The organism is Proteus sp. TSJ240517, from assembly GCF_047921575.1.
In the GTDB taxonomy this organism is placed as follows: domain Bacteria; phylum Pseudomonadota; class Gammaproteobacteria; order Enterobacterales; family Enterobacteriaceae; genus Proteus.
Genome location: NZ_JBLRMH010000004.1, coordinates 230,686 through 288,356 on the forward strand (window position 1 = coordinate 230,686; position 57,671 = coordinate 288,356).

Below are 57,671 nucleotides of genomic sequence, written 5' to 3' on the forward strand. Positions count from 1 at the left end.
TCCGGTGCTCATTTACATGGCATTATTCCTCAAGCTTCTAAATACAAACCTGAATTTAGTGTAGAAAAGCAAAGTGGCATTGATGATTTACGCCTTGCGATGCTGCAAGCGCAATTAGCTCGACTGCCTGCCACGGGGCATGTTTTGCATTTTATCGATTGGGCAAAAATTGAATTAACCAAAGACTCATTAGGGCGTTACATTCTTGCCAACCCATCTGCATTAATTGGCCCAACATTATGGGGACTACCTGTTGTTGCTACTGAATCAACGGCCTTTAAAGGTAAATTCTTAACAGGGGCATTTAACGCGGGTGCGCAGTTATTCGATCGTGAAGAAACCAATGTGGTGATTTCTACTGAAAATACCGACGATTTTGAGAAAAATATGATCTCAATTCGTTGCGAAGAGCGTTTAGCGTTAGCAGTAAAACGCCCAGAAGCCTTTGTTTACGGTGACTTCACCGTACCAGCTTCAGGGGAATAACCAATAGGGCGAATGAGGCGGTCTTTATGACCGCCTTTTCTTTGGGGGCAATATGAAGTTAATCGTATTACGTGCCATTTATTTTGGTGGTGTCGTTGTTACTGAGGGGGAAGAGATTGAAACCTTAGAACAACATGGGCGTGAGTTAATTCAAAAAGGCTATGCAAAAGAAATGGAAATTGTACATCCTGCTATTGAGCCTGAGCCTGAGCCTGAGCCTGAGCCTGAGCCTGAGCCTGAGCCTAAAAAAAACACCAAGGCTAAAAAGGAGAAATAATGCTTTCTCTGGAATTAGTAAAACAACATTGCAATATTGATCCTGATTTTACGGATGATGATAAATTGCTCGCTCTTTATACCAACTCTGCAGTGAAATTTGTCGAGAACTACACTCGCAGGACGCTTTATGAAAAAGAAGTATCGGAGGGATACCAAGAAGATGTCGATCATCTATTACTGACAGATGATGTTTCAGCAGCCATGTTACTACTGATTGGGCAGTGGTATGAAAATCGCGAAGGTGTGATCTCAGGACGCTCTTTTTCAACTCAACCCTTTGCGGTGGAAGCGTTATTACAGCCTTATCGAATTTACGGTGTGTAGGAGGTTGTATGCAAGCTGGAAAATTACGGCATGTCATTAAAATACAAAAACCGACATTAGCACCCGATGCCATTAGCGGTAATGAAGTGATTTGGGAGGATTTCTTACCTAAGGTACGAGCCTCTATTGCACCTTATCAGGGTCGTGAATACTTTCAGGCACAGCAAGTTCAAAGCGAAGCCAGCACACGAATTCTGATCCGTTACGTATCAGGAATAAATACGTCAATGCGCATCATTTATGGTGAAAGGGTATTCGATATCATCTCAATTATTGATCCGAAAGAGCAACACAGAGAGCTACAACTGATGTGCAAGGAAGGAGTTAATGATGGGTGAGATTAAAATCAGTGGATTGCCTGAAATACAACGAAAAATGCAAGAAGTTGCGCGCAAAGTTAGAAACCGTAGCGCACGCAAAGCAATGAATGCAGGGGCATCGACATTAAAAAAGGAAATTAAGAGCCGTGTCCCTATTTTAAAAGAAGATGTTCCACATCGACGCAAGGGAACAATTAAGCGTAACGTTCGCTCTAAAACAAAGGTACAGCGTAACGGGCAAACAAAAACACGTATCTGGGTAAAGTCTTTACCAGGTAAAAAAATCACTGCATTCAAACAAGCGACAGGAAAAAGTGCAGCATTGAACCCGAATGATCCCTTTTATTGGTGGTTTGTTGAGTTTGGTACTTCAAAGATGCCGGCTCAACCTTTTATGAGACCGGGTTTTGAAGCTAAAAAAGAAGCCACCGCAAAAGTGATTGTTCAAACGTTAAAAGAGGAAATTGAGAAAACAAGGTAATAATATGATTTATCAATTAAAGGAAGCCCTTTCACCGCTAGTCGATGAAAGGGTTTTTTTTCAGGTATTGCCTGAAGGTAAATTGGTTTACCCCGCTATAGTGATCCAATTTTCTAGCATTACACCAAATAACGCGCTTGCTGAGATGGATCTTGATAATTATCGCGTCCAGCTCGATGTGTACGACCCTAATCCCAAAAACCTCACCGTAATGCGTAAGAAAATAAACTCAGTTATGACTGAAAGCATTCCTTTTTCTCAGCGCATTAACACGTTTTTCGAATACGAACCCGATGTCAAATTACATCGGCTCATTCTGGAATTTATTATCTCATCAGATAAATAGGATATTGATATGGCAAAGCAAAAAAGTCATAAAGCAACTCCCTTCCTTGGCACGAAGTTGTTTGTTCAAACAGGGTTGGGTGAAGAGGTGAGCATTACTGCTGCGACACTCTCTCCTGCCACACTCACAATTGAAGGGAGTAAATTAAAAGCTGATGACATGATTGTGTTATCAGGTTTAGGTGAACTCGATGGACGTTTTCCAGTCGCCAGTGTTGAAGGTGATAAGGTGACGTTGTGTGATGAAGTGGATTGGAGCGAGAAAACATTACCCACCGATTTCACCGAAGCAAAAGCACAACGAATTCAATGGTCAAATAATTTCTGTGCCGTAAAAAGCTTCAGTAAAGATGGCTCAACAACTGAACAAATTGATGTCACTACTATTTGCAGTGACGGCAAAGAATATGAGTCGGGTGACACTGAATACGGCTCAATTAAATTAACGTTCTTCTTGCAGTATAGCTCTAGTGCTGTTCAGCGATTATTACGTAAGTATGAAAATAGCAAAGAAAAATTTGCTGTAAAAATGGTGCTCACTCGCGATGAAGGCGCCATGTTCTACTTCGGTTCAATAGAAACAGGGATGAACATTGAGGGGAGCGTTGGACAGATGATGGACTCAGGTGTGTCGATTAAATTGTCTGGTCGTGACTATTTAAATGTTCCTTTAGCTTCTGTACAAAAAACTAATCTTAGCAAAACGAAATAAGGGGCACTATGTCAAGCGCATTATTACGTGAGTTAGTGTTAAATCAAGCACTTAAAATCACTCCGTTTACTTATCTAGATAATACCTTTTATGTTAAAGAACTGGATGTTGGCACCATGAATTACATTCAGCGAAAATTACGTCAAATAAAAATTAAGCTTGCAGAAGAGCAAGATATTTATTTAGACGAAGAGGATGCTGATCAATTCAATGAAGCAGTGAACCGTGTTTATGACGAGTTTGATGTGGCACGTATGCTTGCCTTTAAACTCTGTGATGAAAAAGGGGAACTCCTTTTTGATGCTGAAAATGAAGAGGACCTAAAAGGTCTTAATCGCTTAGGGCAAGGGTTCTCTAATGCTGTTTTTAATGCGGAGGGAGGTAACGAAAAAAACTCACCGACCGACGACAATTCCAAATAATATTGTCGTTGGCATTAGGTAAAACCCTTTCTGAAATAGAACAAATGCCAGAAAGCCATTTGTGTGAATATGAAGCCTTTTATCGCAAACAACCCTTTGGTTTATGGCGAGAGGATTACCGAATAGCACAAGTGGCTCATCTTTTAGCAATAGCAAATTGCGATCCGAAATCAACCCCACCTCAATTAACTGACTTCATGCCCATGTGGAAGAAAAAGCCCACAGAAGCTGAAGAGTGGGATAGTGTTACTCAGAATGTTTTAGCTCATCGTTAGCCCCTTAGTGGGGCTTTTATTTTATTGTTTTTAAGGAGTTTCTATGGCTGGCGCATTGGGAACATTAAATATTGATTTAACACTGAACACGGCTAGTTTCACCAATGCGATCAACCGTAGTCAGCATCAAACAGAACGATTTAATCAAAGTGTTCGTGTGAGCCTGCAGTCTATTACTGTTCAACAAGAACGTATGGCATCACAAACAGCAAAATCAGCCTCGTCATTTGCTAGTTTTGCTAAAGCAGTGACAGGCGCACTTTCTGTTCATCAGGTGATCAGTTATGCAGATGGTTGGACGGACTTACAAAACAGATTGAAGTTAGTTACAAAGAGCACTCAAGAATTAAATAAAGCAACCAATGATGTCTATACCATCGCCCAAAAAACTTACCAATCACTCGATGCAACAGCGCAGGTTTATCAGCGTTTTTCTGATAATGCAGAACGATTAGGTATTAATCAGCAAAAAGTAGCAGAACTGACTGAAACGGTATCTAAAGCCGTCTCTCTTTCTGGAACCAGCGCAGCAGCTGCAGCAACGGGTTTAACACAATTTGGTCAAGCATTAGCTGCAGGCCAGTTACGTGGGCAAGATTTAAACTCCGTTATTGAACAAATCCCCGGTTTAGCACAAGCCATTGCTGAAGGTATGGGGATCTCTATGGGAGAGTTAAAACAAAAAGCTCAAGATGGTGAAACTTCAATAGAAAAAGTTATTGAATCATTAGAACGAGTAAAAGCCTCTGTTGACCAAAAATTTGCTACTAGCGTCACTACTGTTAGCCAATCATTTACTAATTTGCAGTCAGCAATGACGAGGTTTGTCGGTGAAGCTAATCAAAGCACTGGCGCAACTCAGTTATTAAATGTAGGTCTTTCTGCATTATCTAATAATTTTTCTGAAGTAATGAAAGTAGTCGAAGCATTAGCAGTTACGGCTATTGTGATAAAAATAACAAAATGGACTCAAGCTACTTATGCGCAAACCACAGCAACAAAATTAAAAGTTCAGCAAGACCTGATTGCAGCTAAAGTGACGCAAGCCAAAATGACAGCAGAGTTAGAATTAGCTCGTGTTGAGATGCGCTCTTTGCAAGCACAACTCCAATTAGCTCAGACAGAAGCACAGCGCAGTAGCATTAGAATGCGGATGAAAGCGCAGTCATCAATTATTGTATCGGCCACAAATGCCGAAACGTTAGCAATACAACGATTGAATGCAGCACAAAGAGCCAGTTCAACATTAGGACGTGGATTTGGAGGCGCACTAGCTTTTCTTGGTGGTCCATTAGGGATCGCAACAGGATTATTGGCGGCAGGCGCAATGGCCTATTATGAGTGGCAACAGCAAGCTGAGCAATCAAGGCAAAAGGCTCTTGAGTATGCCAAATCATTAGACGTTGCAACAGAGTCATTGAAGAAATTAAGTGACGCAGAGCGTCAGGCGTCAATAGGTAAATTGTTTGATAGTTTTGACGCACAAATTGAAAAAATAGAAGAGCTAAAGAGAAAACAAGAGGATTTAAAAAAATCAGCAGATTTTGGTGGAGCAAATAAAGGCATCTCTTTTTATTATACAGGAGATTACGAGTCATTTTCAGCGGAAGTAGTTAAGGCTAGGAAGGACGAAATCCAAGTAACAGCTGATCTTGAAACAAAGAATAGAGAATTAGAAGTTATACGTAAAAAAATGGCATTATTGCTTGATGCTGAAGTTCAAAAAAATGGAATGGTTTCTAATGCCTATGCGCTTTATGCAAGTCGTATTTATGATGCATCTGTTAGATCTGATGAATTAATCGGTAAACTTCATCTACAAGGTTCTGCTTTTGATAATTTAGCGCAATCTATTCGCTCAGCTACTCAAGAGCAACAACAGTTTTCAGCGAATTCTTTAATCATCGTATCTGCTGATGCTCAAAAATCAATAGATGCCTCTCTCCGAGCTATTGAAAAAGCTAAGGCTACTGGCGAAGCATTAGCTAAACTGAACGCTGAGGATGTTCTCGCTAGTAGAAAAGTAACGCCTGATATGCAAGGCTATGATAAAGCGTTACAGGCTGAAATTGACGCACAACTTGCCTCACAATCTAAAAAAATCAAACCACCTAAAACGCCAAAATCAAGCATTGATTATGCCAAACAGTACACAAAACTCCTTTCTGATTTACAAGAAAAACAAGCTTCATTAATTGCAGATGGACAGAGTATTCAACTGTATGGCACCACATCTTCATTTAATGAATATAATTCTGCACTTGCCGATATCAAAAAGAATAAAGAAAAATTCGACGAAATATTAAAGATTGATCCAAAAGCAATCGAAACTATTAAAGAGAAAGCTAAAGCCATTGATGATATGGCTCGTGCTAATGCTGTTGCGCAATTTGCTTATGATCGCAATAAAGAAGTTGAGCAAATGCAATTTGAAACCTCATTGATAGGAAAATCAAGGGCAGAACAGGAGCGCTTAAATGCTTTGAGGGAAGTTGATCTGCTGTATAAGCAAGCCAGTGTGGATTTAGGAGATAAAGAACTCGCAAACTTACAGCGCAATGTCGAACTCACAAAACAAAAGATTGATGCCGAATTACAAAAACGCGAATTAATGAAATTAGATCCTGTTGAAGGTTTAAGTCAGGGGCTTTCGGATTTTAGTGATTCCGCTACCAATGTGATGGAAAACGTTAAAAATGTAACCGCTAATGCTTTGAATAATATGTCTGACTCTTTAGCTGATTTTGTTTTAACGGGTAAAGGTAGCTTTAAAGACTTTGCGAATGCTGTGATATCTGACATTACTCGTATGGTGATGAAGATGTTAGTTTTCAAAGCGATTGAAGCAGGAACCAGCTTTTTTATGGGCGGAGCTTCTGGCGGTGGCGATGCTGGTGGAGGACCAGGAGGACTTTTTGCGTATGGCGGATATACGGGCAATGGCGGGAAGTTTGAACCTAAAGGCGTTGTTCATGGTGGTGAGTTTGTCTTCACAAAAGAAGCGACAGCAAAATTAGGGATCGGCAATCTTTATCGCTTGATGAATTCGACACAGGGCTATGCTTCTGGTGGTTTTGTTGGTTCATTGGCAGGAAAGGTGCCGTCAACACCAGTCACAACATCATCTTCATCAGGAGTTAATATCACAGTGGTAAACCAAATTACGGTGACAGGTAACGGTGATGCTATTCTTGCTCAAGCAATGAAAGAAGCTGCAGAACAAGGCACAGAAGCTGGTGCACAAAAAGCAAGGGCGATTATATTGCAAGATTTTCAGAGTAATGGAACTGCACGTAGAACGTTAGGAGTGTAGATGAATATTTTAGCATGGCCAGAAGATGTATGCCCTATTAATGAAGATTGGCAATTACTCAGTAATAGTAAAACGTTCACCTCTCCGTTTAATGGCAGTAGTCAAACAGTTCGTTTTCCGGGGAGCCGTTGGCGTTGTGAGTTAACGTTTAGTAATTTAAGTGAAGAAAAATCACGTAAACTTGAGGCTCTTGTTGCCGCACTTGATGGTATGTCAGGAAGAGTGAGAATATCGAGTTGGATTAGAAAAGGGAAAGAAGGGTACGGCACTCCTAAAATTTCCTCTGCTGGGCAGTCTGGTAGTGTTTTGCAAACATCAGGCTGGAAGCGAAATATGCGCGTTTTACAGCAGGGTGACCGCCTCACAATTGGGAATGAGTTGAAAATGGTAGTAGCGGATGTTGTTAGCGACAACGAAGGTCGAGCTGTCATTTCAATTTCTCCTATGCTCAGAACTCCACCTGCATTGAACGAAGAGGTGATCATCAAAGCCCCTTTTGGGGTTTTTCGATTATCAGACAATGAGCAGGGGAAATTTCAACACCGCAGACTAGGATATTCTAATGTTACCCTTTCATTTGAGGAGGTACTGTATTAATGCAATATCATCCATTTTCTGACGGTATGGTAAAAGCAATTAACGAAGGTGCTTATATCGTGCTTGCCGCTCGACTAAACCTAAAATCAGGAGTCACTTGTGCGCATACTGGCGTTGGTCAGCTTGTGATTGCAGGAGAAACTTATTTAGGTGTAGGAAGTCTTGGTGAAATCAGTCAACTTAATGAAAACAAGACAACAAGCCCACCTCAATTACAGCTTAAACTAGCTGGTTTTGACAAGTCCCTTGTCGGTATGGTGATGAATGAACAAAGCCGAGGGAGAGAAGTGCGATTAATGATGGTGGCGATTGGGGAAGATGGAAAACCATTGTTAGCAGAAATATTGTTTGTCGGGCAGATCTCATCAATTAGTGTCGTTTCTGGTGAAGAGAATGCAGTTTGTGTTAATGTTTCTAATCGATTTGAACGATGGTCAATCGGTTTGCCTGACAGGTTCACTGATGAATCATGGTCATCAAGAAGGGAGGGTGATCGCATCTTTCGGTATGTTGCTCAAATGGCTGAGCGGGCTATTTATTGGGGTAGTAAGAAAGACGCGCCTGCATTCATTTATAAGTAACATTTATTTTATTAATTAGGACAAGACATGGATCCATTCTTTATTGTGTACATCATTCTTTTAATAATCTCTATTGTGTTTTGGTTTTTCTTAAATAGAGCCAGTGTTAGAGCCGATAGAGTAGTGGAATTATTAGAGGCTATTGATAAAAAAAACCGCAGGCAAGTTGAATTACTAACGTCATTATTAGAGTCATCTTCAATTACACTTAGTAATGAAGAAAAAGAAAAATTGGTCATTGATTACTTTCGTGAAGCACAAGTTATCGGAGATAATATTATTTCAAGTGATGGTAAGTTAAATGAATCAATGATTATTAAATTTGCTAAATATGGTAATAAATATATTGAAAGACAAAAATCACAAGGTGATGAAATTAGTGAGGCTATTGATTTATTTACCATGTTGAAAAATGAAAAGTTTTCACTGTTACCACCTAAAAACAAGAAGATAGCTAACGAATTATTTAAGCAAAATATAAATTTTTAATAGTATTCTATTTTTCTTACAAACCCACTTCGGTGGGTTTTTTGTTTTCTAAGAGGCCTTAATGAAACAACCAAACTGGACACTCCAGTTACCAGAAACCATAAGGGGGGCCATGAGTCGCCCTTTTTCATGGGGTGAATTTGACTGTTGTATTTTTGCCTCTGAATGTATTTACGCACAATGTGGTTTCTCTCCAATAAAACTCTTTCTTGGGCAATACAAAACCAAAGCAGAAGCCTTCAACCTTATCAAATCTAAATTTGGATCACTTGATAAGGCGGTTTCCCACTACTTTAAATCTATTTCTGTTGATTCTGTACAGCGTGGGGATCTTGTCATGTTCAAGGGTGATGACGGGGACAGCATGGCCGTAGTATGGGCGGGTAATTATTGGGGAGTTACTTCTATTGGTGTTAGACCCGTGAAAATTAACCCTATCAAAGCGTGGAGAGTGGAATAATGGGTGGTAGTGGTGGATTACTTACAAAAGTGGTTGGTGCTGGGTTGATGATCGCAGGGTTGTTCAATGGTGGGATCACCGCGCCGTTAGGTATAGCATTAATGTCGGCAGGTATCGCAGTTCAAGTTGCCGGCTCTTTAATATTCAAACCGAAAATTCCCTCCATGGACTATCGTGACACTAGCGAACGCAAGCAAATGTTACGCTCTCCTTCTGCGTCAGAAACCGTCATTGTTGGGAAAACCGTTGCTTCTGGATTACTTTTCTTTGCTGAAGAAGAACCAGGAGAACAAGAGGAAAATGAAAAAATCACATTGGCGCTTGCTTTGGCTGGGCATCCTATCGATAGGGTGGGAAAAATTTGGCTTGGTGATGATCTCATTGAGACTTTTGGTGACAAGGCTTCGTGGGAATTACATAACGATAGGAAAGATGCTGATCCCTTTATGCTAAAAAACTGCCCATCATGGAAAGAGGATATGATTGGGCGAGGTATGGCTTGGTTACGTGTGACACTCACATTTGACCAAGAAAAATTCCCTTATGGTTTACCCAATGTGAAATGTGAAATTTGGGGTAAAGAACTTTTCGATCCGCGTACAGGGGAAACACAATGGTCGAATAATGGAGCTCTAGTTATTCTTGATTATTATAGAGATTATTTAAAGGTTCCTGATAGCGATATTGATTTTGAAAGTTTTAAACAATCTGCGGATTTATGCGATGAAAGCGTAAGTGATGCTGAAAATGGCTCAGAGCGCCGATACACATTAAATGGTGCTTATGATCTAAATGAAAGTCCATCTAGTGTATTGGAAGCAATGCACAAATGTATTAACGCGGAACCGACATTCACCGCAGGAAAACACGGTATTCAAGTTGGTGCATATTATGGACCAGCATTGAAAACTATTACAGAATCACAACTTATTGATACCGTAACTTGTACTCCTGAAACGGGGCTAAAAGATGCCACTAATGCGGTGTACGGTACTTTCATTGATGCTGAGCAACTCTATACTAAGACAGATTTTACGCCTGTTATTGTCAATGAATGGATAGAAGAGGATGGTTTAGAAATCAGGGAAAATGTTGATTACCGCTTTGTTACCAGTCCTTATCAAGCACAGCGACTAGCACGACAATACTTGCGCAAAAAGAAAGCTGGTAGACGTGTTCAACTGACAATGAATTTAGATGGTTATGCGTATCGCCCTGGTGAAGTTGTTTTATTAGATTTACCTTCTTTAAATATTAGTGGTCTTGAGTTTCGTATTGCTGAATGGACCTTCCATGCTTTAGATGGTGTCTCTCTGACATTAGAAGAAGATGGTGCTTATTTATATGAAGACGTCATTGGGAAACCCTTTGTTAGACCCCCATTCACTAAACTACCCACCGGTGGTGTAGCAGCACCTATTAACCTAGCCTTTGTTCCACTTTCTGTCACAGACATTGTTCAAGGATATATATCGTGGCAGAACGTGGCATCGGATATTCGCTATAACACCGTTAATATTCTCCAGAATGGAAAGGTTATACAGTCTATTCAAGTACCGGGTGAGCGTGTTGATATTAATGGTTTAACTCGAGGCACTTATCGTGTCGAAGTGAGAGCAATTAATGTCGCTGGTGCTATGTCTGCACCTGCTATCAGTGATTTTGCTATTCAGGCACCGCCAGCACCGATAGGTGTTGAAATAACGCCGGGTATGTTCAGTTTAACGGCATCACCTAAACAGGGCGATAGTGCTGTCTTTGGTTATACGTTTGAGTTTTGGTTTAGTGATAAAAAACTCGCTAACCTCTCTGAAAATGAAGTGATCAACAAAGCAAACAAAGTTGGCCAAGGAAACTTCTGGACGCAGGAGAATTTAAAAGCTGGTAACACGTACTATTTCTATATCCGAACCATCAATAGTTATGGCAAATCTGTATTCGTAGAAGCTTCTGGTATTCCAGTTTCATTGCCCTCAGATATTTTTGATGATTTAGATAACACAGTTAGAGAAACGGATGCGTTTAAAGAGCTTGATAAAAAACTTGATTGGAACTCTGAGACCGCAATTATTTTAAGTAACACGAGTTATCGTAACTTCAGACAGTTGTTAGTAAAACACGCCGAAGCTCAAGCGGGTATTAATGAGTTATGGTTGGCTAATGCAACTCAAGAAGAAGCCTGGGCCCAAACCGTTACTCAGCTTTACTCATCAATTGATAATGCAGAAAATACATTTAACTCTGAAATTAAAGAAGTTAAAACAACGATTTCTGATTTAGATAAAGCGATCGGGCAAACATCAACTGAAATTCGCACAGAGTTAAAAACAACTAATGATGCAACAAATAAACGCATTGATGGTACCAACCAAGATTTAGCTAACACTAATCAGAAGTTAGGCAATACAGATAAGGAGATGGGGCGTATTGCTGCGGACGTTATCTCCAACACGAAAGCCATTTCAGAAGCAAACCAAGCCTCTGCTGAAGATAGAAAACAGGTTCAAGTGCAATTTGGCGAACAACAAGGCATGATTGAAGAGAAAATGCAGGCTACGTTTGAGCAATCTGGTGATGGCGTTGTCACACACTCAATTAATATCACGATTGTTCATAACAACGTGAAATACAATGCAGCAGGGCAAGTGATTAGTGCTCAAGTTAAGAATGGAAAGCTCGAATCATTCTTTGGTTACAACGCGAATAACTTCGCTTGGTATAACCCATCAAATGGCCAGATGGAATTATTCATGTATGCCAAAAATGGGCAATTGTTTATTCGAGATTTATTTATCGAAGATGGCTCTATTACAAATGCAAAAATAGGGAATGTTATTCAATCAAATAATTATGTGGCGGGGAAATCAGGCTGGATAATTAATAAAAATGGATATGCTGAATTTGAGAATGCAAAATTTAGAGGAGAAATTAAAGCCACTAAAGGCACAATGAATAATGTGATTATTGACAAGGATTGTGAGATTAAGGGCACTTTAAAAGTGGAGAATATCGAAGGTGACATAGTTAAGTTTTATTCTCTTGGTAATGGAGAAACAATTACAATACCGGCACAATCTTTTGACCGTGTTATTCAAGTAGTCACCATAGCGACGACACATAATAGTAAGTGGTGTCGATTATGGTTAAACGATGATAAGTTCTTTGAAATTAAAAATGGTGGGAATTATAAAGAATTTACTTATTGGAATTCTCCATCAACAACGTTAAAAGCGAATACGCCCGGCGTATTTAGGTATGACAGCGAAGATAGATATTTCAAAATAACACTATTAGCCTGCAAGCAATAAGGAAATAAATCATGATATACACAACAGGCACTGTTAACACAGTGTCAGGGTCTGCTATTGTCAAAGGCACTGGCACTAAATTTAAAAATAATAATCCAGCTATTAATATCGGAATGACTATTTTAATTAAATCGGGAAATACTAATATTCCGTATATGATTAAATCCGTTAATTCCGATACTGAATTAGTATTAGCACAACCAGCATTAGCCACAGCAACTAACACCACATTCTCAATTCATATTACTGAACCCGATAATAATAGTGATGCAGCAAGAACGATGGTCGCTATTAATAGTTATGCACAGTATTTTCTCGATGCAATGAATACGTGGATGAGTGAAACAGGGCAGACAAAAATTGAGATGCCGAACGGTGAAGTTATCACGCTCGATAGTATTAAGAAGATGCAGGAGGATATTAGTAATAAAGCAGATTTAAAATTATCAAAAACACAATCATTTACATCTGCGATAGAGGCAACAACAAAATTAACATCAAAATCAGCAGATGGAAAAACATCAATATCATTATCAACAAACAATTCCGGTAGCACTAATATAGAATTAAATTCCTCATCGGGTTATAACGGTATTCAAATACCAAAAGCGTCTGGTGTAATAATGCTTGTTGGTGATTATGGTGTTGGCTTAAATGCGAAAACAGGAACAACTCAAGCAGAAAGCACCAATGCAAATAACTTAGATACAAATGGTTTTTGGGCATCAGGTGGAAGTAGTAGTGCTAATTTTTACAATCCTTTTGGATCTTTGATATCTTCTGCTAGAGGTGGCGGTAGCGATGGAACTGGACAGGTTTTTCAAATACAAGCATCCAGTAAAAACCTTGCTTACAGAATGAGGAATGTAGGTAATTGGACTTACTGGTCTGAATTAATGAACGTGAATAGTGATGGTGTTAAATCATCAAAAAATGACTTTAAAAATAATGGGTTCTATACATCAACAAACATTGACGGCGAAATAATGGGTACCGTTTACATGGGTATAGTTTCAGCTCATGCAACACAACCAGAATCATACCAGATAGGGTTATTTGGTCGTAATAAAAAATTATTATACACATACAAAGAGAGTGGTAATTGGGTTGGTACTTATGAGGTTCTTCATCTAGGTAACGCAAAGCCAGACTCTAACGGATTCTACAAGAAAGCATCCCCTATTATTGACATTAATCCAGACGGCACCTTCACAACTAACGACGAATCCGAAGGCGCTATTGTTACTCGAGTAGGGCAAGGTGAATATCTCATTGAAGGCGTTTTGGGCTTTAATTCAGACGCTGGCTGGGGTGGTATCGATGGCGGTATTGAAATTCCACTCGATGTAAATAAACAGCCTCTTATTTGGGTTGACTCTATTGTTAATGAGGACGGTTCGATTCTCGTTAAAACTTATCACCGTACTCATCCTAACGCACCTAAATTCGCCCGTAATGATATTGATGGTTTCAATGACGGCGACCCAATTGATATCCCTGATGGTCGTTTTATCTCCGTTCGTGTACAGATGCCAGAGCAATCAATCTATAACGTGAGAATGCGTGAGATGGAAGAAGCGCAGAAAGCGGAAGAGGAATGCATAGTTAAAGAAGAGGTAGAAGAATAATGCTATGTTATATTTTAACTGAAAAGAAATTTTAACCATTTATAATAATTATATTAGATGGAATATTTTATGGGTGTTTTATATGGCAAAAAAAAGATTGTTAAAAATGATAGCTAGATCAGTTCAGCTATCCAAGGCCGTTTCTGAAGTTCCTTCTGTAACCAAGGAAGAGCTTGAGATTATAAATTCAAAGCCAAGAAATAGAACTGAAGCTAAGCGACAGTTAGCCTTAAAATTAAGGTTACGGAAAAAAGGTTTTTTTGATGATAACTCACTAAAAAACATGGCAGAAAAAGCAAAATTATCCATTACAGTTTCTAATTCTCTTAGGTTTGATGAAGGTAAGGTTGATTCAATAGATACTAACAAAATCTCTGATTCTAATAAGCAATGGCGTGGCAAAACTGCAAATACAAAGTAATAAATAAGAATGAGTATTATGTATGTGGCTTCTGTGCGCTCCAATAATTAAGATGGGAGATAATCTACTTCATATAAAATGGTAATCCTTTATAAGGCACATTTACAAACATGCTGGTTGTTGTCGTTCAACTTCGGACACAACAACTGGCATATTGAGGCGTTCTTTATATGTGACACCCGAAGCAGCTAAATTGACATTGACCTTGTCTTTTTCTTCCTGCGTTAGTTCAGCTAGATTTTTCATTTGGTAATCTCTATTACTGAATTGAATCTAAATATAGTGCAAAAGATTGGTATGGATTTACACAATATTTTTATATTAAGTAATTTTTATATATGATAAATCTATAATCAGTCCCCTATAACAATAATCTAATTAGAATAGACCAAATAAACGGGTATATAAAGCAATTATAGTGCTCGCAATGCCTATGCCAGAATACACAGGGTGTGTCTTGATTAATTCAATTATAACTACTGGGTGAATACCATTGCGATCGAACCAATTAGCATCTGTCTTTAATGTATTGTCATGAACCCTATCAATGATATTTGCAAAAATATCTACTTTTCTTAAGGTGGATCTGTGGAGTTTTAAATATTCTCCATTTTCAAAAGCTTCTGCTTCTTCTGCACCAGATAGTGCATCTAAATCAGCTATTCCATTCATTTCAGTTAATACCATTAACCGACCATTTTTCCCACTTTTAGACTCATGAGAGCAATATGCACGGCTAAATAAAGCGACCAAAACTCTAGCTAAATCTAGCTTTTTATCATCCTGAAGTATAAATGGTTCTCCACCAAGAACCCTAAATCTATGTTCTAATGCTTGGAAACCATAAGCCTCATCACGCATATTCCAGTGAATATATGTAAAATCTGCATTTTTTCTCAAAAAATCAAAGTAACTAGACAACATGTCACATTCTAAATTATCGATATCTTCATTTATCGTATTAATTTTATTATGTAATTCTGCTGATTTATGTATTGACCATGAGTGAGTTTGAGCAGAGCTTAAATTTCTAACTGCAATTGAAGTTACACGACGAGATGTACCTGATTTGTTATCATAGAATGATTCGCAGGAGTAGTGAATTAAATAGGTTCTATTGGAATTTTCAAAGGCTTTTTCAACTGCTTTTCTATTTTCTTTGCGTTTTGATAAACGAACTAATTCAGAAGAAGCCATCTAATACTCTCCATTAATATTATTCTATAAAAAAGGCCCACCGAAGTGAGCCTTTCTAAACTTTAAATGATCCGCGTGTCATTTGCGTGTCATTTATAGTCCTTTTGTTGTCAGTGTGTAGTCTTGTCGATTTCGCTAACTTCTTGTTTTTGAAACCGTTGTCCTATCACTGACCCACCAAATTTGGTGGAGCTGGCGGGAGTTGAACCCGCGTCCGAAATTTCTACATCCTCGGTACTACATGCTTAGTCTATCTTTAATTTCACTTACCCACTGCGGACAGACGCGCCATGAATAAGCTAGCTTGATTAAGTTTAACGCTTCAACCCCAAGCTAGGCATCCACGCGATCTCTTTTGGGTTTGACCTCTCTTTATCCCCGTCTTAAGAGCGGAAGCTAGGGAGAGAGGGCTCAAAGCAGGTTATTAAGCTGCTAGTGCTTTATATTGATTGTCGTTTGCGACTATCTTTTTTGCGGCTTTTTACGAGGCCAACCGCCCCTCGGCATGCACCTTGGGTTTCGCAAATCCCGTCGAATCCAGAATCAGCCCCAAGTTGTTGACAGCGAGTATATCAGAAAAATACTTGTCATTGCTAGTACTTAACGCAATTTAGCGGTTAGCATTTTTCATAATACGTGCTTTGTCTAATTTCCACTCACGATCTTTAATGGTTTCACGTTTATCGTGATCTTTTTTACCTTTTGCAACGCCAATTTTGATTTTGCACCAAGCGTTTTTCCAATAAAGAGAAAGTGCAACAACGGTATAACCATCACGGTTGATTTGACCATAAAGGTTATCAAGTTCACGCTGTTTTAATAATAGTTTACGGGTACGTGTCGGATCACAAACGACATGGCTTGATGCAACATTTAAAGGCGTAATCGTTGCACCAAAAAGATAAGCTTCGCCATCACGCATGATAACATAGCTATCACTGATGTTTGCTTTACCGGCTCGCAGTGATTTAACTTCCCAGCCTTGGAGCGCCAAGCCCGCTTCAATCTCATCTTCGATGAAATATTCATGGCGAGCACGTTTGTTTAACGCAATGGTCGCAGAACCAGGTTTGTGTGATTTTTTCTTTGTCATAATGTCCACATTATACTGTATGAGCAATAGAAAGAAATCATTTAACCGACTGTTTTCTTTTCAATTGCATAAAACTTAAGCTATATTCCATTAGATTTTTAATTAGTCACTGTTCAATGATATGATCCGCACAGTGTTGTCGTACAGGAATAACTATGCCTCAGATTAGTCGATCTGCTCTTGTCCCTTTTAGTACAGAGCAAATGTTTAAACTGGTTAATGATGTTCTTACTTATCCTGATTTTCTACCAGGATGCGTTGGAAGTAAACTGATCAAAAGCACACCAGAAGAAATGATTGCATCAATAAATGTCTCTAAAGCAGGGATCAGTAAAACATTTACTACCCATAATTTTTTAAAGACAAATGAACGTGTGGATATGCGTCTTGTTGATGGTCCCTTTCGTAAATTAACTGGGGGATGGGTGTTTACCGCACTTGATGATAATGCGTGTAAGATAGAGTTTCAGCTAGACTTTGAGTTTACCAATAAATTAATTGAGTTAGCCTTTGGTCGTATTTTTAAGGATTTAACGAACAATATGGTGCAGGCGTTTACTCACAGAGCGAAAGAGATCTATCGTGACTAAAATATGGGTAGAGGTAACCTATGCGTTACCTGACAAACAGTACCTTATCCCTGTGGAAGTAACATTAGGGGATACTGTTGAACAAGCCATTATTGCTTCAAATATCTTAACGATTTGTAATGATATTGATTTGACTAAGAATAAAGTGGGTATTTATAGTCGACCAGCAAAGTTAAGCGATAATGTGCGAGACGGTGATAGAGTTGAAATTTATCGACCTTTAATTGCCGATCCTAAAGAAATGCGTCGTAAACGTGCTGAGAAAGCACGACAAAAAGCAGATTAATATTATGCTTTTTGCCCAATAGGGGTGAGCATCATATATTGCATTGATAGGCCGTTTGATTACAGACAGACACAATACAAGACAACACTGTTATAAAGCAATTTCTCTTTATAAAAACACACCCCAACGTCAAATCTAACGTATGGGGTGCAATCCGTTTTTGCCAATCTATACAAAACTAAGCTTTCTTAGCGCTGTTATCGCATTACGATTTTGTTTCAGGTGCTGAGAAGTTAGGCATATTGCCTTGTTTATCAATCTTAGTCAGTATGCCATTGCTATCAAAAGTCAGGGTAAGAGTCTCTTGACGTACTTTCTGATGACCAGGCTCTTCACGGAAAACATAATACCAAGTCTGGCTTCCGAAAGGATCTTTTAGCATTGGCGTACCAAGGGCAAATTGAACTTGCTGCTGTGTCATTCCTTGCTGAACTTTTGCGACTTCGGCTGGCGTTAAATAATTTCCCTGATTGATATCTGGGTGATAAACCAGTCTCTCGAACATAGAGCAACCTGAAGTCATTACGACTAAAGATAAGGCGGCAACTTTTAACAGTTTAAAACGCATGGTTATTACATTCCTTTTAGGGTCATAGTGACGATGATAATCGACAACGCAGCAATTGAAAACCTTTCACACTCTGCCTATGACCCTAAATATCAATAAAAGTTTGTTAATCGTTATGCAGCCAACAAATCTTTCGCATTTGCTAAGGTATTTTTGGTGACTTCACTACCTGCTAATAAACGAGCGAGCTCTTGTAGACGTTCTTTTTTCGATAATAGTTTCATGGTTGTTTCAGTTTCTTCACCATTTGTCTCTTTATTGACAAAATAGTGTTGATGACCACAACCCGCGACTTGAGGTAAGTGAGTGACACACATTACTTGAGTTGATTCACCCAATTCGCGTAATAATTTACCCACAATAGCAGCAGTAGGACCACTGATACCAACATCAACTTCATCGAAAATAAGAGCAGGCGTATCCATTTTCTTCGCCGTGATCACTTGGATTGCAAGTGCAATACGTGATAATTCACCACCAGAAGCAACTTTAGAAAGGGCTTGATGCGGTTGTCCTGGGTTTGTAGTGACATTAAATTCAACTTTTGTGGCACCATCGATTTGCAGTGAGCTATCATCAAAATGAGTATCAACAGTAAAATAGCCATGAGGCATTGATAATTGATGCATACTGTTGGTGATAAGCTGGCTTAATTCATTCGCATACTGCTGGCGAACCTGATGTAACTGTTTTGCGACATCTAATGCAATTAAATGGTCAGCTTTAACTTGTTCTATTAAAGCGTCACAATCATCATTTTGACGAAGTAGGGCATTTTTTTCTTCAATTAATTGCTGATGAAGATCGTATAATTCTTCAGGTGCGACACGATGTTTGCGTGACAAACTGATATACTTAGACATGCGTTTTTCAACTTCAAATAAGCGATTAGGATCCATCTCTAAGCGATCGCTATAATGACGAAGTTCATCACTCACTTCACTAATTTGAATAGTAGCTTCTTCCAGCATCTCTAATAGTGAATTGAACTGACTTTCCATAGAGGTCAGTTCAGCAATTTCATGTTTAGCCACATTGAGCATACTTAAAATATTTTGCTCTTCGTTATCGCTTAAAATTTGTAAGCTATTTTGGCTTAAAGTCAAAAATTGCCCGCAGTTAGAAAGACGTTTATATTCTTGATCTAATTCTGGGTATTCGCCTTGTACTGGCTGAAATTCATTGAGTTCTTTTAAATGGTAATCAACCAGTTGCTGTCTTGCTTCTCGTTCTAAAGAGAGTTGTTGAAAAGCGGCTAAAGTTTGGCAACTTTGATGCCATGTTTGATAAGCCGACTTCATGCTTTTTAATAAAGCCGGTTCATGGGCATAGATATCAAGCAGTTGTTTTTGATAGCGAGGCTCTAGAAGTTGTTGGTGAGCATGTTGTCCATGGATCTGGATAAGTAAAGAACCAAGCTCTCTTAATTGTGAAAGTGGTACGGAAGTGCCGTTGATAAAACCACGAGAACGCCCATCAGCAGAGATAGTTCTTCTTAATAGGCATTCATTATGATCATCAAGATGATGTTCTTCAAGCCAACGTTGTGCTGATGGCGTGTCAGAGAGTGAGAATCGTGCACATAAATCGGCTCTAGTTGCACCTGGGCGCACCATATTGGCATCACCACGGTTACCTAAACATAAACCTAGTGCATCAATTGCAATAGACTTACCTGCGCCAGTTTCGCCTGTAATGGTGGTCATGCCACCAGAAAAATCGATTTCAAGTTCACGGACTATGGCAAAATGACTAATGGTTAATTGAGTCAGCATAGTGCCTCTCCTGTGTATAAAAACATATCTGTAATTACATACAGTATAAACTGGTTTTTTATACAGTAAAGTAGTGAGGCACAAAAATTAAAACATTTTTTTCGACCAACCTAATTTTGAGCTGAGCGTATTAAAATAATTGTAATCAGTCGGATGAACTAAATTGAGTTTTTGACGACTTCTCTTAATAATAACTTCATCACCTTCTTTAATGGGTAACACTAATTGGCTATCGCAACTGACTTCATAATCGATATTTGTTTGTGAGAATTTTAAGCGAATTTGGCTATCACTGCTGATAACTAAAGGGCGTGCTGACAAGGTATGTGGAAACATAGGCACAAGCGCAATAGCATCAAGATTGGGTGTTAAAATAGGACCACCGGCAGAGAGTGAATAGGCCGTTGATCCTGTTGGTGTTGCGATAATTAAGCCATCAGAACGTTGAGAGAAAGCAAAACGATCATCAATGTAAACTTCAAACTCGATCATATGAGCAACTTTGCCAGGATGAAGCACGACTTCATTGATTGCTGTACCAATGCGATTTCTTTGACCTTCAGCATAGACGCGTGCTTCAAGTAAAAAACGCTTTTCTTCATGATAGTGCCCAGCTAACACATTGGTTAATTGCTGTAAGGCATTATCAGGGTCGAGATCGGTAAGAAAACCTAAATTACCTCGGTTAACGCCAATTACTTTAATGTTATAGCGAGATAAAACGCGCGCAGCGCCAAGCATATTGCCATCACCACCAACAACAATGACAAGATCAGCAACTTTGCCCACTTGTGTTAAATCACCTGTTTGTGCATTTTCTAGTTTTAGTTCTTGAGCAACTTGTGTATCAATAATAACGTCATAACCTTGAGCCAATAGCCAATGATAGAGCATTTCATGCGTTGAAATTGCTTCAGGATGACGGGGATGGCCGACAATGCCAATGCATTTAAAGTGTTTTTCTTCTGTTACGGTATTATCTGGCATTTTTTTACCCTCGTTTTGCGCCAATTCCTTGAAACCCGTTTATTGATCCCCATAATAAACTAAATATGAAGATGAATACCAAAACTACGCGGAGATGTTCATGAGTAGTAAAGAACAAAATGTACATGAAGAGCAAGCCTCAAAAGAAAAAGAAGGAATGGGATCTGCAATGAATGAGTCTCAAGAGCCAACAATGACCGAAGAAGCACAAGCGGACTTTAATGCTCAAGCTGAATTAGTGGAAGCATTAGCGCGTGTTGATTCTCTTGAAAAACAACTTGAGCAATCTCAAAAGACAGAGCGTGAAGCAATGATCCGCGCTCAAGCTGAAGTTGAGAACATTCGTCGCCGTACTCAACAAGATGTTGAGAAAGCACATAAATTTGCGCTTGAGAAATTTTCTAATGAGTTACTGCCTGTACTTGATAATTTAGAGCGTGCTTTATCTGCGGCTGATCATGAAAATGAATCGCTAAAACCTATGATTGAAGGGTTAGAGTTAACGCTGAAATCATTCTTAGATGCTGTTCATAAATTTGGCATTGAAGTGGTTGAAGAAAAAAATGTGGTATTTAACCCTGAAGTTCACCAAGCGATGACATTAATTGATAGCCCAGCACATGACTCTAATCATGTTGTTGATGTTATGCAAAAAGGATACACCTTAAACGGCCGTTTACTGCGCCCAGCTATGGTTATCGTTTCTAAATAACATTGATTAAAACATTCGTTATCACATGAGTTATTACATGTAGATAAAGTAAACCGCACAATACGAAGATTATTCAATATTCTTGTTATTGTGCGGTTTTATGTTTTATAGGGGAATTTTATTCAATGGGATCAAGATGCCAATTGATTGGTTTGCGGCCTTGCTGCTGTAAAATATCGTTGGCTTGTTTAAAATGACCACAACCTAAAAAGCCTCTATGAGCAGAAAGCGGGGATGGATGAGGTGCTTTTAAAATAACGTGTTTATTTGTATCAATAAAACGTCCTTTTTTCTGAGCATGAGCGCCCCAAAGTAAGAAAATAACCCCATCTCTACGCTGATTGATCTGTTCGATTACTGCGTCAGTAAAGATTTCCCAACCATAGTTAGCGTGAGAATGTGCTTGGCCTTTCTCTACCGTCAATACGGTATTAAGTAATAAAACACCTTGTTTTGCCCAGCTTTCTAAATAGCCGTGGTTAGGGCGTTTAAAATCAGGGTATTCTTTTTCTAGTTCTTTATACATATTGACTAATGAAGGTGGTGCTGGCACGCCTGGTCGTACTGAAAAAGAGAGTCCATGTGCTTGATTAGGGCCGTGATAAGGATCTTGCCCCAAAATAACTACATTCACATTATCAAAAGGCGTAAAACGAAAAGCATTAAAAATATCTTCTTGAGGAGGATAAACAATTTTACCAGCGGCTCTTTGTTGTGCGACTTGAAACATAATTTGATGAAAGTAAGGCTTTTCTTTTTCAGCGCCTATCACATCATGCCAAGTTAATGGTGTAGTCATAACCTAAAATCCTTGTTGATATCTTATAGTGTCTAAGCTTACCGATTTCATCAAGGGAATGAAAATATTACGGGCTAAAAATAAAAATTAATTGAGCCATCAACTTTTATTTGAAAATTTACAAAAAAAATTGCAAATCAGTGATGAATGATTATTGATTTAAAACAACACTTTGCACCCTCTTGGATAAAGTGCTTATGAATTTTATTGATATTTATCAAAGAATGGCGCCATTTATACTGGTATATAAGTAGACAGAAACATTGGTTAGACCAAATACCCAAGTTCTGATATGAGATTGGAATTTGATTTTGTGCCCAAATTGGAGGTCGAAATGATTACTGGTATCCAAATTACTAAAGCTGATAACGACGATTTATTACACTCTTTCTGGTTATTAGATGATGAAAACGGCGAAGCTCGTTGCATCTGTGCTAAAAAAGGTTTTGAAGAAGGCCAAGTGATTAACCGTAAAGAGTTAGGCAATATCGAATATCGTGAAGTGCCTGTAGAATCTAAACCGGTTGTTCGTGTAGAAGGTGGTCAACACCTTAACGTTAACGTATTAAGCCGTGAAACACTGGAAGATGCTGTTAACAATCCTGAGAAATATCCTCAATTAACTATTCGTGTTTCTGGTTATGCTGTGCGTTTTAACTCACTGACTCCAGAACAACAACGTGATGTTATTACTCGTACTTTCACAGAAAGTCTGTAATTTTCACTAAAGTAATAAGTTAATAATAAGCTCGATATGAAAATATCGGGCTTTTTTTCTATACAAATGAAAAAAATAAAAAACCGTAACTATATTATATAGCTACGGTTTTTTTATAGGTTCAGAAAGAGCACAGATTATTCGTTATTAGTATTCGTTTCTTTTACTGGTGCAGTAGGTGCAACATTTTTTTCTGTATGTTCAGCAACTGCTTTGCGACGTTTACCAATATTTTTACGATCGCGAGTTCGCACTTTTTCTTTAACTGCTTTTTTCTCTTCTTCTTTTTTCGCTTTGCGTTTAGCAAGTACTTTTTTAGAAGGTTTGAATGTTGCTTTCAGGCTTGGTGCTTTGGTTTCTGGACGTAGTTCAGCAACAACACGATATTTAATTGGCTCTTGAACGTAACGGCCAATTTTCCCTAATAATGGGTGATCATGAGCTTCAACTAATGAAATTGCGATACCTTTACGGCCCGCACGTCCTGTACGACCAATACGATGCAAGTAAACATCCGCAGTACGAGGTAAGTCAAAGTTGAAAACGTGTGTGATATCATCTAGATCAAGACCACGAGAAGCAACGTCTGTGGCAACAAGCACATTCATTTTGCCTGATTCTAAACGTTTGATTGCATCGTTACGCTGTGTTTGCGCCATTTCACCTTCAAGGTAGCTGCATTTAATACCTTGTTTTTCTAACGCAGTGACAAGCTCTCTTACACGCTCTCTTTTACGAACAAAGACAATCGATTTTTTAACATCGTCTTGCTTAAGTAATGCTGCAAGTAACGCTGTTTTATGTTCAAGATTATCAGCATGATAATAGAACTGCTGAATTTTTTTACGTTCACGGCGAGAAGGATCAGCATTAAGCTCAACAGGTTCGTTGAGGATGCGCTGTGCAAAATCAATAACCGCATTACCTTCCAGTGTTGCAGAGAACAGTAATGTCTGTTTGCGCCAGCGAGTTTCGCCTGCAATAGTTTCGATATCGTTAGCGAAACCCATATCTAACATACGGTCTGCTTCATCTAAAATCAGCATTTCCACTGCGCGGCAGTCAAAGTTTTCTTCTTTGATGTACTGTAATAAACGACCTGTTGTCGCAACAACGATATCTTGGTTCTCACTGAAGACTTCAGCGTGATTCATATAAGCAACACCGCCCGTGATTGTGGCGATATCTAAATGTGTGTGCGCACATAATTCTTTTGCCTGCTCGGCAACTTGCATAGCAAGTTCGCGTGTTGGTGTCAGGATAAGAATACGCGGCGGGCCTGATTTTTTACGTGGATAATCAAGCAAGTGTTGAATTGCCGGAAGCAAAAAGGCCGCAGTTTTCCCTGTGCCTGTTGGCGCAGAGCCTAAAATATCGCGTCCATCCATTGCAGCAGGAATTGCATCTGCTTGAATAGCTGTAGGACGTTGATATCCTTTTTCTTCTAATGCGGTCAATAAACTTTCATCAAGTTCAAGACTGGAAAATGTCGTGGCTGTCATTGTATACCTCTGTTTAGGGCGCGGATTTTGACATTATCCCCCGCTAAAAGCCAGAGGATTTACCGCTATCACATTATATATTACCGATAGACGAAGGTATTCGTTGTTTTTAGGCTTAATCTAAATAAGCGTGCATCGTATACAAATAGTTTAATGTTAAGATAGGGGTTGTAGAAACGTTATCTTATCATATATCTCTTTTTCCGTGACATGATTGATAAGCAATAAAAAAGAGATTGCTGTACAAATCAATAGAGCCAATAGATGAATCAAAAGAAAGTGAAAAAAGCAGGATTACGCAAAGGTGGTTTTACATTTAAACAATTTTTTGTTGCTCATGATAAGTGTGAAATGAAAGTGGGTACAGATGGTGTTTTATTAGGGGCTTGGGCGCCTATCGATAATGTAAAAAGAGCACTTGATATTGGTACAGGAAGTGGACTAATTGCATTAATGCTAGCTCAACGAGCGACTAAAATTGAGTGTATTGATGGCATTGAACTTGATGAGAAAGCCGCATTACAAGCGACGGAAAATGCTCAGGAGTCACAATGGCATTCATTTATTCATATCCATCATAGTGATATTCATCATTATGCAGAGCAAACGCAAAATAAGTATGATTTGATTGTTAGTAATCCTCCTTATTTTGAGCCAGCAATTGCTTGTCGTAATGATGTTCGTGAGCAAGCGCGTTATACCAAAACTTTAACGCATGAGGGATTACTGGATAGTGCGCAATCACTTATCACCGAAGATGGTTTGTTCTGTGTTGTATTACCTTATTCTATTGGTGAGCAATTTATTGAAATTGCAGAAAAAAAAGAGTGGAATGTTGCGAAACGCGTTAATATTAAAGACAGTGCAGATAAGCCTTATCATCGAGTTTTGTTAGCATTTCAAAGACAAAATCAAGGCAGTGTTGCATGTAGTATAGATGAACTTATTATTCGTAATAATGAAGGGCACTATACCGACAAGTTCCAATCTTGGGTGACTGACTTTTATTTATATTATTAAATCTATATTTAATAATATCTTGTTTAAGATAATATATATTGTTGTAAGTAATCGTATATATTCAAATAATATCATTGTGTTATCGTTTTTTTATTGGCAGATTGCATTTTGGTTGGGTGATCATCATGATGATTTTTTTGTGATTCATCTCTTAAAATAATGATTGAATTGAACTTCATACTATTTTTGCGCTCTAAGTCTTGTAGCTCATAAAAACGAGAAGGAATAACGAGAGTAAATATGACGGAGTCATTTAAAAATAGTGCGAAGCTTGACTTCGGGAGAGTCCATCTCTAATGAGCGAGCAGTTAACGGACCAAATGTTGGTTGAAAAGGTACAAAATGGTGACCAGAAAGCCTTTAATTTGCTGGTTATCCGCTATCAACACAAGGTAGCAAGCCTGATTTCCCGTTATGTACCACAGGGCGATGTACCAGATGTTTCGCAAGAAGCCTTTATTAAAGCTTATCGTGCCATCGGTTCTTTCCGTGGAGATAGTGCTTTTTATACATGGCTTTATCGCATTGCTGTGAATACAGCAAAAAATTATCTGGTCGCACAGGGGCGACGTCCGCCTTCGAATGATTTAGATGCGAGTGATGTTGAAAATTTCGAATCACCCAATGCACTAAAAGAAATTTCGAACCCTGAGAATTTAATGTTGTCTGAAGAGTTACGGAGAGTGGTTTTTCACACCATAGAGTCATTACCTGAAGATTTAAGGGTTGCTATTACACTTCGGGAACTTGACGGGCTAAGCTATGAAGAGATAGCGGTCATTATGGATTGCCCTGTCGGAACAGTACGTTCACGTATTTTTAGGGCGCGAGAAGCTATTGATAATAAGGTTCAACCATTAATACAAGAGTTTTAATTGTGGGTGAACCATCATTGACTGAAGGGTACTTTTACATGCAAAAAGAAAAACTTTCTGCATTTATGGATGGCGAAGTTCTTGATAAAGAATTAATGGGTACAATTGCTCGTGATGACTCCATGAAAGAGACATGGCAACGCTACCATTTAATTCGTGACACAATGCGTGGTGATGTAGGTGAAGTAGTCCACTTCGATATCGCAAGTCGCGTTGCGCTCGCTTTAGAGAATGAACCTGTTCGCATAAGTCCTGAACAACAACAAGAGCAGCAACCTGCGCCATCACAATGGCGTCAGCACTCTTTCTTACAAACGTTACGTCCTTGGGCAAGTCAGTTAACTCAAATCGGTGTCGCGGCTTGTGTTTCATTAGCTGTTATTGTTGGTGTTCAGCAATATAATGGAAAAAGTGGTTCTGAAGATTTCCAAGTAGATACACCTGTATTTAATACTCAACCTATTATGGGTTCAGGTTCACCAGTAAGCTTAAATCTTCAAAATGATACTTTAGGTAAAGACCAGCAAACACGTTTACAAGAGCGTAATCAGCGCCTTGGATTAATGTTGCAACAGTATGAGTTAGATCGTCGCATTTATAATGCACCACAAAATGAAGCGCCAGTTAGCGCTCAAGGTGAAACTCAACCCGTAGTAGTTGCACAGTAATAGATGTGAATGTATAAATAACGTGTGGGAATGAAACAGTCGTAATGAAAAAATCATGGTTATCCACCTTATTGCTGGTGGGCAGCCTGTCAATGCCGATACAAGCCTTGGCGCAACCTCAAACAGGTAGTGTCGAGGCTTTGTTGCAAAAGATGGGTCAGACAAGTCAAAGCTCTACCTATGAATTATCTTTTATCAATATCAATTCTCAAGGTATTGTTCCTATTCGCTACCGTCACACTCTTATCGATGGCAAACCGCTTGCACAATTAATGCAAATGGATAGTACTCGCCGTGAAATAGTTCAACGTGGTGATGAGATCAGCTATTTTGAGCCGGGCTTAGATGCTTTCAGCTTAAGAAATGATCATATCGTTGATTATATCCCTTCTATCATTTACCAAGATTTCAATGAATTATCAGGTTATTATAATTTTATTGATGCAGGTAGAACGCATATTGGTGATATTCCAAGTCGAGTTGTTCGCGTGCTATCAAAAAATAATGACCGTTATGATTATGTCTTGTTTATAGATGAAGAAAGATATCTACCTTTAAGAGTCGATCTACTAGATAAGAATAATGACATCATTGAACAATTTCGAGTGATCACAGTTAATGAAGGGAGTGAAGTCGGAGCAGAACTTAATTCGTTACGTACTGTCAATATGCCACCTTTATTACTTGTACCAAAAGCTAAGCCCTTGGTTTATAACTGGTCGGTTAGTCAATTGCCTGAAGGTTTTAAAGAGGTAAAACGCAGTAATCATCAAATTTCTGAGACTGAGTTTAGTCAGTCTATTTTATTTAGTGATGGATTATTTGACTTCTCTATTTATGTTAATAAAAGTGGTCAACACGTTAATTCGCCCGAACGCGATAAAATGTTGAGGTATGGTCGTAATACAATTTATACCTATGACAAAGAAGGTAATGAAATTACCTTTATTGGTCAGCTACCATTTCCTACGGCACAAGCAATAGTTAATAGTGTTGTATTTACGAAAAAGTAAAAGGGTATAAGTTATGGTTAAAGAGTGGGCAACAGTTATACATTGGCATGAAGGACGGGCGTTATTACGCTACGGATCTTCTTCTGGCTGTGGTAGTTGCCAAGCTCGCGCTGCGTGTGGCTCTTATTTATTAAATAAAATAGGGCCAGAGACAGTTCATCAACTCGAACTTCCCGTTGCACAACCTTTAGTTGAAGGGCAAAAAGTGGAAGTCGGTATTCCTGAAAATAATCTACTTCTTTCCGCAATGCTAGTGTATTTAACGCCACTTATTGGCTTATTTATTGTCGCAGGCATTGCGAGCCTTTGGCTTTCGAGTGAATTTGCTATTTTTTGCAGTGGACTTGTGGGTGGTGCTCTTGGTTTTTTATTTGCCAAAAAAGTGGCGACTTGGTGGAGCAAAGATGAAGGTTTTGAACCTATTGTATTGCAAATAGGGCTTCCTCCTCATGAACTTAAAGTTCAGTTTCAAGAATAATGAGTTGATTAAAATAATGGGGCATCTGCCCCATTATTCTTGTCATGCTGCTTTTGTAATAATATCTATCTTAAATTAACACGTTTCTATATCTGGAAATTACCCGCAAAAAATTACAAATAAATGCAAGTCTTAGCATAAATGTTTGTGTTTGATGAACGTTTCTTTGAGTATAATGTCTCTAGTGTGTAGAATGCGTCATCAATAATAACTCCTGCAATATAGAGTTTTCGCTTTGTGTCCATGAATGACGCCAAAGCCAGATTTATAGAGCAAAGCAATAGAGAAAAATAATTTAAGAATGAAAAACATACGTAACTTTTCCATTATCGCACATATTGACCACGGTAAATCGACGTTATCAGATCGAATTATTCAAATTTGTGGTGGCTTATCAGATCGTGAAATGGCTGCGCAGGTTCTTGATTCTATGGATCTTGAGCGTGAACGTGGTATTACAATCAAAGCGCAAAGCGTAACCTTGAATTACACCGCTGATGACGGTGAAGTTTATCAGCTTAACTTTATCGATACCCCAGGACACGTTGACTTCTCTTATGAAGTATCTCGTTCACTCGCTGCGTGTGAAGGCGCGTTATTGGTCGTAGATGCTGGGCAAGGGGTTGAAGCGCAAACATTAGCAAACTGCTATACCGCGATGGATATGGATCTCACCGTCGTTCCTGTTTTAAATAAAATAGACTTACCAGCAGCAGAGCCTGAGCGTGTTGCTGAAGAGATTGAAGACATTGTGGGCATCGATGCCACAGATGCAGTGCGTTGCTCTGCAAAAACAGGTATTGGTGTTAAAGAGGTTATCGAACGTCTTGTTAAAGAAATTCCAGCACCTGAAGGTGATGCAGACGCTCCATTACAAGCACTGATTATTGACTCTTGGTTTGATAATTACCTTGGTGTTGTTTCACTGATCCGTGTTAAAAACGGTAAAGTCAGCAAAAACGATAAAATCAAGGTAATGAGTACGGGACAGGTTTATAACATTGACCGTATTGGTATTTTTACGCCAAAACAAATTGATACAACCACGCTTAATTGTGGTGAAGTAGGCTGGGTTGTTTGTGGTATTAAAGATATTTTAGGTGCACCTGTTGGGGATACTTTAACAGCAGCGCAAAAACCAGCAGATAAGCCATTGCCTGGCTTTAAAAAAGTTAAGCCACAAGTTTATGCAGGTTTATTCCCAATTAGCTCTGACGACTATGAATCATTCCGTGATGCATTAGGCAAATTAAGCCTGAACGATGCTTCATTATTCTATGAGCCAGAAAGCTCAACAGCGTTAGGTTTCGGTTTCCGTTGTGGTTTCTTGGGTCTTCTTCATATGGAGATTATTCAAGAACGTTTAGAACGTGAATATGACCTCGACCTGATCACAACAGCTCCAACCGTAGTTTATGAAGTTGAAATGACTAACGGTGATATTGTGTTAGTGGATAGCCCGTCTAAATTACCACCACTGAATAATATCGAAGAAATCAGAGAACCTATTGCTGAATGTCATATGTTATTACCGCAAGAATACTTAGGTAACGTAATTACTTTATGTATCGAAAAACGCGGCGTTCAAACCAATATGGTCTATCATGGTAATCAGGTTTCATTAACTTATGAAATTCCGATGGCTGAAGTAGTATTAGATTTCTTTGACCGTTTAAAATCAACATCACGCGGTTATGCTTCTTTAGACTATAACTTTATTCGTTTCCAAGGCTCTAACATGGTACGTGTAGATGTCTTGATTAATGGTGATCGCGTTGATGCTTTAGCATTGATTACACATAACGATAATGCACCTTATCGTGGTCGTGAGCTGGTGGAAAAAATGAAAGAATTTATTCCACGCCAACAGTTTGATATCGCTATCCAAGCGGCAATTGGTAACCATATTATTGCTCGTTCAACTGTTAAACAGTTACGTAAAAACGTATTAGCCAAATGTTATGGCGGTGACGTTAGCCGTAAGAAAAAACTGTTACAGAAACAGAAAGATGGTAAAAAACGTATGAAGCAAATTGGTAACGTAGAGCTACCACAAGAAGCGTTTTTAGCCATTCTTCATGTTGGTAAAGATAAATAATTTAAGGAGAAAACATGGCTAACACGTTTGCCTTGATCCTAACGCTGGCAACGCTAATAACGGGAGTTTTTTGGGGAATTGAGCGCTTTAAGCTCAAGCCAGCCCGAAAAGCAAAACTAAAGCGTCTTCAAGAGATGACGCAAGGGACCGAGGATCAGCAAGAGTTAGCAAAATCAATTAATAAACCAAGCTGGGCAGAGACATTAGGCTCTTTATTCCCAGTTTTGATTATTGTTTTGGTTCTGCGTTCATTTGTGTATGAGCCGTTTCAAATACCTTCTCGCTCCATGATGCCAACTTTGTTGGTTGGTGATTTTATCTTGGTTGAAAAGTTTGCTTATGGATTAAAAGATCCAATTACACAAACCACGTTAATTAATACAGGGAAACCTAAACGAGGCGATATCGCTGTATTTAAATATCCTCGTGATCCTTCTACTGACTTTATTAAACGTGTTATTGGATTACCGGGCGATAAAATTGTTTATGATATGGTGTCGAAAAAACTTCATATCTATCCAAATTGTGATAAAGCCATTTGTAATGAGGAAATATCAGTAAATTATGGTACTGCTTATCCAAGTGAATGGACGTTATTATTACAAAATGTACCGGGTGGTCAGCGTATTAATGGTATGAAATCTATTCCAATTGAGGAGCCTATTTCAACAGCAACTCAATTACGTGAAGAAGAAAGAGTAGAAACTATTGATAAAGTCTCTCACCGTATTATGACAATACCTGGTGATATGACGATGCCTGAGTTTATCCAACCTGGATTACCTGTCGGTACGTGGATTGTTCCTGAAGGTCATTACTTTATGATGGGTGATAATCGAGACGGTAGTTCAGATAGTCGCTTCTGGGGCTTTGTTCCTGAGAAAAATTTAGTAGGTAAAGCGACAACAATTTGGATGAGCTTTGAAAAAGTAGAGAATGAATGGCCAACAGGCGTTCGTTTTAGCCGTATCGGTGGCATTAAGTAATTATTAACAAAATAGCGACAGCATTCCTTCTTATCTAAGTGTAGAATGTGTCGCTTCTTTAAATATGATTGGCTCCTGTTATTGACAGGAGCCAGTGCAAACGCAACAGTTCTGTTATCCAACTCGATAATTTCTCGTTGTCTTAAACAGATTTGTTGCGTGTGCTTCAAATTAAGTTATGGAAATTGATCGCACATGAATACTTTATTAATAAACCAGTTACAAAAGAAACTGGGCTATACTTTTACGCAAAATGAATTATTACTACAGGCTTTAACGCATCGCAGTGCCAGCAGTAAACATAATGAACGTTTAGAATTTTTAGGTGATTCAATTCTAAGCTATGTAATTGCTAACGCACTTTATCATCGCTTTCCTCGTGTTGATGAAGGTGATATGAGCCGAATGAGAGCAACACTTGTTCGTGGAAATACACTCGCTGAATTAGCGCGTGAATTTGAATTAGGTGAATGTCTACGTTTAGGCCCAGGGGAATTAAAAAGCGGTGGCTTTCGTCGCGAATCAATTTTAGCGGATACGGTGGAAGCTTTAATTGGTGCAATTTTCCTCGATAGTGATATTCAAAATATCGAAAAAATTATTTTAAACTGGTATGAGAATCGTTTGGCTGAAATTAGTCCAGGCGATACGCAAAAAGATCCTAAAACTCGTTTGCAAGAGTATCTGCAAGGCCGTCATTTACCATTACCTTCTTATATTGTGGTACAGGTTCGTGGCGAAGCCCATGATCAAGAGTTTACGATCCATTGTCAGATAAGCGGTATCGAACAACCTGTCAAAGGGATGGGTACAAGCCGTCGTAAAGCTGAACAGGCCGCTGCTGAACAGGCATTAATACAACTGGAGCTTGAATGAGCGAAGAACAAACCTATTGCGGATTTATTGCGATAGTCGGTCGCCCAAATGTGGGAAAATCAACACTACTGAACCAATTACTGGGGCAGAAAGTTTCTATTACATCACGTAAACCGCAAACTACGCGTCACCGTATCATGGGTATTGATACAGATGGTGCTTACCAAGCGATTTATGTGGATACACCGGGCTTGCATATCGAAGAAAAGCGAGCAATCAACAGACTAATGAATCGCGCAGCAAGCAGTTCAATTGGTGATGTTGAATTGGTTATTTTCGTTGTTGAAGGCACCAATTGGACGCCTGATGACGAAATGGTGTTAAATAAATTAAAATCATTACGTTGCCCTGTTTTATTAGCAATTAATAAAGTGGATAACGTGACTGATAAAACCAAGTTACTTCCACATATTGGCTTTTTAAGCCAACAAATGGATTTTCTTGATGTTGTGCCAATTAGTGCTGAAAAAGACATGAATATAGATACGATAGCGAAAATCGTACGTAAATGTTTACCAGAAGCGACTCATCATTTCCCTGAAGATTATATTACTGATCGCTCTCAGCGTTTTATGGCATCAGAAATTATTCGTGAAAAATTGATGCGCTTTTTAGGTGAAGAATTACCTTATTCTGTCACTGTTGAAATTGAGCAATTCGTTACCAATGAGCGTGGTGGCTATGATATCCACGGATTAATTCTGGTTGAACGTGAAGGCCAGAAGAAAATGGTTATTGGTAATAAAGGTGCGAAAATCAAGAAAATTGGTACTGAAGCCCGTATGGATATGGAAGACTTATTTGAAAACAAAGTTCACTTAGAACTTTGGGTGAAAGTCAAAGCGGGCTGGGCTGATGATGAACGTGCTTTACGTAGCCTTGGCTATGTGGACGATTTAAAGTAGGTAACTGAAGTGGATGGCTGGCAACGTGCATTCGTTATCCATGCTCGACCTTACAGTGAAACGAGTTTATTACTCGATTTTTTCACTGAAAATGAAGGGCGAGTACGCATATTGTCAAAAGGTGCGCGAGGCCGTCGTTCACCCTTAAAAGGGGCACTTCAACCTTTTACTCCTTTGCTCATTCGTTGGAGTGGGCGAGGAGAAGTTAAAACACTTCGTGATGCTGAACCTATCTCTTTAGCATTACCACTGACAGGCTCTGTACTATACAGTGGCTTGTATCTTAATGAGTTATTGTCTCGCGTTTTAGAAAATGGTACGTCTTATAGTGTACTTTTTTTTGAATACCTCTCCTGTTTGCAAATTCTTGCTGCTAGCGATACCACACCCGAAGCGGCACTAAGACGCTTTGAACTTGCGTTATTAACACAACTTGGCTATGGATTAGATTTTCTGCATTGTGCCGGAAGTGGAGAGCCTGTTTCAGATTCGATGACCTATCGTTATCGGGAAGAAAAAGGTTTTATTGCGAGTTTAGTGGTTGATCATAATAGTTTTACGGGATTTGAATTAAAATCCTTAGCCAGTCGCGAATTTCCTACTGTTGAAACATTAAAAGCGGCGAAAAGGTTTACTCGAATGGCATTGAAGCCCTATTTAGGCGGAAAACCATTAAAAAGTAGAGAACTTTTTAGACAATTTGCTATTAAAAAATCCCCAAAGAAAAGAGCATTGATGGCAGAACAGTAATATTGTCTTTTTCTTCTCTATGGAATGTGTAAACTAAGGTAATGCAACGTTATTTTTCAGGAGAAGAGCATGTCTGATATTCTACTTGGCGTTAATATTGACCATATCGCCACCCTTCGTAATGCCCGAGGCACAACGTATCCCGATCCTGTTCAAGCGGCTTTTATTGCAGAACAAGCTGGTGCTGATGGTATTACTATCCATTTACGTGAAGATAGGCGTCATATCACTGATCGCGATTTAATGTTGATAAGCCAAACGGTTCAGACAAGATTAAATCTGGAAATGGCAGTTACTGAAGAGATGATTGAGATAGCTTGTCAAACTCAGCCTGATTTTTGCTGCTTAGTACCTGAAAAACGCCAAGAAGTGACAACGGAAGGTGGTTTAGACGTTGTTGGCAATGAAGCAAAAGTTGCTGATGCAATTAAACGCTTATCTCTAGCGGGTATCAAAGTTTCTCTGTTTATTGACCCTGACCATGAGCAAATTAACGCAGCCGATCGTGTTGGTGCACCTTTTATTGAGATCCACACTGGTGCTTATGCTGACGCTGAAGATGAAATGGCTCAAGAAAAAGAGTTTGTCCGTATTCGTGATGCAGTGACTTACGCCGCATCTAAAGGCTTAAAAGTGAATGCGGGACATGGTTTGCATTACCACAACGTACAACGTATTGCCGCATTACCTGAACTTTATGAACTGAATATTGGTCATGCAATTATTGGTAGAGCCGTATTTAGTGGATTAGCACCAGCGGTTGAAGAAATGAAACGCTTAATGCGAGAAGCGCGTCACTAATGGCTATTGTTGGCTTAGGTATGGATATCGTCGAGATATCGCGTATCGAAGATATTATAGGGCGTTCTGGTGAACGCCTTGCTCGTCGCATTCTTACTGATACCGAATGGGAAATCTATCAATCCCATAAACAGCCAATACGCTTTTTAGCTAAACGGTTTGCAGTAAAAGAGGCGGCGGCAAAAGCATTAGGAACAGGGATCCGTTTAGGATTGGCTTTTAATCATTTTGAAGTGCGTAATGATGAGTTAGGCAAACCTACACTGCATTTTTTAGCGGTTGCAAAAGAGATGGCAGAGAAAGCGGGGATAAACTCTATTCACGTAACACTTGCTGATGAACAGCGTTATGCCTGTGCGACAGTTATTTTAGAAAAATAGCTCTCTTAGATTTATCACCCACAAAATCATTGACTAAGGTTTAGAGCTTATCTGCATGGTGGATCAACACAAATTTTTCCCATAATTCATCTTGAGATTCAGTATGAGTAGGATCAGTGATGATTGTGTTAGTAATCGGACAAACCGATTGGCAAGTCGGTTTATCGTAATGTCCTACGCATTCAGTGCAAAGATCAGGATTAATTTCATAAATATCATCCCCCATTGAAATAGCATCATTAGGACATTCGGGTTCACACATATCACAGTTGATGCATTTCTTCGTAATTAGTAAAGCCATATCAGTCACTTAATATATAAATTATTAAATTTCAGTAACTTATATCTTGCACTTATATGTTACCATCTATCAGTTTTATGTAGCTATATCCGATAAAATAGCGTTTTATCATTCAAATGGGGATATCGCCCAAATCTTCTTGCTTGATGAGAGATAAGCAAGGGAGGGTAAGATTACCATTTATATGACATTTCCTAAAGTAACATCACTCAAATGGCTTATCAGATTATATAAATAAAATATTAAGCGCTTGCCAATGAGGAGAAATGAAAACCAGTAGCATTAATGACATGGCGTAGTGTTTTTAATGTAGGGTTACCTGTTGGTGATAGTGTTCGGTAAAGTGTTTCACGTGAAACACCTGCTTTTTTTGCAATGGTTGCCATGCCTCCACGGGCTTCTACGACATGGCGTAATGCCATAAGAAAAGCTTCTTGCCCACCATCTTCATCTATATCAAGGAAGGCTTGATGTAAATAAGCTTTAGCAAAATCGGGGTCTTCACGTAAAATTTCGACCATTGCATCATCATGCAAACGAGAATTTGGCATAATCTACCTCTTCAAATAATCTTTTAGACATAGGATAGCTTTATTAATATCAGTATCCTGAGTTCGCTTATCTCCAGCTAGAAGTAGCAATATAATTTCGCCATCGATTAAACTATAGTAAACCCGATATCCAGCTCCTTGATCAATTCGTAATTCCCAAACACTATCACGGCAAGGTTTATGATCGCCAAAATGCTCACTTGCCATTCTATTTACTCTTGATGCAATTTTTGCTTTAGCAACAGGATCGCGTATTTTTTTGAAATAGTCAGCATATAAGTCTTTGCCATCTATTGTTAAGTAATGTTTGATCGTTTTCATTGGCAAAATGTAGCTTAAAAGCTACGAATCAACAACTATATTTGTAGCTTATAAGCTACGATAATTTATCAGTAATATATATAAAAATCAAAAATCCTAGGTAGAAGCGAGTAAATATTAATTATAAAGAGTATGTTTTGTGGTATTCCGCACACCTAATACTCTGTTATTGATGTTAAATAATGCAATAACATAAGGGGTATTCTATGCCAACACTGTTTAATATGTGGACGTTTGCGCTTTTATCTTTGGGATTAGTATTAACTCCAGGTCCTAATATGATTTACCTGATTTCACGTTCAATCTCTCAAGGGAAAAAAGCCGGATTTATTTCACTAATCGGTGTGGCTGTCGGCTATATTTTTTATATGTTATTAGCGGCATTTGGTATTACGGCCATTTTTATGGCTGTACCTTATGCTTATGATGCGTTGAAGATTTGTGGTGCGATTTACCTTTTTTATATAGCTTGGCAATCTATTAAACCTGGTGGGCGTTCTATCTTTCATCCCAAAAAATTGCTTTCAGGTAATACAACAAAGCTCTTTGTTATGGGGTTTGTTACCAATCTATTGAATCCTAAGATTGCATTGATGTATTTATCACTGTTGCCTCAATTTATTAGCATTCAAAATGGCAGCGTTTTAAATCAATCATTAGTGTTAGGGAGTATTCAAATTATTATTAGCATCGCAGTAAATGCATTGATTGTTGTTGCCGCTGGCTCTATTGCAGGGTTCTTTATGCAAAGGCCTCGTTGGGCTCTCATTCAACGTTGGTTTATGGCAACAATCTTAGGGGCTTTAGCTATCAAATTAGCCACAGAAGCGCGCGTAAACTAAAGTTTCATCTTGCTATCTTTGTCATAAACAATTCAAGACAATCTCTTTAGTTATCAATAGAAAACAGGGTACAATATCCCGCTATATGATCATGAAGAGATATCCTTGTGAATAAAGTTAAAGATGATATTTATTGGATGCATAAAGCGATTGAGCAAGCGCAAAAAGCACAAGAAATCGGTGAAATACCAGTGGGCGCAGTATTAGTCGTTGATAATAAAATCATTGCTAAAGGATGGAATCATTCAATTATCGATAACGACCCCACTGCACATGCAGAAATTATGGCATTACGCAAAGGGGGAAAGCATTTACAAAATTATCGTCTACTCGATGCAACTCTTTATATTACCCTAGAACCTTGTGTGATGTGTGCAGGAGCGATTGTGCATAGTCGGGTAAAACGCGTAGTTTATGGCGCCTCAGATTTAAAAACAGGCGCAGCTGGTTCATTTATTGATATTTTACAGCACCCTGGAATGAACCATAAAGTTGAGATAACATCAGGTGTATTAGGTGAAGAGTGTTCACAGCTTTTAAGCCAATTTTTTAAAATGAGAAGGGCTGAAAAGAAACAACTTAAAAAGCAAAAAACCAGTCCAGTTATAATGAATACTGAACCAGCCATAAAAGAATAATACCTTTTTACTGATAATTAAGGGTATACGTTGCTTGTGCTTGGAATGGGCCAGTGAGCAATGTTTGATTTTTCAGTGCAGAGGGTGATGCCTCAACATATGTCATAAAATTAAACTGAATACGTTTATTATTAAGAAGTCGAGTTGAGCTCGGCTTTTTTAATTGAATAACATTGCGTTGAACATCTGTAAATACAATCCCGATACTTTTAGGATCTTCAGATCCTGTGCCAACAACAGCAAGGTGATCGGGCATTGTAGGATGCTCTTTCCCATCTAATGTAATCGTGACGCTTTTATAAATATCCTGACTGCAATTTTCTAAACTAATACTAAAAGCAACAGGTTCACTTTTTTGAAAAGTATAGAGATCTTTTGCTGATATCTGTTTGAAATCAATTACTTTATTTTCATCACCAGCAACAATAGTACAACCATGTGCAACCACAACACCTTTAAATTCCATATCACCACCAATAAGCTCGGTCACAGCAAAAGCGGAAGGTGAAAGTAATAATAAAAGAGAAATAGCAGATTTTGTTATTGGGTTTTCCATTACATAAACTCCGCAACTAATGTGGCATGTGCTGAAAATTCACCTTCTGTAATTTTGCTACCTGTTTTTGCGATAGGAGCTGCTGTGACTTCCCAGTTTCCTTTAAAATTATTCAGTTTCCCGACAGAAAAATATTGATTAGGTGGCACAATCGCTCCTGATTTGTCTCTTAAAACAATACCTAAATTAGTTCTATCTACAGGTCCTGTTGTGCCAAGATAATTAGGGTTAAAACTAGCGATACCTGAGCTCCCAGTTTGAATTTTGAACATAATTCTACTGTTAGGGTTAGTAAAACTACCACCTTCACACTTGATGGGAATATTGCGCGTGATCTTGTAGTTTTGACTATTTAAATAGTCAGAGGTATTACCGACATTGCCAAAATCAAAGGTAATTGGAGAGCCATTATTAAATGTACATCTATCTTCCGTGGTTAATATTCCTGAACTAATCACTAATTTTGAAATTGGCTCAGGGCCATATTCTTGATATAAGCCATTACCTACACGTGCATACATTTGAGCTACAGCTTGTCCTGTTAATGAAACCCCATTAATAATCGGTTTTTTCAAGCGAAAGACTAATACACCACTACTTCCTGATGACATGTTGGGTTTTGGTGATTCAGGGACACTGCAGCCTTGTTGCCCATTTCGATTGTTCGGTTTTTCAATAAAAGGAACAGTAGGAAGTGATTCAGGACCCCAAATAGAAAACTTGATCTGAACATCGACATATTCATTCAGTTCATAGTAATTATTGCCTAAATAGCGTAGGTCAGAATTTGCCATATAATAAGTGCGAGAATTCGGAACTAAAGGATCTTTAGGACAATAAACCGTTGCTAAATATCTGTCAGGCAAAGAAAAGTTTACTGTAGCCGTTTCGCCAGGTCGGTTATTAGGAAATGTTGCGTTATTTAATGCAACTCTAAAAATATTAGGGCCTCCAACAGTGCGAACTTCACCATGAATATAAGCAGATGCCACAACTGGAGTACATAACATTGCGCCAGTAAAAAGTAATTTTAGCGTATTGAAATAAAAATTTGCTGTTGTTAATTTCATTTTATTCCTACCGGCGTCAAGTTAATTAATATTTGGGTTGTTGTTCTTTAGGTGCTGCTTTACAGCTATTTTGTTGGCAAACAAATTTTAATTCTGGATGTCCGCCGTAATCATTTACATACATCATGTAAAATTGATTGACGTTACTGGTTTTAACTGGAATTTCCAGTGATGCTTTAGGCGCAACCATTAAACCAGGGAAGGTAGTTAACTTATCGCTATCCTCACCATTCAACTTATTAGAAAGCCCGATAATTGTGATGTAATAAGGTGTCGGATTTTCTGCAATAAATTGATTGCCTTGTTTTTTAAACACTAATTGATCTTGCCAAACCATGCCTGGCTTTTCAGGAATAATGGCTGTTGGGCGGTAGAATAATTTAATGCGAGACTGCATTGCCATTTGCAACACGTTAGCTTGTTTTGGTGCTGGTGGAATTTCACGCACATTTAAATAAAACAGTGATTCTCTATCTTGTGGCAAAAGACCAATTTCTGCTGTTTTGGTAATTCTAACCACGCCTTTTTGATCACCATCAAGACGCTGTAAAGGTGGCAATGCGACTAAAGGAGAAGCGATTTTTTGTCCGTGTTCATTTTCAACCCATGATTGTGCTAAGAAAGGAATATCAGGGCTAGTATTTTTTAGGTTTACGCTAGCTGAGTTTTCGTTGCCCATTAGTACAATGCGAGTTCTATCTAATGACACGCCGGCTTGAGTCGTACCCACAATGCTAAGTGCAATTAATGAGCCACAAAAAAGCGTTTTAAGTGTGTTGAATGAGTTCATACAATTATCTCTAGTAATTCATTTTATTCATTAAAATCCCTGACATAATAACAATTCATGTTTTAGTGGATCGTTAATTGCAGCTGGGATTGTAATCGTACACTGGGTTTTACCCCCCCAGATCACGTTTAATGATTCATTAAGGTTAACACCGGCGATATAAACTAAACCATCTTCCATCACCATTCCCATATTTTCACCGTTTTTATTGGTGATTTCGGCACCAAATGGTGGGTGTTTTTGATCGACTGTTTGTAAGATGGCCATTAGGCGCTCACCTTGGCGAACAGGGAATTTATAGTAGCCAATTGCGCCTTCAGTTAATGTGGCAGAAGTAATGGCTTTGTGTGTTTCAATATCTGAATCCATTTTATCAACATCAATACGAGCATCAACATTGTTATAACTAGTTAAGTCAGTTAATACCCCAATACCGAATAGGTTTGTCGTTGTGCTTTGATTATTAAATGGTACGCCTGCAACACCATCAGTATCAACCATCATGCGAGCAGTACTTGATGTCATGCTACTGCTATGTAATGCAGCGCCGTGGCGTGTTGCAGTAAATCCGCCTTTAACTGTTGCACCTAGTGCAACATAATTATCTTGTTGATAGCTCGCATTGGCGTTAATTTCTGCATATTGCGAACGGTGTTGATAATAACCATCAGTATTGGCTTTATTGTCTGAGCTTAAACCTGCACGGACACGCCATAGATTATTATAATTGCTATTATCAGAATAAGAGGCCATTTGGTTCACTTTTCCGTTACTGTCTTGCAAGCTATAACCAATGCTTTTACCACTTCCTAATGGAACTGAAATATTAAAAGAAATACTGTCATCAGTATTACCTTTATGCTGAGTACGGAAGGCAGATAAGTTAGTATTAATCTGCTCTATACCCATAATAGAAAAATTACGGCTTACCGTAACACCATACTGTTCTTGTGTCTTTTTATCCCAATAGTTTTGGTGTCGATAAGAGAGATAAAGTGTTGTCGATTTTTCAATATCATCAGCCCAAAAAGTTTTGTTACCTGTAATGGTATACATCTCTTTTTCATAACCATTGTTATTAATATCGTTGTAACGCTCATCCATATATTGAGAGAAAGATCGGAATGTTTTCTCTGAAAAGCGATAACCCGCAAAAGTAATCGTACTATGGTACTCATCAAAGGTTTTAGCGTAGTTCAGTTTGAATGACATCCCATTGATATTTTCATTATCATAGGTTTTGCTATAAGACTGAGTAATATCACCTGAAAGCGTACCTAAACGCCCTATATCGTGACCTAAACCTAATGACCACGCATTGTAATCTTTAGCCGTCAACAAAACCCCACCATACAGCGACCATGTGTTGTTCATACCCCATGAAAAATCGCCTTGATAAAAAACAGGGCCTTGCATTTTATGGTTGTTGAGCGACGACTGACCCATTGATGTGTTATAACGCACTGAACCTGGGCGAGTCATATAAGGTAGATTGGCTGTTTGTACTTGGAATTCGCTTACTTTACCGTTTTGCTCTTCGACTCTGACATTTAATTGGCCTTGTACTGTATCTTGTAAATGTTTAATAGCAAAAGGGCCCGCAGGTACCGTAGTTTCATAAACTAAGCGACCGTTTTGCGTTACAGTCACTTTGGCATTAGTGTTTGCGATGCCATGAATTTCAGGTGCATAACCTTGCAAAGAAGGGGGTAACATTCTTTCATCACTTTGTATATTGGCACCTGTAAAACGAAAACTATCAAAAACTTGAGAGTTTAAATAAGTTTCACCAAGCGTTAATTTTGCAGCTAGGCTAGGTAATGGTTTATAGGCGTATATCTGATTCCAATCAAAGCTATTATTTGATGAATATTCAGATGAATAGTTTCCTTGATATTCAGCACGTAGTCGCCATTCACCAAGGTTAATTCCAGCTTGCCCATATCCTGTTAATGAGTTGTTATTATTGCCTTGATTTGGGCGAGTTGATGTACCTGTTAAGGTATAGTCAACTAATAACCCAGATACACCTGGGTCCCACAATTCAGGTGGTGTCCAATCCGCATCTTCATATTTCATTAGTGAGCGAGGCATAACAATATCGAGAATACCGCCATCATTTTTGATAGAGATACCTGGTAATTGACTGATATTGAAACAATCTGGTGAGATTTCTTCGATAAATTTTTGATTTTCTTCGTTAACTGTTAACTTTTTTAGAAGAGTAGGGTCAATACAAGCGATGGAGTAATTGGGTTTCACTTCAACATAATTAATGTTTTGGCGAGGGAAGTCACGACCATTTATACGGATATCTAAGTAGTACATACCCGGAATAATGTAGTTAGAGGTTGCAAAACGAGATAAATCGACATTATCTCTGTCTTCGGCATCTAGCATATGAATGTTAAATTCCACAAAATCATCAGGCTCGGCTTGAGCGAAAAACGCTAAGCACAATAGCAAAATGGCACAAATGTTTTTCCATATTGTGCTGTGAAAAAAAGAAATTAACATGAATAAACGCCTAATTATTAATAAAATAAAAAGTAATTAAATAATGAATATTTATTTTATTACTTTTTATTTTATTCTTATTAAATTGAAGTGTTTTATCAAATTTAACGCAGAGGAAGTCCCCTGCGTTAATGCAGTAATTAATTTATTATTTAATTAATTTAAATAAATAAAACGATTACTGATAATCAACTTGGAAGTTGATTACGGCTTGGAATTCACCAGGAGTTACAGTTGCGTCTGCTGATTCAGCTTGAACGTAAGCAACGAATGGGATCTTAGAAACACCATTAACTAATTGTACTGGTGTTGTTGCTGTGTTCCATTTTACTGATTTGCTGCCAGCATCCATTAAGCCGATACCTGCACCAGAAGCTGAGCCAGATACGAAAGATGCTAAGTCTTTATTTGTTGCATTAACAACACTTGGTGTATAGCTAACAGTAGCTGTTTTTGCTACGGTAGTATCACAGTCTTGTAATTCGATATCTTTTTTAACGTTACCTGCTTTCTGCATATTTGCTAATGCAGAAGTTGGGATTTCACTGAAATCAACAATAACAGGACTTGAAGAAGCTGCTAATCCACAAGCTGAATTAACAATTTCACCTTTTAATTGAATTTCGCCTTTAGTTGCGCCAACTTTTGGTGCAGAAGTTTCAGCAGTTGCAATAGAATTAATACCAAATACTAAAGCAGCAGCTAAAGCAATTTTACTCAGTTTCATTATAGATAATCCCTTGAAGATCGTGCGTATTATTATTTATAGAAAAATAATATTAGTGTCGGAATATAAAAATTGATTTGCATTATATTTCGAGTTGTTTCGAATAATGACTGGTTTATATGATATCAACAAAGGCATTCTATTTGATATAACATTTTGTTGATTTACTCAATTTTCATATTTAATCTTGCCTATTCCATATTAATAGAGTTTTATGTAGGTTTATTCTTTTTATTACTCAATTTATGGGTGAAAAAGTTTATCAGGCAGATAAATTTAATAGACAATGCAATTAACATTATTTTAACTTTACAAAAAGTAATGTTATTAACATTAGGTTAGAAAAATTAATAAAATCAATTATAGATTATCGCAATATATATAATTCAATAAGTTAGATGTTAATAATGACACCTTTAGGTTAATTTTTATCGTGAAAAAAGTTTCTCCAAAAATAACAATCATAAAATGAATAATAACACATGAGATAATTCCTACGTATTTAAGTTAATTTTTTCTTATGTTTCACCTATTCTGATAGTCTTAAAATGACTAATTGGATCATTTTAAACACAGTTTACTCATTGGGTGAGTGTTTTGGCTAATGAGTGTTACATTTTTTAACACATGAATTTTCCCTATTTTGGGTAAAAAATGGCATGACAAAATGTAACAATTTTTAATATTAAGAAAATATTAATTTAGGGATTGCTTTAATTGGTTGGAGTGATTTTTGAATAGTAGAAATGAAATAAATAAGCCTCTATAAAAGAGGCTATGTTGTTTAATAGGCTGTTTTTAAGTACAAAAATTATTGATAAGCCATATCTTGAGTCAATGATAATGATGAGCTTTCTTGCTCTTCATCGTTATCATTCTCTTTATCTTTAGATAATATTTTATTTTTGCTCTCTTTGGCTTGAAGGTAACCGACAAGGCTAAGTTGATATCGTCGAATGTTTTCAACGTAGCGATAAGCCTCATGGCCTCTGGCATAGCCATAAGGGAGGTCTGCATAATATTTCTTTTGGCTAAGTAGAGGTAATCTTGATTTTACATCTAGCCAACTATCAGGATCGGCATTTTGTTGCTCCGTAAGCCTTCTGGCATCAAGCATATGACCAAATCCCATATTATATGCTGCCAATGCAAACCAAATTTTTTCATCTTCTGGAATAGAATCCGGTAAGCGCGAAAGGAGATGCTTAAGATATTGTGCTCCTCCTCGAACACTCTCTTCGGGATCAAGCCTGTCAGTAACGCCCATACTTGATGCAGTAGGGCGAGTTAACATCATCAATCCTCTAACTCCAGTTGGTGATGTAGCATGAGGGTCCCAATGTGATTCTTGCCATGCCATAGCTGCCAATAACCGCCAATCGAAAGTATCTGCATACTTTTCAAAAAGAGGTTGATAGTTTGGCAAAATAGAATCTATCGCCGTAATAAAAGAGATAGTATCGAAGTAATCAAATGTACCTACATGGCCAAAATATTTTTCTTCAAGTCTTGCTAACACATCTTCTTGAGATAATTGATTAAAGTAATCGAGCATCGCTGCATATAAGCTATTATCTTCACCATCTGGCAAATACCACGTTAGTGGACGGCTTTCAGTGACTTCAAACCCTACGGCAACATTAGGATGAATGCGTTGTTGTACTGCAACACTGATGGAATCTGCTAAAACATAGGTTATTTTACCTTCTGATAATGCTTCTAGCAGTTGCGAGGTCGTCTGATTATCTGATTCTTCCCATTCAAGCTCGGGGTATTGCGTCTCTTTTAATGTTCGCAATAAACTTGCATGAGCTGAGCCAGCAGTGACAACAAGCCGCCCATCTAACGAATCAAAACTACGTGGTCTTAATGTCCCTTTACGGTAAATCAGCTGTTGAGAAACTGAAAAATAAGCAGGGCCACTGCGTGTCGTATCTAATCTCTCTTTATTATAAAGTAATCCGGCGGCGATAAAGTCAGCTTTATTATTCTCCAGATCATCAAACATTTGGTTGATATTTGTCCGCATATTAACGACAAGTTTCACGCCTAGGTAATCTGCAAAGCGTTTCACTAATTCATAATCGAAACCTACGGGGTCCTTTTTATCGTTCATCGTTATCAATGGTGAAGGTATCGTACTAATTCTTAACTCACCACGAGATAAAATCTTATTTATCTGCGCTTTTTGCCTATCTGGCCATGTAATATTCAACGCGATAATAGCCGCTGAAAAGAGCGCTATGATAACGATAACGAAATAGTTTATCCTTATATTATTCAATAGGTTGGTTCTCGTTAACGTTGTTTATTGTTGTGTGTAAAATCGTCATTTTAACATGGATAAATTTCCAGTAATCGAGCATTTTGCTTAACATCTTGGCAAGACGCAACTTGATTACACCAATTAATCATTAAAACACTCTAAGTTAAATGCCGTTATTTTGTTCACGCAAACGGTTTCGTCTGGGCGGTTATTCTATTATACTAGGCGCGTTTCCCCTGAATGATTGGTCAGGTTAGCTGCTAAAAGAGAGAACTCAATACTATGGAAATCCTGCGTGGCTCCCCCGCTTTATCCGCGTTTCGTATTAATAAATTACTCACTCTATGTCAGGAAAATGATCTTCCTGTACAAGGTATATACGCGGAATTTGTCCATTTCGCGAAAGTGGAAGGGCAGTTATCTGAAGATGATCAAACTAAATTACGTCAACTACTGCATTATGGACCTTCATTAACAGAACATGAGCCTGTTGGGGAAATGCGAGTTGTTACACCTCGCCCGGGAACAATTTCACCTTGGTCTTCTAAAGCGACAGATATTGCACATAACTGTGGTTTAGCCAAGGTTGTCCGAATTGAACGTGGTATCGCCTACTTTATTGAGTGCGGTACGATGACAGACAATCAGTGGCAACAGCTTTATGGTTTTATTCATGATCGAATGATGGAAACCATCTTCTTAAATTATCAAGATGTAAATGCACTTTTTGCCGAGCAAACGCCAGCACCACTAAAAACGATTGATGTGCTTGCAAAAGGCAAAGATGCACTAGTAAAAGCGAATATCGAAATGGGATTAGCGCTGGCAGACGATGAAGTTGATTACTTAGTCGATGCTTTTAACCGCTTACAGCGTAATCCAACAGATGTTGAGCTTTATATGTTTGCACAAGCTAACTCTGAACACTGTCGCCACAAAATATTTAATGCTGATTGGATAATTGATGGTAAAGCTCAAGATAAATCATTATTTAAAATGATTAAAAATACGTTTGAGCAAACGCCTGATTATGTCATGTCAGCTTATAAAGATAATGCGGCAGTAATGGAAGGCTCTGTGGCGGGGCGTTTTTATCCTGATACAGAAAAAGGGCATTATCACTATCATCAAGAGCCCGTACATATCTTGATGAAAGTAGAAACACATAACCACCCAACAGCAATTTCACCTTGGCCAGGGGCTGCAACGGGTTCAGGCGGTGAAATTCGAGATGAAGGCGCAACGGGGCGCGGTGCAAAACCTAAAGCTGGTCTAGTTGGATTTTCGGTTTCTAACTTACGTATTCCGGGATTTGAACAGCCTTGGGAAGAAGATTTTGGCAAACCAGAGCGTATTGTTAATGCATTAGACATCATGACTGAAGGTCCACTAGGTGGTGCGGCATTTAATAATGAATTCGGTCGTCCGGCATTATTAGGTTATTTCAGAACCTATGAAGAACAAGTAAATAGCCACAATGGTGTTGAAATTCGCGGTTACCATAAACCCATCATGTTAGCTGGGGGTATCGGTAATATTCGTGAAGATCACGTACAAAAAGGCGAAATCACTGTTGGCGCTAAGTTAATTGTACTTGGTGGACCCTCTATGAACATCGGTCTTGGTGGTGGTGCCGCTTCTTCTATGACATCAGGTCAATCAGATGCTGATTTAGATTTCGCCTCTGTACAGCGTGATAACCCAGAAATGGAACGCCGTTGCCAAGAAGTTATCGACCGTTGCTGGCAATTAGGTGACGATAACCCGATCTTATTTATTCATGATGTTGGTGCTGGTGGTCTTTCTAATGCAATGCCTGAATTAGTTAATGATGGCGGTCGTGGTGGTCGTTTTGAATTACGTGATGTTCTTAATGATGAACCGGGTATGAGCCCACTTGAGATCTGGTGTAATGAATCTCAAGAACGTTATGTATTGGCGGTATCGCCTGAAAAAATGCCTCTTTTTGATGCGTTATGTCAGCGTGAAAGAGCACCTTATGCTGTGATCGGTGAAGCAACGCAAGAGCGTGAATTAGTGCTCAATGATACACACTTTGATAATAAGCCGATTGATATGCCATTAGACATATTATTAGGTAAAGCACCTAAAATGTTGCGTGATGTAAAATCACTTAAAACAGAAGGTGAGTATCTCTCCCGTAAAGATATCGATTTAAAAGATGCCGTCTATCGTGTTCTTCATTTACCAGCCGTTGCTGAAAAAACCTTCTTAATTACCATTGGTGACCGTACTGTAACGGGAATGGTTGCGCGTGATCAAATGGTCGGGCCTTGGCAAATTCCTGTTGCCAATTGTGCCGTTACCACAGCAACATTAGATAGCTATTATGGCGAAGCGATGTCTATTGGTGAACGAGCACCTATCGCGCTGTTAGATTTTGCTGCATCTGCACGTATGGCTGTCGGTGAAGCACTAACAAATATGGCGGGTTGTGATGTAGAAGCACTTAATCGCATTAAGCTTTCGGCTAACTGGATGTCAGCAGCAGGTCATCCGGGTGAAGATGCAGGTTTATATGACGCAGTGAAAGCCATTGGTGAAGAGTTATGTCCAAAGCTAGGTATTACTATTCCTGTGGGCAAAGATTCGATGTCAATGAAGACGCGCTGGCAAGATAAAGATGGGAAAACCAAAGAGGTTACTTCTCCACTATCTTTAGTTATTACAGCATTCTCTCGTGTTGAAGATGTGCGTAAAACAGTGACGCCTGAATTATCAACACAAGCTGGAAACCGCTTGTATTTAATTGATTTGGGTAATGGTCATAATGCATTAGGTGCAACGGCACTAGCGCAAGTTTATCGCCAATTAGGTCAAAAAGCGGCTGATCTTCGAGATGTTGAACAGTTGAAACAGTTCTTCAATGTGATGCAACAATTGGTCAATGAAGGCAAATTGTTGGCCTATCACGATCGCTCTGATGGTGGGTTATTTGTCACTCTTGCAGAAATGGCATTTACAGGCCATTGTGGCTTACACGTTGATATCAGTGCTTATGATGAAGATATTTTAGCTGGACTCTTTAATGAAGAGCTCGGTGGTGTGATCCAAATTCGTGCTGAACATCAAGAAGTTGTCGAAGCATTATTTGCCGAATATGGTTTATCGGATTGTTTACATTATTTAGGTCAAGCAACAGAAAATGATGCCATTATTATCCAAAGCCGTGAAACGGAAGTTTACAACGAAAAACGCAGCACATTGCGTCTTTGGTGGGCAGAAACAACATGGCAAATGCAACGCTTACGTGATAATCCAGAGTGTGCGGATGAAGAGCATCAAGCAAAACAAGATCTCAACGATCCTGGGTTAAATGTGAAGTTAACCTTTGACCCAAATGAAGATATTGCTGCACCTTATATTGCAACAGGGAGTCGCCCTCGTATTGCAGTTTTAAGAGAGCAAGGTGTTAACTCTCATGTTGAAATGGCGGCTGCTTTTGACAGGGCTGGTTTTGATGCTATCGACGTTCATATGAGTGACTTACATTCATCACGACGTTCACTCAGTGATTTTGATGTGCTGGTGGCTTGTGGTGGATTCTCTTACGGTGACGTATTAGGTGCGGGGGAAGGCTGGGCGAAGTCCATCTTATTTAATTCTCGCTTACGCGATGAATTTGCTCAATTTTTTGAACGTCAAGATACCTTATCTCTCGGGGTCTGTAATGGTTGCCAAATGATGTCGACATTATCAGAACTTATTCCAGGTGCAGATTTGTGGCCTCGTTTTGTTCGCAATCGTTCTGAGCGTTTTGAAGCGCGCTTTAGTTTAGTGAAAGTGACAGAAAGCCCATCATTATTACTACAAGGTATGGTGGGTTCACAAATGCCTATCGCAGTTTCTCATGGTGAGGGTTTTGCTGAATTCCGTAATACTGAGCAACTAGCACAACTAGAAGCACAAAATTTAGTGGGATTACGTTTTGTGGATCACTACGGTAATCCAACAGAACAATATCCATTAAATCCTAATGGCTCTGTAAAAGGGATCACGGCTGTCACTACAAAAGATGGTCGCTCAACCATTATGATGCCTCACCCAGAACGTGTGTTTAGAACAGTCAGTAATTCTTGGCATCCAGATAATTGGGGTGAAGACAGCCCTTGGATGCGTTTATTCCGCAATGCAAGAAAACAATTTGATTAATCAAATGTAATATTATCTTAGAGATAAATACATAAAGCCTCTACATTGTTAGAGGCTTTATTTTATTGATAATAAAAGAATTATTTTTTGTTGTGTAAAAACGGCGACACTTACTAGTTTGCTTGTCTCTTTTTGGCGACATTTAATTTATTGAAATATAAGTAATTATTAAATTTAGGGTAACTCTGTCTGGATATGGAGACAGCTTGGTTGTTTTATAACTAGATAAAAAAGAGTTATAAATAAAATATCAGAGAGGTATTTTTATTTTTTGTTTATTTTCAGTTTGTTAGAAGATTCTTTGAAAAGTTGGCACGCCTTGTGCATTATATAAATCAGTTGCTCATTCAACTTTTTATGTCGGTCCACAATATGGGTGGGAACATACCACATAAGCCAGGAATGACGCCAGAGTAAGGTGCCTACCGTCCAACACCATGATACTCGTCTTCGGACCTTATCAAACACAGGGCGACACGTGGAGTGAGGCACCACCTTCATTCTCTTTTAGAGAAAAAAGAGATGAAATATTGACGAGCGGAATATCTCAATAAGATATTCCGCTCTCCCACTTCTAGAGCCTGTCGCATTTCCTCGTTTGTGTTTGTTCTCTTACCTAATTTTCCCAATGTCGGACTTTTTTCTTGTTATCAAGTCATGTAGCATCGCATTACTCTAATAGGTGTTGAGATGATTTCATTGAAAAAGTGGCGTGTTTTCCCCCGTTCTTTAAGACAGCTCGTGATAATGGCATTTTGGATGGTGCTATTACCTTTACTTGTGCTTGCTTATCAGGCTTATCAAAGTCTCGATCAATTAAGTAATCAGGCTGCTATTACCAATAAAAATGCACTCGCAGATACTGAACGCAGTGAAGTAATGCGAAATCTTGCGATTGAAATGGAAGGAAACTATCGTCGGTATTGTGTTTTAAGAGATAAAACTGATGATGATATGTATCAGCAACGCTACCAGCAATACACCAAACTCTTCTCAACATTACAGCAAACCATTATTCCTCTTTCGGCATCTAAAGAAGCCGATGTACTTAATACCTCACTTGAAAAACTAAAATCGATTCAATGTGAAAGCAGTGAACCCACAAAAGAGATGCAACAAGCTTTAGAGCAATTCTCTTATGCCAATAACCGTATCGTTGTATTAACTAAAGAGATTATTTTTAGCCGTGGTGAACAACTTCAAATGGCAATCGCTGAGAAAGGGCGCTATTTTGGTTGGCAAAGTCTTATCGTTTTTGTTTTCAGTTTGATCCTCATTGCGCTATTTACTCGAATGATTATTGGCCCTGTTAAAGGGATTGAGAAGATGATCAATCGATTAGGTGAAGGTCGAACACTGAGTAATAATTTAGATACTTTTCAAGGGCCACGAGAACTTCGTTCATTAGCACAACGTATTATTTGGTTAAGTGAGCGTTTAGCATGGCTTGAGTCACAACGACATGAATTTTTGCGTCATATTTCTCATGAGTTAAAAACACCGTTAGCGAGTATGCGAGAAGGTACGGAATTATTAGCTGATGAAGTTGCGGGCCCTTTAACTCTTGATCAAAAAGAAGTCGTTTCAATTCTCGATAATAGCAGTAAGCAGTTACAGTTATTAATTGAACAACTACTTGATTACAATCGCAAACTTTCTGAAGTTCCTCAACAAATCGAAGAAATTAACTTGACTGATTTAGTAAATGATGTGGTATTAGCCCACAGTTTACCCGCGAGAGCAAAAGATATTAAAACGATAATTTCACTTAATCTAACCACATGTCGAGCAGAAGCGACGTTATTATCGCGAGTTATCGACAATCTCTACTCGAATGCGGTGCACTATGGTGCTGAATCAGGTAATATCTGGATCTCTAGTTATCAAGTTGAACAGAAAATAGTTATTGATATAGCCAATAAAGGAACACCTATTCCTGAATCTGAACAAAAAATGATTTTTGAACCCTTTTTCCAAGGATCTTTGCTACGCAAAGGGGCTGTCAAAGGAAGTGGTTTAGGTTTAAGTATTGCTCATGACTGTATCAAAAGAATGGAAGGTGAACTAAGTGTTGTTCCTTCTGACTATGCCGATGTCTGTTTTCGTATTGAATTACCGCTACTTTCTGAGATTAAATAATGCAAATCAGGTCACAAAAACAAGCATCTCCTCATCATGAGTATAAAAAAATAAATAAGAAGATGCTTGGTATTGAATTGTTATCTATGGCCCCTGCATCAACTAGAAAAATTGCATTAAATTGGAAGCAGTGTTTCTTGTTTATTATGTTTCCACTGGTTCTTTCAGGGTGTACACCAAAGTCGCTCACTGAGACACAAGAGCCTGAGCCAGAAATCCCCGTTGTTAAGCAAAAAACGATTGATTATCGTTGGGCTGAATGTAAAACATTAAGCTCATTTTATGATGAAGGCATCAATAACGCGCTTTATTGGTTACGTGCCATTGAATGTACAAACCGCATAATGACGACCGAAGCACAACGCCAAGCCAGCAGTGTTGTCGTCACTGGTTGGGATGATGCATTTTATAAAAGTATTCTATTAGAGCGTGCTGGAATGACGATTGCCGATCGTCGAACACAATTAGTATTATTAGAAAGCTATCAATTACAATTTCCAAGTTCTATGCGAGTTCTATTATCAACATGGATTGAGAACCAAACGCTTATTCTCTCTTTAGCAGAAGAAAAGAGTCGTTATCGCCGTTTAATCACAGATACAGATAATAGAATTGATGCACTAAGAAAAGAGAATAATGCGTTACAGCATGAACTGAGTCTCACCCTGAAAAAGCTTGAAAGTCTTACCCAAATTGAACGGCAGTTATCGAATAGAAAACAGAGTGGCTCTGTTGATTCGCTATCGCAAAATGAAGATTTAGCTGAGAGCGTAACGGAAACAGAAAAAGTGAATGCAGAGAAACCTGCTGCTGAAAAACCAGCCGTTGAAAAAACGAATGAAAAACCCGTTTCGACGCAATCGATAACAGAGAAGTCAAAAGGTGAGGAAAAACAACCGCCTGCAATAGTGGTTAAACCAGAGCCTTCCAAACCAGAATCTACAAAAACCGAATCTACGAAAACTGAGGCGGTAAAACCAGAACCTGTCAAAACAGATACTGACACACAAGGCTCAAAACCGACTGAAGCAGGTTCTAAATAAGGAGAATGTGCATGGCTGGCCATAAATCAGCAAATCTTTTACTTGTCGATGACGATCCTGGGTTATTAAAGTTACTTGGTATGCGATTAACAAGTGAGGGTTTTCATATCTTCACCGCTGAAAGTGGACAAGAAGCACTAAAACTTCTCTTAAAAGAAAAAATAGACCTTGTTATTAGTGATCTCCGAATGGATGAAATGGATGGTATGGCGCTGTTTGCTGAAATACAACGTCAGCAGCCGGGCATGCCCGTTATCATTCTTACGGCTCATGGCTCTATTCCTGATGCAGTGGCCGCAACACAGCAAGGCGTATTTAGCTTTTTAACCAAACCCGTTGATAGAGACGCACTTTATAAAGCGATTGATGAAGCACTTGAGCTTGTGACTATTGTTTCAGATGAAGAGTGGTCAAAAGATATCGTGACACGTAGCCCGCAAATGCTACGTTTATTAGAGCAAGCAAAGCTAGTCGCCCAATCTGATGTCAGTGTACTTATCAATGGCCAAAGTGGTACGGGTAAAGAAGTCCTTGCCCAAGCTATCCATCGCGCAAGCCCTAGAGCGAAAAAACCTTTTATTGCCATTAACTGTGGTGCTTTACCTGAGCAACTTCTAGAGTCTGAATTATTTGGCCATGCGAAAGGCGCTTTTACAGGCGCGGTGAGTAGCCGTGAAGGTCTATTTCAGGCAGCTGAAGGCGGCACATTATTTTTAGATGAGATTGGCGATATGCCAATGGCATTGCAAGTTAAGTTATTACGTGTTTTACAAGAGCGAAAAGTTCGCCCATTAGGCAGTAATCGCGATATTGATATTGATGTACGAATTCTTTCTGCAACGCATCGTGATTTACCTAAAGCGATGGAACGTAATGAATTTCGAGAAGATCTGTTCTATCGTTTAAATGTGGTTAACTTACGTATTCCGACATTAAGTGAGAGAGCAGAAGATATTCCTATTCTTGCTAATCACTTATTGAGAGAGTCTGCTAAACGCCATAAACCTTTTGTTCGAAGTTTTTCAACCGATGCGATGAAATGCTTAATGACAGCAAGTTGGCCGGGTAATGTGCGTCAATTGGTTAACGTTATTGAGCAATGTGTTGCGTTAACAACAGCACCTGTGATCAGTGAAGCGCTTGTAACACAGGCATTACAAGGTGAAAATACGGCACTGCCCACATTTGCAGAAGCGAGAGGGCATTTTGAAATGACCTATTTGAGAAAGCTTTTGCAAATGACAAAAGGCAATGTGACCCAAGCCGCACGTATGGCTGGGCGCAATCGAACTGAGTTTTATAAATTGTTATCTCGTCATGAGCTAGATGCGAATGATTTTAAAGAATAACCTTTTCAGATAACGAATATATTTTTAAACTAACTTTCCTTTTATGCGGAAGATAGCGGAGAGACTAATTTTTATGAGTCGTAAACTAAAACTCACCATGGCTCAACTTAATTGGGTTGTTGGCGATATTGAAGGTAACTGCGAACGCATGTTATCTACCGTAAAAGCACAAGAAGATACCGATTTGGTCATGTTTTCTGAGTTGGCTTTATGCGGTTACTCTCCTGAAGATCTGCTATTTCGTCCTGATTTCCAACAGCGTTGTGAAACACAACTTACGCGTTTAGAACAAGCAAGTAAAAAAACGGCGATTGTTGTTGGGCATCCTTGGTGGCAAAACGGCAAAATTTACAACGCACTTTCATTTTTCTATAAAGGTGAATTACAAGCGCGTTATTTCAAACAGCAATTGCCTAATTATGGTGTGTTTGATGAAAAGCGTTATTTCCAACAAGGAAATGAGCGCTGTGTGGTGCCATTTAAAGGTTACCACTTAGGCTTGTTAATTTGTGAAGATATCTGGATCAATGAACCTATCGATGCATTAAAACAAGCGGGTGCTGATCTTGTTTTATCTATTAATGCATCACCTTATAACCGTGAAAAACCTCATGTTCGTACACAGCTAATTAAAGAACATTGCCAAAGAACACATCTTCCCGTGATTTATCTTAACCAAATTGGTGGCCAAGATGAGTTGGTATTTGATGGTTGTTCAAAAGTATTTGATGAACGCGGTACTATTACGCATCGTCTAGCTGCATTTGATGAACAAACCACTATCGTTGAGTTCGATGAATTAAATATTATTCCGATGGCAGATCCTGCTCCGGAACTTTCGCCTTTAGCGCAAGTTTATCAAGCGTTAGTGCTTGCAACGCGTGATTATGTAATTAAAAACGGCTTTAAAGGGGCAATTCTAGGGTTATCTGGTGGTATTGACTCTGGACTAACAGTTGCTATCGCAGCTGATGCCTTAGGCAAAGAGAGTGTTCAGGCTGTTATGATGCCATTTCGTTATACTTCAGAAATGAGCATTCATGACGCAAAAGAACAGGCTGATTTATTAGGTGTTGAGTTTGATACGGTTTCTATTGAACCTATGTTTGATGCTTTTATGGCTCAGCTTGCGCCTATGTTTAAAGATACTGCCGCAGATACCACAGAAGAAAATCTACAAGCACGTTGCCGCGCTGTTATTTTGATGGCAATGTCGAATAAACGCCGTCGTTTAGTGTTAACCACAAGCAATAAAAGTGAATCAGCAGTGGGGTATTCCACATTGTATGGCGATATGGCGGGTGGTTTTGATGTACTAAAAGATGTACCTAAAACATTAGTTTTCGAGCTTTCTAAATATCGTAATACACTTTCACCTGCTATTCCTCAGCGTGTTATTGATAGACCACCATCAGCAGAACTTGCACCGGGGCAAACAGACCAAGATAATTTACCTCCTTATGACATTCTGGATGCTATTCTTGAAGGTTATGTTGAGCAAGATAAATCTGTATTTGATTTAGTTGCAGCAGGATTTGATGAAGCGACAGTCCGTAAAGTGATAAAATTAGTCGATATTAATGAATACAAGCGACGTCAAGCCCCTGTAGGGCCACGTATTACAAGTCGTAATTTTGGTAAAGATCGCAGATACCCAATTACAAGCGGTTTTGGTCGCCACAACTGGTAATAGCAGGATAATACGATGAAAAAAATTGAAGCGATAATTAAGCCGTTTAAATTAGATGATGTAAGAGAAGCGCTCGGCGAAGTGGGTATCACGGGAATGACTGTAACAGAAGTGAAAGGCTTTGGTCGCCAAAAAGGGCATACTGAGCTTTACCGCGGTGCTGAATACATGGTCGATTTTTTACCTAAAGTGAAGATTGAAATTGTTGTCTCTGATGAAATTGTTGAAACCTGTGTAGATACAATTATGACAACGGCACAAACAGGTAAAATTGGTGATGGTAAGATTTTTGTCTTTGATGTGAATCGCGTTATTCGTATTCGTACTGGCGAACAAGACGAAGAGGCTATTTAGTTATTAATTAATTTAAGCCAAATAATTATATTTTTCATTTTTATTAAAGCCCGATATTTTTTAATCAAGATATCGGGCTTTTTCTTTTTTTGCGCATAATTAATTTTTTAATGTTTTGCCTATAATGCTATTTATATCTTATACAAGTCTATTGATGATACTGAGCAATTTATTTTACTATTTTTTATAAACTTTAAGGCACAAAATGTTATTCAATAACTTTTAAGGAAAGTTATTATCATCAATATTAAAAAATCATTAAGGTATGGGCAAAATAGTGTTTAATTATTTATTAAAGCGTCTCGCTTTATTTTTATGTGCAGCAGTGTTAATCGCTATCACTACGGGATTTATTTTTCTTGATATTTTGGTTCTTGATAATGGTATTTCTGAAACGTCGGTAACTGAATTAGGTCAAGAAATTATCGTTGCCATTATCTGTTTATTCTTTTTCGTTAAAGCGTGCCAAGGATGTGAACAACAGGGAGCATTCACACTTATTCTGGGCTTTTTTCTATGTATTTTAATTCGTGAGTTAGATGGTGTATTTGATCAGATTGCACACGGCTCTTGGGTTTGGTTTGCTCTAACGGTTACGTTTATTTGTATTGCTATTGCAATTAGAGAAGGCAAAAGAACGTTAAAAGGCTTAATTCACTTTATTACTCATCCAAGCCATGGAATGTTAGTTGCTGGTCTATTATGTGTTTTACTGTTCTCTCGTTTATTTGGCATGGGAATACTTTGGCATAAATTATTGGGTGAGGATTATAACCGTGCTGTTAAAAACATGGTGGAAGAGGGCAGTGAATTATTTGGTTATACG

Annotated in this window: 58 protein-coding genes, 1 other RNA gene and 1 pseudogene (2 of these 60 only partly in view); 42 read left to right on the forward strand and 18 right to left on the reverse strand. The window is 38.6% G+C overall.

Annotated elements, in window-relative coordinates:
- The 17 genes from ACNARN_RS09045 to ACNARN_RS09125 all read left to right on the forward strand — a co-directional run.
- Positions 1-486, forward strand: the end of a protein-coding gene (locus ACNARN_RS09045; RefSeq protein ID WP_416304377.1) for a phage major capsid protein. Its footprint begins 729 nt before the window's first position; only the last 486 of its 1,215 coding nucleotides appear in the window; its start codon lies off the left edge, out of view; the stop codon is at positions 484-486.
- A gap of 52 nt (positions 487-538) precedes the next feature.
- Complete coding sequence (locus tag ACNARN_RS09050) at positions 539-763, forward strand: hypothetical protein (protein ID WP_416304378.1); 225 nt, start codon at positions 539-541, stop codon at positions 761-763.
- Positions 763-1,089, forward strand: coding sequence for a head-tail connector protein (locus ACNARN_RS09055; RefSeq protein WP_416304379.1), 327 nt, complete (start codon positions 763-765; stop codon positions 1,087-1,089). Before ACNARN_RS09050 ends, ACNARN_RS09055 begins: the two co-directional genes overlap by 1 nt.
- Before the next feature lie 8 nt (positions 1,090-1,097).
- Entirely contained in the window at positions 1,098-1,427 is a 330-nt protein-coding gene (locus tag ACNARN_RS09060) for a phage head closure protein (protein ID WP_349420488.1), read from the forward strand.
- Positions 1,420-1,890 carry an HK97-gp10 family putative phage morphogenesis protein gene (locus ACNARN_RS09065; protein ID WP_349459201.1) on the forward strand — a complete coding sequence of 157 codons (471 nt, stop codon included), beginning with the start codon at positions 1,420-1,422 and terminating at the stop codon, positions 1,888-1,890. The genes ACNARN_RS09060 and ACNARN_RS09065 overlap by 8 nt, the downstream gene beginning before the upstream one ends.
- Before the next feature lie 4 nt (positions 1,891-1,894).
- Complete coding sequence (gene gp17 / locus ACNARN_RS09070) at positions 1,895-2,236, forward strand: tail completion protein gp17 (protein WP_416304380.1); 342 nt, start codon at positions 1,895-1,897, stop codon at positions 2,234-2,236.
- Between the two features lie 9 nt (positions 2,237-2,245).
- The gene (locus tag ACNARN_RS09075) at positions 2,246-2,947 is read left to right on the forward strand and encodes a hypothetical protein (RefSeq protein ID WP_197269976.1); all 702 of its coding nucleotides are present in this window, start codon (positions 2,246-2,248) and stop codon (positions 2,945-2,947) included.
- A gap of 8 nt (positions 2,948-2,955) precedes the next feature.
- The gene (locus ACNARN_RS09080; RefSeq protein ID WP_139654074.1) at positions 2,956-3,369 is read left to right on the forward strand and encodes a hypothetical protein; all 414 of its coding nucleotides are present in this window, start codon (positions 2,956-2,958) and stop codon (positions 3,367-3,369) included.
- A gap of 2 nt (positions 3,370-3,371) precedes the next feature.
- Positions 3,372-3,644, forward strand: coding sequence for a DUF4035 domain-containing protein (locus ACNARN_RS09085; RefSeq protein WP_416304381.1), 273 nt, complete (start codon positions 3,372-3,374; stop codon positions 3,642-3,644).
- Between the two features lie 43 nt (positions 3,645-3,687).
- Complete coding sequence (locus ACNARN_RS09090; protein ID WP_416304382.1) at positions 3,688-6,957, forward strand: phage tail tape measure protein; 3,270 nt, start codon at positions 3,688-3,690, stop codon at positions 6,955-6,957.
- Positions 6,958-7,554, forward strand: a complete 597-nt coding sequence (locus ACNARN_RS09095) for a hypothetical protein (RefSeq protein ID WP_072063872.1) — start codon at positions 6,958-6,960, stop codon at positions 7,552-7,554.
- Complete coding sequence (locus ACNARN_RS09100; protein ID WP_416304383.1) at positions 7,554-8,135, forward strand: hypothetical protein; 582 nt, start codon at positions 7,554-7,556, stop codon at positions 8,133-8,135. The genes ACNARN_RS09095 and ACNARN_RS09100 overlap by 1 nt, the downstream gene beginning before the upstream one ends.
- Positions 8,136-8,162: 27 nt before the next feature.
- A complete protein-coding gene (locus tag ACNARN_RS09105) occupies positions 8,163-8,624 on the forward strand; it encodes a YebO family protein (RefSeq protein ID WP_261260717.1) in 462 nt (153 codons plus the stop codon).
- Between the two features lie 61 nt (positions 8,625-8,685).
- Complete coding sequence (locus tag ACNARN_RS09110; RefSeq protein ID WP_416304384.1) at positions 8,686-9,084, forward strand: DUF6950 family protein; 399 nt, start codon at positions 8,686-8,688, stop codon at positions 9,082-9,084.
- Positions 9,084-12,392: a phage tail tip protein gene (locus tag ACNARN_RS09115; protein ID WP_416304385.1), complete on the forward strand. Its 3,309-nt coding sequence runs from the start codon at positions 9,084-9,086 to the stop codon at positions 12,390-12,392. The genes ACNARN_RS09110 and ACNARN_RS09115 overlap by 1 nt, the downstream gene beginning before the upstream one ends.
- 11 nt (positions 12,393-12,403) lie before the next feature.
- Complete coding sequence (locus ACNARN_RS09120; protein ID WP_416304386.1) at positions 12,404-14,020, forward strand: hypothetical protein; 1,617 nt, start codon at positions 12,404-12,406, stop codon at positions 14,018-14,020.
- An 82-nt stretch (positions 14,021-14,102) separates the two neighbouring features.
- The gene (locus ACNARN_RS09125; protein WP_049210595.1) at positions 14,103-14,441 is read left to right on the forward strand and encodes a hypothetical protein; all 339 of its coding nucleotides are present in this window, start codon (positions 14,103-14,105) and stop codon (positions 14,439-14,441) included.
- Between the two features lie 105 nt (positions 14,442-14,546).
- Here the strand turns inward: ACNARN_RS09125 and ACNARN_RS09130 are convergent.
- The 4 genes and pseudogenes from ACNARN_RS09130 to smpB all read right to left on the reverse strand — a co-directional run.
- Positions 14,547-14,687 (reverse strand): annotated as a pseudogene (locus ACNARN_RS09130) (DNA polymerase III subunit theta); the annotation flags it as partial.
- A 132-nt stretch (positions 14,688-14,819) separates the two neighbouring features.
- Positions 14,820-15,638, reverse strand: coding sequence for a hypothetical protein (locus tag ACNARN_RS09135; RefSeq protein WP_049210597.1), 819 nt, complete (start codon positions 15,636-15,638; stop codon positions 14,820-14,822).
- Between the two features lie 184 nt (positions 15,639-15,822).
- Positions 15,823-16,189, reverse strand: a transfer-messenger RNA (tmRNA) gene (gene ssrA, locus ACNARN_RS09140).
- Positions 16,190-16,248: 59 nt separating this feature from the next.
- Positions 16,249-16,731: an SsrA-binding protein SmpB gene (smpB, locus tag ACNARN_RS09145; protein WP_109370996.1), complete on the reverse strand. Its 483-nt coding sequence runs from the start codon at positions 16,729-16,731 to the stop codon at positions 16,249-16,251.
- 155 nt (positions 16,732-16,886) lie between these two features.
- Here smpB and ACNARN_RS09150 point away from each other — a divergent pair, with 155 nt between their 5' ends.
- On the forward strand, positions 16,887-17,321 hold the full coding sequence (locus tag ACNARN_RS09150) for an SRPBCC family protein (protein ID WP_006533588.1): 435 nt from the start codon (positions 16,887-16,889) through the stop codon (positions 17,319-17,321).
- Entirely contained in the window at positions 17,314-17,607 is a 294-nt protein-coding gene (locus tag ACNARN_RS09155; RefSeq protein WP_349442978.1) for an RnfH family protein, read from the forward strand. Before ACNARN_RS09150 ends, ACNARN_RS09155 begins: the two co-directional genes overlap by 8 nt.
- Before the next feature lie 205 nt (positions 17,608-17,812).
- Here the strand turns inward: ACNARN_RS09155 and bamE are convergent, their stop codons facing one another.
- From bamE to nadK, 3 genes are all read right to left on the reverse strand, one after another.
- Positions 17,813-18,175, reverse strand: a complete 363-nt coding sequence (gene bamE / locus ACNARN_RS09160) for an outer membrane protein assembly factor BamE (RefSeq protein WP_198619714.1) — start codon at positions 18,173-18,175, stop codon at positions 17,813-17,815.
- Positions 18,176-18,288: 113 nt separating this feature from the next.
- Entirely contained in the window at positions 18,289-19,950 is a 1,662-nt protein-coding gene (gene recN / locus ACNARN_RS09165; RefSeq protein WP_109370994.1) for a DNA repair protein RecN, read from the reverse strand.
- 87 nt (positions 19,951-20,037) lie between these two features.
- Positions 20,038-20,937, reverse strand: coding sequence for an NAD(+) kinase (gene nadK / locus ACNARN_RS09170; RefSeq protein WP_109370993.1), 900 nt, complete (start codon positions 20,935-20,937; stop codon positions 20,038-20,040).
- A gap of 100 nt (positions 20,938-21,037) precedes the next feature.
- On the opposite strand from nadK, the gene grpE reads away from it, so the two are divergent.
- The gene (grpE, locus tag ACNARN_RS09175) at positions 21,038-21,649 is read left to right on the forward strand and encodes a nucleotide exchange factor GrpE (protein WP_160230558.1); all 612 of its coding nucleotides are present in this window, start codon (positions 21,038-21,040) and stop codon (positions 21,647-21,649) included.
- A 118-nt stretch (positions 21,650-21,767) separates the two neighbouring features.
- Here the strand turns inward: grpE and ung are convergent, their stop codons facing one another.
- Positions 21,768-22,448 carry a uracil-DNA glycosylase gene (gene ung, locus ACNARN_RS09180; protein WP_196534132.1) on the reverse strand — a complete coding sequence of 227 codons (681 nt, stop codon included), beginning with the start codon at positions 22,446-22,448 and terminating at the stop codon, positions 21,768-21,770.
- A 334-nt stretch (positions 22,449-22,782) separates the two neighbouring features.
- On the opposite strand from ung, the gene grcA reads away from it, so the two are divergent.
- Complete coding sequence (gene grcA, locus ACNARN_RS09185) at positions 22,783-23,166, forward strand: autonomous glycyl radical cofactor GrcA (RefSeq protein WP_023581591.1); 384 nt, start codon at positions 22,783-22,785, stop codon at positions 23,164-23,166.
- A gap of 137 nt (positions 23,167-23,303) precedes the next feature.
- Here grcA and srmB read toward each other — a convergent pair whose 3' ends face one another.
- Positions 23,304-24,668: an ATP-dependent RNA helicase SrmB gene (gene srmB, locus ACNARN_RS09190; protein WP_232805398.1), complete on the reverse strand. Its 1,365-nt coding sequence runs from the start codon at positions 24,666-24,668 to the stop codon at positions 23,304-23,306.
- Positions 24,669-24,932: 264 nt separating this feature from the next.
- Here srmB and trmN point away from each other — a divergent pair, with 264 nt between their 5' ends.
- The 12 genes from trmN to acpS all read left to right on the forward strand — a co-directional run bounded on the left by trmN (position 24,933) and on the right by acpS (position 35,518).
- On the forward strand, positions 24,933-25,688 hold the full coding sequence (gene trmN, locus ACNARN_RS09195) for a tRNA(1)(Val) (adenine(37)-N(6))-methyltransferase TrmN (protein ID WP_198625827.1): 756 nt from the start codon (positions 24,933-24,935) through the stop codon (positions 25,686-25,688).
- A gap of 296 nt (positions 25,689-25,984) precedes the next feature.
- A complete protein-coding gene (gene rpoE, locus ACNARN_RS09200; protein WP_006533574.1) occupies positions 25,985-26,563 on the forward strand; it encodes an RNA polymerase sigma factor RpoE in 579 nt (192 codons plus the stop codon).
- A 38-nt stretch (positions 26,564-26,601) separates the two neighbouring features.
- Entirely contained in the window at positions 26,602-27,231 is a 630-nt protein-coding gene (gene rseA / locus ACNARN_RS09205) for an anti-sigma-E factor RseA (RefSeq protein WP_232805397.1), read from the forward strand.
- A 44-nt stretch (positions 27,232-27,275) separates the two neighbouring features.
- A complete protein-coding gene (rseB, locus tag ACNARN_RS09210) occupies positions 27,276-28,244 on the forward strand; it encodes a sigma-E factor regulatory protein RseB (RefSeq protein WP_198619718.1) in 969 nt (322 codons plus the stop codon).
- Between the two features lie 13 nt (positions 28,245-28,257).
- Positions 28,258-28,722, forward strand: a complete 465-nt coding sequence (rseC, locus tag ACNARN_RS09215) for a SoxR-reducing system protein RseC (RefSeq protein WP_165122850.1) — start codon at positions 28,258-28,260, stop codon at positions 28,720-28,722.
- A gap of 301 nt (positions 28,723-29,023) precedes the next feature.
- Positions 29,024-30,820, forward strand: coding sequence for a translation elongation factor 4 (gene lepA / locus ACNARN_RS09220; protein WP_109370984.1), 1,797 nt, complete (start codon positions 29,024-29,026; stop codon positions 30,818-30,820).
- A 14-nt stretch (positions 30,821-30,834) separates the two neighbouring features.
- Entirely contained in the window at positions 30,835-31,806 is a 972-nt protein-coding gene (gene lepB / locus ACNARN_RS09225; protein WP_198619720.1) for a signal peptidase I, read from the forward strand.
- Positions 31,807-32,001: 195 nt separating this feature from the next.
- Entirely contained in the window at positions 32,002-32,682 is a 681-nt protein-coding gene (gene rnc / locus ACNARN_RS09230) for a ribonuclease III (RefSeq protein ID WP_416304387.1), read from the forward strand.
- Positions 32,679-33,587, forward strand: a complete 909-nt coding sequence (gene era / locus ACNARN_RS09235; protein WP_023581601.1) for a GTPase Era — start codon at positions 32,679-32,681, stop codon at positions 33,585-33,587. Before rnc ends, era begins: the two co-directional genes overlap by 4 nt.
- A gap of 9 nt (positions 33,588-33,596) precedes the next feature.
- Positions 33,597-34,337 (forward strand): DNA repair protein RecO, encoded by a 741-nt coding sequence (gene recO / locus ACNARN_RS09240; protein WP_099073674.1) that lies wholly within the window; start codon positions 33,597-33,599, stop codon positions 34,335-34,337.
- A gap of 69 nt (positions 34,338-34,406) precedes the next feature.
- Positions 34,407-35,138 (forward strand): pyridoxine 5'-phosphate synthase, encoded by a 732-nt coding sequence (gene pdxJ / locus ACNARN_RS09245; protein ID WP_198632672.1) that lies wholly within the window; start codon positions 34,407-34,409, stop codon positions 35,136-35,138.
- Entirely contained in the window at positions 35,138-35,518 is a 381-nt protein-coding gene (gene acpS / locus ACNARN_RS09250) for a holo-ACP synthase (RefSeq protein ID WP_069367826.1), read from the forward strand. The genes pdxJ and acpS overlap by 1 nt, the downstream gene beginning before the upstream one ends.
- Before the next feature lie 40 nt (positions 35,519-35,558).
- On the opposite strand, the gene ACNARN_RS09255 is transcribed toward acpS, so the two are convergent.
- The 3 genes from ACNARN_RS09255 to ACNARN_RS09265 all read right to left on the reverse strand — a co-directional run bounded on the left by ACNARN_RS09255 (position 35,559) and on the right by ACNARN_RS09265 (position 36,691).
- Positions 35,559-35,819, reverse strand: a complete 261-nt coding sequence (locus ACNARN_RS09255) for a YfhL family 4Fe-4S dicluster ferredoxin (RefSeq protein WP_416304388.1) — start codon at positions 35,817-35,819, stop codon at positions 35,559-35,561.
- A 242-nt stretch (positions 35,820-36,061) separates the two neighbouring features.
- Positions 36,062-36,370, reverse strand: a complete 309-nt coding sequence (locus ACNARN_RS09260) for an addiction module antidote protein (RefSeq protein ID WP_196569581.1) — start codon at positions 36,368-36,370, stop codon at positions 36,062-36,064.
- A gap of 3 nt (positions 36,371-36,373) precedes the next feature.
- Positions 36,374-36,691 (reverse strand): type II toxin-antitoxin system RelE/ParE family toxin, encoded by a 318-nt coding sequence (locus tag ACNARN_RS09265; protein ID WP_115350077.1) that lies wholly within the window; start codon positions 36,689-36,691, stop codon positions 36,374-36,376.
- Positions 36,692-36,897: 206 nt separating this feature from the next.
- Here ACNARN_RS09265 and ACNARN_RS09270 point away from each other — a divergent pair, with 206 nt between their 5' ends.
- The gene (locus tag ACNARN_RS09270) at positions 36,898-37,533 is read left to right on the forward strand and encodes a LysE family translocator (protein WP_198625824.1); all 636 of its coding nucleotides are present in this window, start codon (positions 36,898-36,900) and stop codon (positions 37,531-37,533) included.
- Positions 37,534-37,640: 107 nt separating this feature from the next.
- Positions 37,641-38,171, forward strand: coding sequence for a tRNA adenosine(34) deaminase TadA (gene tadA, locus ACNARN_RS09275; protein WP_198625823.1), 531 nt, complete (start codon positions 37,641-37,643; stop codon positions 38,169-38,171).
- 7 nt (positions 38,172-38,178) lie between these two features.
- Here the strand turns inward: tadA and ACNARN_RS09280 are convergent, their stop codons facing one another.
- The 6 genes from ACNARN_RS09280 to mltF all read right to left on the reverse strand — a co-directional run bounded on the left by ACNARN_RS09280 (position 38,179) and on the right by mltF (position 46,115).
- Positions 38,179-38,727 carry a fimbrial protein gene (locus ACNARN_RS09280; protein ID WP_109370977.1) on the reverse strand — a complete coding sequence of 183 codons (549 nt, stop codon included), beginning with the start codon at positions 38,725-38,727 and terminating at the stop codon, positions 38,179-38,181.
- Entirely contained in the window at positions 38,727-39,797 is a 1,071-nt protein-coding gene (locus ACNARN_RS09285; protein WP_416304389.1) for a fimbrial protein, read from the reverse strand. The genes ACNARN_RS09280 and ACNARN_RS09285 overlap by 1 nt, the downstream gene beginning before the upstream one ends.
- A gap of 25 nt (positions 39,798-39,822) precedes the next feature.
- On the reverse strand, positions 39,823-40,587 hold the full coding sequence (locus ACNARN_RS09290) for a molecular chaperone (protein ID WP_416304390.1): 765 nt from the start codon (positions 40,585-40,587) through the stop codon (positions 39,823-39,825).
- Between the two features lie 30 nt (positions 40,588-40,617).
- Positions 40,618-43,104 (reverse strand): fimbria/pilus outer membrane usher protein, encoded by a 2,487-nt coding sequence (locus ACNARN_RS09295; protein WP_416304391.1) that lies wholly within the window; start codon positions 43,102-43,104, stop codon positions 40,618-40,620.
- 178 nt (positions 43,105-43,282) lie between these two features.
- Positions 43,283-43,831 carry a fimbrial protein gene (locus ACNARN_RS09300; RefSeq protein ID WP_416304392.1) on the reverse strand — a complete coding sequence of 183 codons (549 nt, stop codon included), beginning with the start codon at positions 43,829-43,831 and terminating at the stop codon, positions 43,283-43,285.
- Positions 43,832-44,642: 811 nt separating this feature from the next.
- On the reverse strand, positions 44,643-46,115 hold the full coding sequence (mltF, locus tag ACNARN_RS09305; RefSeq protein WP_109370972.1) for a membrane-bound lytic murein transglycosylase MltF: 1,473 nt from the start codon (positions 46,113-46,115) through the stop codon (positions 44,643-44,645).
- Positions 46,116-46,379: 264 nt separating this feature from the next.
- Here mltF and purL point away from each other — a divergent pair, with 264 nt between their 5' ends.
- From purL to ACNARN_RS09340, 7 genes are all read left to right on the forward strand, one after another.
- Complete coding sequence (gene purL / locus ACNARN_RS09310; RefSeq protein WP_416304393.1) at positions 46,380-50,270, forward strand: phosphoribosylformylglycinamidine synthase; 3,891 nt, start codon at positions 46,380-46,382, stop codon at positions 50,268-50,270.
- Positions 50,271-50,960: 690 nt separating this feature from the next.
- Positions 50,961-52,409, forward strand: a complete 1,449-nt coding sequence (locus tag ACNARN_RS09315; RefSeq protein WP_196534119.1) for a sensor histidine kinase — start codon at positions 50,961-50,963, stop codon at positions 52,407-52,409.
- The gene (qseG, locus tag ACNARN_RS09320) at positions 52,409-53,452 is read left to right on the forward strand and encodes a two-component system QseEF-associated lipoprotein QseG (protein WP_368927694.1); all 1,044 of its coding nucleotides are present in this window, start codon (positions 52,409-52,411) and stop codon (positions 53,450-53,452) included. The genes ACNARN_RS09315 and qseG overlap by 1 nt, the downstream gene beginning before the upstream one ends.
- Positions 53,453-53,463: 11 nt before the next feature.
- Positions 53,464-54,801: a two-component system response regulator GlrR gene (gene glrR, locus ACNARN_RS09325; protein ID WP_023581612.1), complete on the forward strand. Its 1,338-nt coding sequence runs from the start codon at positions 53,464-53,466 to the stop codon at positions 54,799-54,801.
- A 73-nt stretch (positions 54,802-54,874) separates the two neighbouring features.
- A complete protein-coding gene (locus ACNARN_RS09330; protein WP_416304394.1) occupies positions 54,875-56,491 on the forward strand; it encodes an NAD+ synthase in 1,617 nt (538 codons plus the stop codon).
- A gap of 15 nt (positions 56,492-56,506) precedes the next feature.
- Positions 56,507-56,845 carry a nitrogen regulatory protein P-II gene (gene glnB / locus ACNARN_RS09335; RefSeq protein WP_006533462.1) on the forward strand — a complete coding sequence of 113 codons (339 nt, stop codon included), beginning with the start codon at positions 56,507-56,509 and terminating at the stop codon, positions 56,843-56,845.
- A gap of 265 nt (positions 56,846-57,110) precedes the next feature.
- A protein-coding gene (locus ACNARN_RS09340; RefSeq protein WP_198619728.1) for a hypothetical protein crosses the window boundary here: on the forward strand, positions 57,111-57,671 show its 5' portion. 87 nt of this gene lie beyond the right edge of the window; 561 of the gene's 648 nt are visible here — the first part of the coding sequence; it begins with the start codon at positions 57,111-57,113; the stop codon falls past the right edge of the window.

Coding starts and splice junctions, on each gene's coding strand:
- ACNARN_RS09050 (WP_416304378.1), top strand. CDS start 539: ATGAAGTTAATCGTATTACGTGCCATTTATTTTGGTGGTGTCGTTGTT.
- ACNARN_RS09055 (WP_416304379.1), top strand. CDS start 763: ATGCTTTCTCTGGAATTAGTAAAACAACATTGCAATATTGATCCTGAT.
- ACNARN_RS09060 (WP_349420488.1), top strand. CDS start 1,098: ATGCAAGCTGGAAAATTACGGCATGTCATTAAAATACAAAAACCGACA.
- ACNARN_RS09065 (WP_349459201.1), top strand. CDS start 1,420: ATGGGTGAGATTAAAATCAGTGGATTGCCTGAAATACAACGAAAAATG.
- gp17 (WP_416304380.1), top strand. CDS start 1,895: ATGATTTATCAATTAAAGGAAGCCCTTTCACCGCTAGTCGATGAAAGG.
- ACNARN_RS09075 (WP_197269976.1), top strand. CDS start 2,246: ATGGCAAAGCAAAAAAGTCATAAAGCAACTCCCTTCCTTGGCACGAAG.
- ACNARN_RS09080 (WP_139654074.1), top strand. CDS start 2,956: ATGTCAAGCGCATTATTACGTGAGTTAGTGTTAAATCAAGCACTTAAA.
- ACNARN_RS09090 (WP_416304382.1), top strand. CDS start 3,688: ATGGCTGGCGCATTGGGAACATTAAATATTGATTTAACACTGAACACG.
- ACNARN_RS09095 (WP_072063872.1), top strand. CDS start 6,958: ATGAATATTTTAGCATGGCCAGAAGATGTATGCCCTATTAATGAAGAT.
- ACNARN_RS09100 (WP_416304383.1), top strand. CDS start 7,554: ATGCAATATCATCCATTTTCTGACGGTATGGTAAAAGCAATTAACGAA.
- ACNARN_RS09105 (WP_261260717.1), top strand. CDS start 8,163: ATGGATCCATTCTTTATTGTGTACATCATTCTTTTAATAATCTCTATT.
- ACNARN_RS09110 (WP_416304384.1), top strand. CDS start 8,686: ATGAAACAACCAAACTGGACACTCCAGTTACCAGAAACCATAAGGGGG.
- ACNARN_RS09115 (WP_416304385.1), top strand. CDS start 9,084: ATGGGTGGTAGTGGTGGATTACTTACAAAAGTGGTTGGTGCTGGGTTG.
- ACNARN_RS09120 (WP_416304386.1), top strand. CDS start 12,404: ATGATATACACAACAGGCACTGTTAACACAGTGTCAGGGTCTGCTATT.
- ACNARN_RS09125 (WP_049210595.1), top strand. CDS start 14,103: ATGGCAAAAAAAAGATTGTTAAAAATGATAGCTAGATCAGTTCAGCTA.
- ACNARN_RS09135 (WP_049210597.1), bottom strand. CDS start 15,638: ATGGCTTCTTCTGAATTAGTTCGTTTATCAAAACGCAAAGAAAATAGA.
- smpB (WP_109370996.1), bottom strand. CDS start 16,731: ATGACAAAGAAAAAATCACACAAACCTGGTTCTGCGACCATTGCGTTA.
- ACNARN_RS09150 (WP_006533588.1), top strand. CDS start 16,887: ATGCCTCAGATTAGTCGATCTGCTCTTGTCCCTTTTAGTACAGAGCAA.
- bamE (WP_198619714.1), bottom strand. CDS start 18,175: ATGCGTTTTAAACTGTTAAAAGTTGCCGCCTTATCTTTAGTCGTAATG.
- recN (WP_109370994.1), bottom strand. CDS start 19,950: ATGCTGACTCAATTAACCATTAGTCATTTTGCCATAGTCCGTGAACTT.
- nadK (WP_109370993.1), bottom strand. CDS start 20,937: ATGCCAGATAATACCGTAACAGAAGAAAAACACTTTAAATGCATTGGC.
- grpE (WP_160230558.1), top strand. CDS start 21,038: ATGAGTAGTAAAGAACAAAATGTACATGAAGAGCAAGCCTCAAAAGAA.
- ung (WP_196534132.1), bottom strand. CDS start 22,448: ATGACTACACCATTAACTTGGCATGATGTGATAGGCGCTGAAAAAGAA.
- grcA (WP_023581591.1), top strand. CDS start 22,783: ATGATTACTGGTATCCAAATTACTAAAGCTGATAACGACGATTTATTA.
- srmB (WP_232805398.1), bottom strand. CDS start 24,668: ATGACAGCCACGACATTTTCCAGTCTTGAACTTGATGAAAGTTTATTG.
- trmN (WP_198625827.1), top strand. CDS start 24,933: ATGAATCAAAAGAAAGTGAAAAAAGCAGGATTACGCAAAGGTGGTTTT.
- rpoE (WP_006533574.1), top strand. CDS start 25,985: ATGAGCGAGCAGTTAACGGACCAAATGTTGGTTGAAAAGGTACAAAAT.
- rseA (WP_232805397.1), top strand. CDS start 26,602: ATGCAAAAAGAAAAACTTTCTGCATTTATGGATGGCGAAGTTCTTGAT.
- rseB (WP_198619718.1), top strand. CDS start 27,276: ATGAAAAAATCATGGTTATCCACCTTATTGCTGGTGGGCAGCCTGTCA.
- rseC (WP_165122850.1), top strand. CDS start 28,258: ATGGTTAAAGAGTGGGCAACAGTTATACATTGGCATGAAGGACGGGCG.
- lepA (WP_109370984.1), top strand. CDS start 29,024: ATGAAAAACATACGTAACTTTTCCATTATCGCACATATTGACCACGGT.
- lepB (WP_198619720.1), top strand. CDS start 30,835: ATGGCTAACACGTTTGCCTTGATCCTAACGCTGGCAACGCTAATAACG.
- rnc (WP_416304387.1), top strand. CDS start 32,002: ATGAATACTTTATTAATAAACCAGTTACAAAAGAAACTGGGCTATACT.
- era (WP_023581601.1), top strand. CDS start 32,679: ATGAGCGAAGAACAAACCTATTGCGGATTTATTGCGATAGTCGGTCGC.
- pdxJ (WP_198632672.1), top strand. CDS start 34,407: ATGTCTGATATTCTACTTGGCGTTAATATTGACCATATCGCCACCCTT.
- acpS (WP_069367826.1), top strand. CDS start 35,138: ATGGCTATTGTTGGCTTAGGTATGGATATCGTCGAGATATCGCGTATC.
- ACNARN_RS09255 (WP_416304388.1), bottom strand. CDS start 35,819: ATGGCTTTACTAATTACGAAGAAATGCATCAACTGTGATATGTGTGAA.
- ACNARN_RS09260 (WP_196569581.1), bottom strand. CDS start 36,370: ATGCCAAATTCTCGTTTGCATGATGATGCAATGGTCGAAATTTTACGT.
- ACNARN_RS09265 (WP_115350077.1), bottom strand. CDS start 36,691: ATGAAAACGATCAAACATTACTTAACAATAGATGGCAAAGACTTATAT.
- ACNARN_RS09270 (WP_198625824.1), top strand. CDS start 36,898: ATGCCAACACTGTTTAATATGTGGACGTTTGCGCTTTTATCTTTGGGA.
- ACNARN_RS09280 (WP_109370977.1), bottom strand. CDS start 38,727: ATGGAAAACCCAATAACAAAATCTGCTATTTCTCTTTTATTATTACTT.
- ACNARN_RS09285 (WP_416304389.1), bottom strand. CDS start 39,797: ATGAAATTAACAACAGCAAATTTTTATTTCAATACGCTAAAATTACTT.
- ACNARN_RS09290 (WP_416304390.1), bottom strand. CDS start 40,587: ATGAACTCATTCAACACACTTAAAACGCTTTTTTGTGGCTCATTAATT.
- ACNARN_RS09295 (WP_416304391.1), bottom strand. CDS start 43,104: ATGTTAATTTCTTTTTTTCACAGCACAATATGGAAAAACATTTGTGCC.
- ACNARN_RS09300 (WP_416304392.1), bottom strand. CDS start 43,831: ATGAAACTGAGTAAAATTGCTTTAGCTGCTGCTTTAGTATTTGGTATT.
- purL (WP_416304393.1), top strand. CDS start 46,380: ATGGAAATCCTGCGTGGCTCCCCCGCTTTATCCGCGTTTCGTATTAAT.
- ACNARN_RS09315 (WP_196534119.1), top strand. CDS start 50,961: ATGATTTCATTGAAAAAGTGGCGTGTTTTCCCCCGTTCTTTAAGACAG.
- qseG (WP_368927694.1), top strand. CDS start 52,409: ATGCAAATCAGGTCACAAAAACAAGCATCTCCTCATCATGAGTATAAA.
- glrR (WP_023581612.1), top strand. CDS start 53,464: ATGGCTGGCCATAAATCAGCAAATCTTTTACTTGTCGATGACGATCCT.
- ACNARN_RS09330 (WP_416304394.1), top strand. CDS start 54,875: ATGAGTCGTAAACTAAAACTCACCATGGCTCAACTTAATTGGGTTGTT.
- glnB (WP_006533462.1), top strand. CDS start 56,507: ATGAAAAAAATTGAAGCGATAATTAAGCCGTTTAAATTAGATGATGTA.